We start from the raw sequence: 43,689 nt of genomic DNA on the forward strand, positions 1-43,689 counted from the left end.
AAAACTAGCTGGAGATCTTGAACAAGATATTCTCACCGTTGCTAGTAGTGATTCATTTTTAACTAAATTAAAATGCAAAAGGATCATTAGCAATAAGAACATAAATAGCATTTACGATTTTAGCGAGATCGGTCCCTATTTGGATGAATCTTTAATTACGGTCTTCGAAAACAGTAGTCAGAATATTTAAGACAACAAGGACGTTTATGTGTGTGATTCATAGAGATCGTTTCAAAATAATACGACTCTAAGAACAAAGAAATTAGACAGCGACTCAAGTGGATTGAGCTTTACGAAGAAACTAAAAATGCAGGTCTGGTTTGCCGCAGGTGTGGTATATCCAGACCCACTCTTCGTAAATGGTTAAAACGATACAAAGAAAATGGTCTAGACGGTCTTCAGGACGTTTCTAAACGCCCTCATACCTCGCCAAATGCTAAAATAAACCATCAGATAGAGGAATGGATTCTAAGCCTGAGAAAAGACAGGAAGCTTGGTGCGCGGAGAATCCAAAATGAACTTCTTCGCGAGCATAGTGTTCAATTATCGCTTGCTTCCATACATAAGGTGCTGACCAGACATGACGTTAAACCAATAGTATTTCAACGGAAGAAAAAAGACTTCATCCGTTACCAAAGACCTATTCCAGGTGATCGAGTGCAGATGGATACATGCAAAATCGCTCCTGGAATTTACCAATATACTGCTATTGATGACTGCTCTAGATATCGCGTACTGGATGTGTTTAACCGGAGGTCGGCAGCAAACACCCTTATTTTTATCGATAAGGTAATCGAGGAAATGCCATTTCCAATACAGCGAATACAAACCGACCGTGGTACAGAATTCTTCGCAGAGAAAGTTCAGCGAAAGCTGATGGATTATGGCATCAAATTTCGTCCTAACAAGCCTGGTTCTCCTCACCTGAATGGTAAGGTTGAAAGGTCGCAAAGAACCGACAAAGAAGAGTTTTATTCAACAGTAAACTTGAATCTAGACGAACTAAAAAACGAAACATTGCCCGAATGGCAGCATTACTACAACTGGCAACGGGCACATGGTTCGTTAAAGGGAAAAACGCCAATGGATATTGTCTGTGAAAGACTTGAACAAGCCCCACTTTGAGAAGAGGTTCACGAGGATTATATAACTGAGGACGAGCGCATTCAGCTATCAAATTATCAACGCGACCTGCAATTGAGAAAAGTGAAATGATGTCTATGAATCACACAACTCATGCCATATAAATCGACTTTCTAACACTCCAAACAATGGATAGTAACTCGCGATCACAACAGTGAGCGTTGGATAAAAACTTCGGTCTTTATCGAATTTATTTAACTTCGCCAATCCTATTATTAAAACAGCTACCAAAGCCCCTATTGAAGTACTCACTAACACTTTATTTACCCATGTGCCGGTAATAGAAAAATTGCCCCTTCCAGCGGCTAAAACTTGCCACGCTTCTATTCGTCTTTGCTTGAAGAAAACGCTTTTAATGCTTTTTCCAGTGAATATTTTGCGTTAGGCATAACGGAACCTGTGAATTCTTGTACCGCTTGATGGATTTCATGCTCAGCTGGGTTTCTTTCAATTATTCCCAAGTTAAGTAACTTAATTCTGTCCGCTTAGTTTTTACTATGTACCACTGTGTTGTCCTGTTTTTGTTTGTTATGGCTGTACGATCAGGCGTAACGTAAGTCTGATCGTTGCTATTGAAATAATTACTTTTTATGGGTTTGCCCAGGAGGAACACGGTGGCAACTCCAGGGTTTGTGTTTTGCATTTTCACGAATGTTTTCGTCAACGAATTGGTAATAGCCTTCTTTCATTTTTGTCCAAAAGTCGTCCGAAATGTCTGCCCCGTTGTCACGAATGATTGTCTCAATGCCATCTAAATTGCAGTGGGTTGCATCGTAGCCTATATGCAGGGTACTTTTGGCGTCCTCAAATGAAACTGCATCGATTCCAAAGGTCCCATCAATGCCAGCAATAATTGCTTCTATGTTATCTTCGGTAATACCAACCAACTTTAAATGCCGTACGACTAAATTCGCCTCTGATACACCGACTCTGTGATCTAGATCGCTCATCTTTTCCTCCTATAAATCGATTGTTAACTTGTTTATGTTCGTCATTTCTTTAATTATTTAAAACACTATTGGCACCGAGCTGCTGCTTCATTAACGATTGTAAAATTGACATTCTTCGTTCAAGATAAAACAAATGTTCGTCTACCGAATTTCCCATGACTACAAAGTCGCCCCCTGCTAAACCGCTGTCGATAAGAACGAGACTTCGTTGAAGGCCATTTGTGTACGTTTCTTCCAGATGTGCTTTGTGTTGCAGGTCTGTTTCACTATGGAGTCTCTTCTCAATATTCGTTAAATAAATTTCCATCATTTTCATATGCTCAACGATGAGAGTTTGCCTATCAGAGACGTCGTTGATCCGTTGTATGCGTTGCATTAGTGCATCCATGACAAGCTCATTACTTCGAAGCATATCATCCGCACTCATCGACGTTTGAGCAGCAGCAAATGTCGCGGGTAACACCCCTCCAACAAACAGTAATGACAGTAGTACTTTGTTCATTTTGTAATCCTTAATTAGTGCTTGAAACGTTTGAAATACCCATACGGGGAAACCAACCTGGCGTCGTTTGTTTATAGTGTCTGTAGCTATCACCAAACTCGGATTCAGCTTGCTGCTCTTCTCGCGTGGCGAGTCGAGCATAAACGACAATAAGAATTGGAAACATAAGTAAGGTTGGCAGTGTTGGCCATTGCAACAAAAAGCCAAACATGATCAGTATAAATGCAACATATTGAGGATGCCGGCAGCGAGCGTACCATCCAGTAGTGGCTAAACTATGCGATTTTTGCGCGTGGTGTAGGACACTCCAAGAAGCGGATAGTAAAAAGAAACCTAAAATGATGATGACATTACTTAAGATGTGTAAAATATCCCAGTGAGCATCGCCGGATAGCCCTAGCAAAGTATGCCACAAGTGACCATTTTCATGCGCTAAAAAGTCTACCCCTGGATAACTTTCCGCTAACCACCCTGACAAAAAGTATATTGTCAGGGGGAAACCATACATTTCGGTAAATAAGGCCACGATAAAAGCGGAAAATACACCTAGGCTTCGCCAATCTGTTTTCGACTTCGGCTTGATAAAACTAAACGCAAAAAAGATAAAAATGGCTGAGTTTATAATGACTAGTGCCCAGAGCCCATAATCAGAATCACCGTGCATTATTATTCTCCGTTTTATGTTTTCCTTTACGGGCCTGCTCTAACCCTTCGATATAGCCTTTTCGATATTGCTCATTGTCCTCGGTTTGTTCTTTAAATGTTTTTTCGGTGTGCTCATGTGTTTCATGTCCTTTGCCATGACTGCCGTGCATAAAAATGTGCATGACAAGGCACAACAACAAGATCAAGTAAGGTAAATACGGAAACACATGCTCACCATGCTCAACCAGCAAGAAGTAGCTCGCGGCGGTAATAAGGCCTATGGCAGACCAACCACTGGGGGTGCGCCAAAAGGGGACTTTTTGTTTACTCATAATACACCTCGCTTTGGTATCTTTTACGTTAATAAAAAGCGTTTAATCACTTGATCACCAACGTGCCACGATACATTTGCATCTGACAATGAAATGGGTAAACGCCGGCACTGGAAGCAGGAATAGTGACCGTCACTCGCTTGTTAAGCGCTAATGTTTCATTGATATCCAACTCCGGGATCAATAACGTTTCTGCACAGGGCGTTGCATCTTCTCTGACGAACATAAGCTGAACGGACTGATGCGCCGGCACCGTGATATTGGCAGGCTGATACACGCCGTCTTTTACAAGGACTTTGATACTGCCGTCTTTTATCTGGGTTGATTGTGCTTTGTAAAGCCAAAACCACCAAACAATAAGCCCAATCAGGATAAGCCCTGCTAAATTAATCCATATCATCATTGTGTACTCCTAGTGCTCTTTCGCTTTAAATAGACGTAATCGGTTAGCATTGGTCACCACCGTTAGTGATGAGAATGCCATCGCTGCACCAGCAATGACTGGGTTAAGCAGTATCCCTAAGAATGGATAAAAGACGCCTGCCGCAAATGGTATTCCGGCGACATTATAAATAAATGCGCCAAAGAGGTTTTGCTTGATGTTACGCAGTGTTGCTTTGCTCACGGCAATTGCATCCGCTAACCCATGTAGGGAGCCGCGCATCAACGTTATATCCGCACTTTCTATCGCTACATCAGTCCCAGTCCCAATCGCAAAGCCGACGTTGGCATGAGCAAGGGCCGGTGCGTCATTTATGCCATCACCGGTCATACCCACAATTTCGCCTTCACGTTGAAGCTCAAGTATTTTGTTTGCCTTATCTTCCGGCATCACTTCGGCAACGTAATCTGCAATCCCCGCTTTTCGGGCGACGGCTTTTGCGGTCAGTCGATTATCCCCGGTTAACATCACAACTCGTATCCCGTTATGCTGTAGCCGCTTTATCGCATCTATTGAGTCAGATTTTATTGGGTCAGCGACGGCAATTACGGCAACTAATGTAGAATCAATAGCAAAATACATAGGGGTCTTTGCATCCGCTGCTAACCTCTGCGCTTTGTCGATGTAATGATGAAGCTCGATCCCTTGGTCTATCATCAATTTTTCATTTCCAAATAGCAGGCGTTGAGAATTTAGCATGGCTTCAACCCCCTTCCCCGCAATGGACTGAAAATCAGTAACGGAATGGATCGGCACACCTTGCTCCTTTGCAGATTCAACGATCGCCATGGCAAGTGGATGCTCAGAACCAGACTCAAGGCTAGCCGCCAAAGAAAGCACATCGTTGTGACTATGATCTGAAGCTATAACGACATCTGTTACTTTAGGGGCCCCCTCAGTAATAGTGCCTGTTTTATCTAGAACCATAGTGGTTATTTTTGATGCAGATTGCAGCGCTTCGCCGTTTCGGATAAGAACCCCCGCTTCAGCCGCCTTTCCCACACCGACCATCACCGACATCGGTGTGGCCAAACCCAAGGCGCAAGGGCAGGCAATAATCAGTACTGTGGTCGCAGAAACGATTGCAAAAGCTACTTCAGGAGATGGACCATAATTCAACCAGGCCAGCGCACTGATCACGGCAATGATCATGACGACCGGTACAAAATAGGCGGAAATCATATCAGCTAATCGACCAATAGGCGGTTTAGAATTTTGTGCGCGTTTTACCATGTTAATAATTTGAGCAAGCGCGGTATCTTTTCCCACGCGCTCTGCTCGAAAGACGATAGAGCCTGATTTGTTTATCGTGCCGGCAACGACCTCATCGTCTTTTCGTTTTTCTATGGGCATGGGTTCACCCGTTAGCATTGATTCATCAATACTTGTCTGGCCCTCGACAACTAAGCCATCAACAGAGATGCGCTCCCCAGGGCGAACCCGGATAAGATCATTTAGCAGAACATCTTCAATCGGAATATCTATATCATGCCCATCACGAATGACGCGAGCTGTTTTGGCTTGTAAACCAATCAGTCGTTTAATTGCCTCGGACGTTTTACCGCGTGCTTTTATCTCAAGCGCTAAGCCTAAATTAATGAGACCAATTATCATGGCTGTTGCTTCAAAATAGACATGCCGCGCCATTTCAGGCACATATCCGGGGAAAAACACAACGACCATAGAGTACAACCAGGCTGTTCCTGTCCCCAATGCAATCAAAGTATCCATGTTCGCGGCGTGATTTTTAAAGGAGTTCCAAGCACCTACATAAAAATGCCGACCAGAAAACACCATAACACCCAATGTCATGATCCCTACAATCAACCACACGATCCGCTCAGTGGTCGTGTTGACGCTCATTTCCCCCGTCACCAAGCCATAAAGCATCAGTGGCACACCCAGAGATAATGCAATGACCATGTCTCGCATTAGTTTTTTATAATATGCCCAGTCCGCCTGTTCCTTTTCTTCAATGGCAGCCTCATCTGAATCCGTATTCGCTAATGTTGCGTTATACCCAGCTTGCTCTACCGCCTTAATCAATGCGTGGGAGGATGAACTGCCCATCACCAACACCGAGCGTTCAGCAAAATTCATCTCAGCATTGGTGACACCCGAGACCTGTTTTAAGGCCGCTTCAATTTTAGACACACAACTGGCGCAACTTGCACCTTGGATATTGAGTTGTAGCTCACCCGAAGACGCAGAGACTTGCTCAGTATGTGTTTCACTCTCGACCGCCTTACTAGCGGTTGATACTTTTTTGTCACCGCCACAACACGAATGAATTTTCGCATCGTCCGTTTTTGAATTCATGAGCCACTCCCTCTCTAAATAATGTTATGATTTAAGTGTTGTGAAACCTTCAATCAAATGGCAAATCGTATCGGCCGTTGGATGCTGATCCGGTGTATTTTCCCATTCTGAGATTGCTTTTCGCATGCGCAGTCTTAGCTCATGCATGTCCTGATACCGCTGTTCAGTTTCTTTCAACCTTTGTTCAATAAGGCGCCGAACCGTCGGGCATGGCGCGTTGGTTTGTGATGACGTGAACAGAATTTCCTTAATATCATTGATAGAGAAATCTAATGAACGCGCGCTTAAAATAAACCGTAGTCGTGTCACATCAGCGGGCCTGTAATACTTGTAACCATTGTGCGATTTACTTGGCACCAAAAAACCAATGCGCGTGTAATACCGTACGCTGTCCGCGCTAATCTCTAGTGCATCTGCAATTTGTTTAACGCGCATTTTAACGCTCCTCTTTTATCAACATAGATATGCGGTTAAGCACGCCTTTAATCCTATGTTCTACTCTCACGTTACTAGGGTAAACCTATGTGTTGCTCACAGGTCAACACCTATTCTTTCAGCAGATCCTTGGAAGCGGCTCATCTTCGAGTTCATTCATGAAACGTCTTCCTCCCATTGGCGTAACAATGGTCACGCGCCCTTTTGATTCGGTGTTTTTTACTATTACACCAATGTGTTCGGCCTGCTCCCCGTTTCGAATGCTCCGCCAGTGTTCTAGCACCTTACCGCTTATGTCAGGGGCAACAACAGCAACAATGCGTCCCTCACACGCTAAAACAAACGGATCAAAGCCTAATATTTCACACACGCTTGCCACTTCAGGTCGCACCGGAATATTATTTTCAATTAACTCGATATCGAAGCCTGTTTCATTAGCAACGTCATGGAGTAATACTGACAACCCTCCACGAGTTGGGTCACGCACAAAACGAACACCTTCCAAATGCTTGATTGGATCAATAAGAGGAACAACGCTTCCACAATCAGACTTTAGCTGACCTTGCAAACCATAGTCCTCGCGAGCAAGCAGGACACACGCACCGTGATCACCTACAGAACCACTAACCAGTACATGATCGCCTGCCTTTATAAGACTGGTATCCCAAATCGGCGCATCTCGGCTGTCTCCAACACCCGTTGTATTGATAAAAACGCCGCCACCACTGCCTTTCGGGACAACTTTCGTATCACCTGTTACAATGGCGACCTTCGTTTCTTCGGCAGCTTGATGCATTCCATTAACGATTTGTTTCAATGTTGAAAGGGAAAAGCCTTCTTCAATAATAAATGCAGTACTGATGTACCGTGGTGTTGCCCCAACGACTGCTAAATCATTGACGGTACCGTAAACACTCAACGCGCCTACATTGCCGCCTGGAAATGTTGGGGGGGATACAACGAAGCTATCCGTTGTTATACTCAGATAAGGACCATCAAAAGTTACTGTGGCGGCATCATGAAGCAGATCTAGATCTTTGTTCGCTTTATTTTTAAAAACATGATCAATGAGTCTTTTTGTCAGTGTTCCGCCGTTCCCCTGAGCTAATTGAATAGATTCCGTGCCCAACGGCTCTGATGATGAATGATTATTGCCCTCTGCGCTTTTCATTATGACCTCCGTGAACAGTATTCGTGGATTTGCCCAACACTTATTGCGGCATCGTTTAATGGCAAACTACTTGGAATAACCACAGGAATGTCTGATTGTAAAAACCGTTGTGATATACCGTCACACAAAATGCGATTTTGGAAGACGCCTCCTGCCAATCCAATGTGGTCAAAATTAAACTTTTTACGGCAATGTAGGGTTACCTCCCATACCGTTTCAATTAACGAAGCGTGGAAATTTGCAGCACGAGTTTGAGGAGACACTTTGAAATCAAATAGTTCCGGTACCAGTGTTCGCCAATCCATTTGAATAAATTCGTCGTTTTTCTGGACCAACGTTAACGGCATAACCTTAGAGGGCGTCGACGCAACGCTTTCCAACATCATCGGCGCCTGCCCTTCATAAGAGACTTCGCTCTGTTCACAGCAGGCAAATGCCGCCGCGTCGAACAGTCTTCCCATTGAACTACTAACATGACAATTGAGTTCGTTTTGCCATGCGTTGTAGCTTAATTGTTGTGGATCAAATGGTTTAAAATCAATGCCGGTGAAATTAGTACCCCACACTAGTGATGCTGCACTTCGCCATGGTTGATTTGGAACCTTGTTGCCGCCTTGCAACTTCATAGGCGCTAATGAGGCAACACGTTTCCAATTGCCCGGCGTCCCACAAAAAACTTCCCCTCCCCACATCTCGCCATTCTCGCCTAATCCCGTTCCATCCCACACGAAAACCAAGCTTGGTGTCGATATTTCAGCAGCTAATGCCCACGCTGATGCATGAGCGTGGTGATGTAAAACTTTAGTAGTCGGTAGTTCACTGCCTTTGGCCCAACGGGAACTGATATAGCCAGGATGGCTATCGCAAAGAATACGCTGTGGATGAACATGATAGAGAGCTTGAAAGTCACTGATACATTTTTCAAAGTGCGCTTGCATTATCGGAGAATCGAGGTCGCCAATATGCGGTGTTACGATAAGTCGATTGTTCAAAGCTATTGCGACTGTATTTTTCTGATTCGCGCCAACAGCAAGCATTGGTTCCTGCACAGTATATGGCAATGATAATTCTATCGGACTTATACCCCGCCCCAGGCGAATTGGAATGGTGCCTGACTTAAGCGTTCGCAGCACAGAATCATCCAGTTTGTGAAAAATGTCTCGATTATGGTGCACGAAGATGTCTGCCAACATCGTAAGGTGTTGCTGTGCCGATGACGTCGATGTGACCATCGGTTCACCGTAAATATTTCCTGACGTAGCCACCATGGGGCGATTGAATTGCTGCATAATGAGTAAATGCAGTCCGCTGCACGGCAACATCACCCCCAAATCACGAAGCATGGGCGCTACGTTATCTGCAATGGGTACATTCGATTGCTTTTTTGCAAGTAAAATGGGTCGCACGGGGCTTAGTAAGAGCGCTCTTTGATGACTGTCTACAGCAACGCATTTATCTAACCAATCCTCACTTGTTTCGTCTGCACGAGGCTCTGGGAGCATGACCGCGAAAGGTTTATCTGGTCTATTTTTACGCTGGCGTAAAAGGTCTACCGCTTCAGTGCTTTGTGCGTCACAGAGCAAGTGATAACCGCCTATACTTTTTAACGCGACAATTTTGCCTTGATTCAAATATGCGACAACCGTTGCTACAACATCAACATCGCCTTGCGAGACCACGCGCCCGCCGACAGTTGAACAAAATACTTCAGGCCCGCATACGCGACAGCTTATTGGTTGAGCATGAAAGCGCCTATCAGTTGGCGATTGATATTCTTTACGACATAACTCACACATTGGAAATGCTGACATACTCATGTTCTTTCTGTCGTATGGCATTGCTCGCAGCATAGAAAATCGTGGACCACATTTACTGCAAGCGATAAAGCTATAGGTGCCACGTCGGTTAGTATTTGACAGTAACTCAGCTTTACACGCTCCACACAAATAGACATCTTTGGGGATTGATATCGCCCCGCACGCTATATCATGACCGCTTTCTTTTATCGTGAACGAGTCTACATTACTCAGTTTAACCTGCTTCTTTTCCAGCAAGGATATGGAAACTAGCGACCCATTGTTCAGTAAGTCGAATACAAATTGTTCAACGTCTAGCTCAGTGCCTTCAGCGTGTATTCGCACACATCCACAGTCGTTTTGTACCCAACCAACAATACTTTTTTCATACGCTAAGCAGTAAACTAACGGTCTGAACCCAACCCCCTGGATGACTCCAGTAATGTTCAACTCATAGGCGATAGTTTTACTCTTATTCGTATTGGCAACATATGTGCGGGCAGTTGTCATCACTTCATCTCCACCTTTAGCGTATTCCCCTTTTTGATAACATTTGTTATCGAGCGCTCACCAGAGCTATACCAAATTCGGCAAGCCCCCTCATCAGACACCATACATGCGCCTTTAGGGGATGCTGGTTTGCATTCCTGACCAAAAAACGGGCACGCATCAGGTGTCATTTTTCCGAGGATCACTTTTTCACAGGGCGATGTGGTTTCAGGAACGTTTTGCGCACATTGCGAAGGGAAATCGACTGGCGCATAATCGTTTGTGGCGTCTAGGTGCGATAGTCTCGAAGCAAAGGAAAATCCAGAACCAGGAATAACACCAATTCCTCGCCAATGTGCGTCAACGATAGTGAACGCTTTATTGATTATTGCTTTAGCTGCTGCATTGCCGTTTTGCTTTACCACTTCGGGATAGCGGTTACTCAGTGTGACGACTTTATTTGAACAATTACCGAGCAGCGTTTGGAGCGACAACAGCAAACTTTCTGGATGAAAACCAGCAATACTGACAGGCAAATTATGATGGTCGATTGCAAACTGCCATTCTTCACTACCCATAATTGTCGCAACGTGGCCTGGCGCAATCAGTGCATCAAAAGTATTCGGTTGACTCTCAAGCACATGGGCAACTGCTGGCCAAGTAAGTCGTCCAGACAATAATACTTTAAAGTTATTGGGTAAATCATTAAGCAGTGTTGCTGCAATCGGTGCCATAGTCGTTTCAAAACCAACAGCAAAAAACACAATAACCTTACGAGGTTCTTCCAATGCTATAGATACCGCTTCTTGAGGAGAAGATATCGGACGGATATCGGCCCCTTGATTTTTTGCGTCTATCAATGAGCTACAGCCACCCATTTCGTGTTCGACTGGGACGCGGAGCATGTCACCAAAACTAACGATAACGACATTTTCGTTAATGGCTAAGTGTATCGCGTATGCAATATCCTCTTCGGGGCAAATACAAACGGGGCACCCTGGCCCAGGTATCAGATGAATATTGTGCTGAAACAACGTTCTAAATCCAGCGCGCGTAATCGCACGCTCATGGCCACCGCAAACATTAAGAATACGAAACGGTTTTGAAAGCGAGGTATTCTTAATGTCTCTTAGCAACGATTCAACACTGTACATAAGACTTTAGACTCCGCTATTTTGTAACGACTGAGACTGATGAGCTGTAATGGCGTGCGTAAAATAAGAAAACCAACGCTCTAGATGTTGACTTTTCAATGAAGACACTTCGAGAACGGGCGCATCGTTGCCCACTTTACGAAATGATTCAATCGCGCGAGGTACATTGAATTCATCGTGAAATTGCAAGTAATCGGTCTTAGAAATAAGCATGACGTCCGCGGCACGAAACATCACTGGGTACTTTTCAGGCTTATCATCACCTTCTGGTACGGACAGCAAAATAATGTTTAAGTGCTGTCCTAAATCAAAACACGCTGGACAAATCAAATTGCCAACATTCTCTATAAACAAAACGTCTAGTTTTTGTAAGCTAAATCTTCCAAGTACCTTTTGCACCATACTGGCGTCCAAGTGACACCCTTGGCCCGTGGCGATTTGCTCCGCCTGCACACCATGACGTCTAATTCTATTTGCGTCATTTTCAGTTTCGAGGTCGCCTTCAATCACCGCCATCGCGTATTGCGACTTAAGCGCACGTATCGTTTCTTCGAGTAGCCGGGTTTTTCCACTGCCTGGGGATGACATCAAATTAATCACTAGTACATTATGTGCGTCAAATAAAGCACGGTTTGCTATCGCTTGGCTGTCATTGTTGCTTTTTAAATTTGCGTGAACCTCAACGATATTTGCTGATGGCTTGTCAGTTTTCTCTGATTTTACTTGCGTTTCGCAACCACAGTTACCGCACATGTTTTCTCTCCTTTGATTCTGTAAAATTGTCAGGTGCGATAAACTCTATTCGTTGCAATATAAATTCATCGCCCTCAATGAGGTCGGTTTGCCAAGCACCGCAACTTGCACATAGGATACTATTCACCGAAACTCGGCTGAATTCGCCACACAATTTACAGCGTATCTTGATAGCGCTTGTGTCAATTCTAAGCGTTGCCTGATCGCCAATGGTGTGAGTTCTACACGCCAAGAACGCATGGTGCAGCAAGTCAGGCTCAACACCTGACAGTGGGCCGACTTTGACGTGAACCAGACTGACAGACTTATTCATGTTTGCTCGCTGGTGAACAGCGACTGTGTCAAGCAAGCTATAGCAAAGACTAATTTCATGCATCGTAAGCAATGACCTGATCGAGCATCTCCCATGTCACCTGCGCGTCATCATAGGTGATCACTTGGAGAGCATAACCAACATGTACCATCACATAGTCGCCAACTTTGACCTCTAGCCCTTGCACTAAATGTAAACTCACCTCGCGAGAGACACCTTTCGCTTCACACGTTGCGTTAAAGCCTTTAATTGCAATGACTTTCATGGGGATAGCGAGACACATTACTGTTTTACCCGTTGATAGGGCCTACTTGCTCTAGCTCGATAAATAAACAGCGCAACGGTGACAAGCACGATTGTTGACACCAGAGATCCCAAAAGTAGTGAATGATCGCCTTGATGACCCGGGTGCGCATAACTAACGGGTGAACCTACCACCAGATAGAAAAAGGCAATTAAAGAAGTAACTGACTTTCTAATACTATTTTTGATTTTCATAATATTCCTCAAGTAAGGTTAACGAACTTTTAGACGCAAACGCTCTTCCCCTGTTTCGTCCATTACGTGCACGGCACATGCTAAGCAGGGGTCAAAACTATGAAGTGTTCGCAAAATCTCTAAAGGTTGGTCAGGATCATGTAGCGTATGTTTATCTTGCAGAGCGGCTTCATAAGCACCTGCCTGTGAGTTGGGATCTCGAGGTCCAGCGTTCCATGTCGTAGGCACGACACATTGGTAATTCTCAATTTTGCCATTTTGCATGACCAACCAATGCCCCAACGCGCCACGAGGCGCTTCCATCACGCCTACCCCCTGGCCTTTAATTGGCCAATTGGTAGGGTCAAAATACAGAGGGTTAAACGTATCGGTATCGCCCTTTGCGATATTATCCAATAGTTGGTCATACCAAGACTGTAGCTGGTTAACCACAATTTTTGTTTCCACTGCTCTGGCGAGCGTCCTACCGAGTGTGGAGAAAAGTGCAGAGGTCTCTAAATCCAAGATAGAAAGAGATCGATTAACGATGTCTTGCGCAGCGGCATCTTTTTTAGCATACATCATTAGCACGCGAGCCAGCGGTCCCACCTCCATCGCATGGCCTTTCCAACGCGGACTTTTTAACCATGAATATTCAGCCCCTACATTTAGGTGCTTGTAAGGCGGTTTCGGACCAGTATACTCGAGTGTTGTTTGTCCATTAAAAGGGTGTAAACCACTTGCGTTCCCTCCACTATATCGATACCAGGAGGAAGAGACGAATTCTTGAATTTCAGAGGGATCATCTAGATCAAGGTCATGCACTTTACTCAAGTCTCGACCAAGTATTGCACCTCGTGGAAACAAGAAAGAATCAGGGTCATCCATTGATGTCATGGGTAAGTCTCCATAGGTAAGAAAGTTACCCAGCCCTTCCCCTCGTGTCCCCCACTCTTTGTAATAACCCGCAATCGCCACAATATCGGGGTAATACACCTGATCGACAAAGCTCTTCATTTGCGTGATAGCATCTTGTAGTTGAACTAATCGACGCGTGTTAATACCCGTTGACGCATTGAGATTAATCGGTGAAGGCACGCCGCCAACGACAAAATTAGGATGAGGGTTTTTCCCTCCAAATATGGTGTGAACTTTTACAACATCACGCTGCCACGTTAGCGCATCTAAATAATGTGCTAATGCCATCAAGTTAACTTCAGGTGGCAGTTTATAGCCAGGATGCCCCCAATACGCGTTACTGAATATCCCTAGCTGCCCAGACTCAACCAGCGTTTTGACTTTTTGCTTCATATCTTTGAAATATCCCGGCGATGAACGAGGATAATCACTCAATTGACCGGCGAGCGCAGCGGTTCTCGTTGGATCTGCATCTAGTGCAGAAACAACGTCAACCCAATCTAGGGCATGCAAGTGATAAAAATGCATCACGTGATCATGCACATATTGGGTTGCAATCATGATGTTTCTTATCAGTTGTGCATTTTGAGGGATAGCCATTTCTGCTTCACTCAGTACGCCTATTGAAGTACGTGACTGTCGGTGCCCTTTTTTACCATGTTGCATCGGTCCTTTTGGCATAGATGTCATGGAGGGCTTTCCAATGGCAACCCCTAATTTTGCGTTTGACCGCCAAGCTTTTCTAATTGCATCTTCGACAGCACGCACCGATGCCATACCATGCACCAGCGTGCAGACGCCACAGATACGTTGCGCAAAAGCCCAAGCGTCACGCGGATCTCTGCCTTGTAAAATCAGTTCAATTCCCCGAACAGACGTGCCCGATGAGAACGCCTGTTTGATGGTATTCCCATCCATTTCAGCTTCTATTCGAAGATGCCCTTCAATTCGAGTGATAGGATCGACGACTAACCGGTTGTTACTTGCTGTATTTTCCATGAGCCTTGCCTATTATCTTATGAGTTTTTCCCAGCATGCTTCTGTGCACCTTTGCCGGGTTTGGATTTGTACCACTCCCATGGACCCAAGGCTTGGTAAAAGCTGCTTTTATCCCAGAAATCGGGCTCAGAGCAACCAAGACACGGATGACCAGATTCGATAGGAAAACTCGTGCCTTGATTCCATTTAACCGTTGCACATGCGTTAAAGGTTTCGGGCCCTTTACAACCAAGTTCGAACAAACACCACCCATTTTTTGCCCCCTCATCATCAAACGATTTTGCAAATTTACGTTGTTCAAAAAATGGGCGTCGATAACATCTGTCATGGATGCTTTCACCAAAAAAAGCGAGTGGGCGTTGTAATTCGTCGAGATCAGGGAGACGCTTAAACGTCAGGTAATGAACCAACACAGCTGTAATCGCGATAGGCAGTGGCGGACAGCCTGAAATGTTTACGATTGGCTTGTCTGTAATAATGTCGCTTACTGCCACTGCCCCCGTCGGATTTGGGTTTGCTTTAGGGATCCCGCCAAAAGACGCGCAGGTACCGATGGCAATAATACCCGCAGCATCTTTTGCCGATTCTCTCAGCATATCGACATTACTCATGCCACTGATCGTTGAGTATCCTGGGTTACCCACCGGAACCGAACCATCAACCAACAACAAATATTGCCCTTTGTGCGCGTTCATCGCCGCACGCCTAGCGTCTTCAGCTTGCTCTCCCGCAGCAGCCATTATCGTATGCTGATAATCCAACGAAATATGATCGAAAATAAGGCTTTCCAATGTGGGAGCATGAGAGCGCAATATTGCTTCGGTACACCCTGTGCACTCTTGAAAGGGCAACCAAATCACAGAGGGTCTTCTCGCATTGCCAAGGGCAGTCGCCAAATCGGCAACAGCGCTTTGCGGCAATGCCAGTAAAGACGCCGTTGTAGCGCAAAACTTAAGAAATGTGCGTCTTGAGATACCGGACGCTTGTAACTGCTTGTTTAATGTTGGTAGCGCCATTTCAATCCTCCTTAGCCGTTTCATCAGAAGATTGATGAGACAACGAATGGATGTCAGACACTATATTGCTGAGCGATAACACCATATCTTCTGGCTGAGATTTTATGATTGGTGGACAGGTACAGATATGAACGTATTTGCCCATGATCTCCACATCTTCGTTATAGTGAATTTCAAGCCAAACGCCTGCGTAGCGTGATTCGATTAGCACCGTATCACCCAGCGCCTGAATATCAGCTTTAACCTCTCCATGCCCAAGAAAAGCTTCTAACTGCGCTTCTTCGCTAGCGCTTAAAGGCAATCGTCGCAGATCAATCGTGGTTTGTTCTTGTCGTTCAATTAACTGAGACAACGCATGACGTATCTGATGCAAAAGCGGCATTACGTTGCCGGTTTTTTCAGCATTGGATGTCATAAAAATGAGTTCTTCGGTCATCGTGCCTCCTTTTGGGTTGCCGGTTTATAGGCCTGAATGTCGTCGCTTGATAAGCAAGCAAATGCGATATCGATGATCGATGATAACGCTGCATTTACCTTTGGACTCAAAGAGGTTCCCCACTCTATCGCCTCAGGCTCTACGCCAATTAACGTCACCGCAGAAGGTTTTGAATATAACGTTTGGCTGGTCAACAATGTATCGCGTAACGTGATCTGGTGAACGGAATGGGTCGTCGCTTGCTTAAACTGATCCGCAATTGCCTCGTCCTCAAACACTCTCACCGTACCAGGCGAACAGCGCATGTAGGCCGCGTCGATGACTATCGTATGATCGGAACTCGCGACCCACTCCAAAAGTTCATAGCTCAGTGTCCCAGCGTCAATGCAAGATACATTTGAATAAGACTTTAGCAGGGGTTGCAGAGCACGAACCGCGTGCACACCAACGCCATCATCTCGCTGCAGTAGATTTCCAACACCAATGATAGCGTAGCGCTTAGCCGCATTTTTAATTTGGTCAATTGTTGGTGTAGTTTCTAGTGATAGCATCGGTATTTTCCTTATTAGCTATGAGGTGCTGGAATTGACCAGCCAATCACAAAGAATAAACAGAGAACGATCACCGATAGACCAAGTAATTTTGTTGACCTAATGCGTTGACCTGTGCTTTGACGCATCACGAGTTTGATCACGATTATTGTTTGGATCAGGTAATAAAGTGCAAACCCTTTTGAAGCGAGATTAATAATTTCAAATACGTTAGATGACCAAACTAATATACCTGCGATGGCGATAACTAAAACGTAGTAAAATTGGGGGGAGATAGGTAAATGGAAAAGCTCTTTTAAGAGGCCTCCGCCACCGATAGTATCGGCTAATGCTGCACTTAACTGACTTGCCGTGGCGGCAACCAGTAATAAAATCGGCAATACCCATATTGCTTGCCCTAGGGTGTAGCTAATCGTTGTTTCGTTTAATTCCGTGATCGGAAAATTCAGGAAAATAGGACACGTTAGACCGATAAAAACAACATAGAGAAAAATAGCGATCCACTGAGCATAACGACTCGCTTTAATGCGCTGTTCTGGCGTATAGTTATTCCCCATAAAACGGGTTGTCTCGAACCCTTGCGTTACCATGAGCATCCCTGCGAGCATGCTAACAGTTTCAAAATGGCTCAATGCCTGTATCGCTTCATGTTGAAACCAAGCACTTTGTACTTGTATGTCGTAGGTTGCCAGCGCTGCGAGCACACCAACTATAATAGCCAATTTTATTGTCACGGCGAATAGCTCAATGGTCTCTAGCCCCCTAGCACCTCGAAGCCAAGCGACCACCATAATGATGACAAGCAACCCACTGGTAAACAGTTTGATGTACGTCGTATCAGAGATAGATAAACGATCAAAAACAAACGCTGCAAACAAACTAATATAAAACGCCACGGAAATGGCATATGCCGCACCAAGCGCCCATTGACTTGCTTTTTCAAGCGTCATAATACTGCTTTGTTGATTGCTAGCTAGCTCAGGTTCTGCGTGGCGTATATTGAAGCGAATAACCGACCCCAGCGCATATGCCAGAATGGACAACAACACTATTCCAAGCAGTGCCCATTTCCCCATTACCGAATGCAGCAGTGGTGCAATGATCAAAAAGCCACTACCAATAATGGAAGCCAACGGTGTGACTGTTGCTCGCCATTGGAAAGATTGTCGTAAGCGAGGCAGACACAATACTATTGCGATCAGCACCGAGGTTGCGAGCGCAATGGAATTTGTGATCACAGTTTGTACCCCTTAATGGTGTTTATACCACCCGGCACGCTTAATATCGTTCCAGGACGTAGATTGATGGCAGGCATAGCATTCCTCAACTTTAGCTTTAGGCTCGCCTGCCACTTTGGCGGAAATCATTTTAAAATGCTGCATATAGTGACTGGGCGGCGCTTCATGACATTGATTGCAATCACGTGATTGACTCGACGGGTGAATAAACTTTGGCAATGACCATTTGTCTGTGCTGTGACACTGCACGCAATCCTCTCCAAATAGACCTAAATGGCGATCATCGTTGCTGTGACATTGCGTACAATTTAATAAGGCTTCTTTATCACTGACCTCAGGGTGCACAAACAAGGGCTCAGGAGTTTGTTTATTCGCTAGTATGTTCTCCAAAAACGCCATGGTGGCAGCGCCCTCGTCAAACGGGACATTTGGGTTGGGGAGCATATTGAAACCAATGTCGACTAACGCTATATGGCTCATGAGCGAAATGTTGGCCGATTCACCTTTGTGCTCTACATGGCAACTTGCACATTCTTTGATGTCGGTATGAAATGCAGTGGGTTGACGCGCAACGATATGCGTATCATTTGCATGACACGCCACACATTTGTCACGCTCAACGCCCTTCACCGGTGTGTGACAACTCAAACAGTCATCCGCGAGAAAGGCATGTGCTTTATTGAGTGAACCGGGTTCAACCATTTTTTCCCATGGAATTTGTGCGCTATCTTCAGGCATATGAATGAAATGACTGACGCCAAAGCCAGCAGCAACTAAGCCAAGAACGATTATTATCCATTTCATCATAACCAGCGCAGTCCAAAGTAAACTTCACTGAAAATGTGAAAAAACAGGACTACATAAAGTGTCATTGAAATCACGATGTGAAATTTTAACCAACGAGCAAACCACACCTTCGCGGTGTCATGAATGAGAATGCTGTACTCAACATCGGAAATTGTATCAATGATAGAAAGAACCTGGCTTTCTTGTTTGAACAATTTACTTTGTGCTGAAGTAGGCACATTTAACGTGATGTAAGGAATATGTCGTGCGGATGTTTGGGCAAACGTCGAATATCTGTCATCACAGACTGCGTCTTTCAACGCCTGTTTTGCGTTAGAAAGCGCAACGTGGAGTTCATTTACTTGGCGCTTTTTCTCTTTCACATTCGATGAAATAAGACCGAGTACATATCGACCCACAAACCCACTGATCACAACGACCATCATAAAGATAACAAGCGAAACTCCGGTAGCACTATCAAAACGATGGGCACTATGGATCAGCGCTAGAATAGGCCCCAGCACACCAGCATAGATATGTATACGCAGGAGCGTTGGCATAGCGATGTGCTTCGTCACGACTTTCTTAAGTGATTTGTTACGCTTAATGGTCATGTATACCAATGGGATAAGCATTAATACCGAAGCGCTTAAACCCACGCCAAATCCAATAAAACTGCCTGGGAATGCTGGGTCTCTATGCCATAAAAAACCGAGCCATAGCAGGATCATTAGGACAACCAAGCTGCTTACAATTGTGCGCTCTTGAGAATTCATTAAGCCTCAACCTCCACATCAGATTTAGGGATAGCTTGGCACGCCAGAATATACCCACTGAGCTTATCTTCAGGCTCCAGCCCATCATCAACCTCCATATCGACGTCACCACGTAGCAGTTTCACCTTACAACTCCCGCACGAACCCGCTCTGCATGAATTCTCTATATCTACATCGAGTCCATCAGCGACGTCTAATACGGTCTCATCCGGACCCGCGTGGGCTTCGACGTCTGAAAGACTAAACCGTACTTGTCTGTTGTTGCCTGCGTTGGTGTTAGTGGCTAATTGAGGTTTAACGGGAGCGGGCTCTGGTTTAGCAGCCCCAAACGCTTCGGTTTTAATATGCGTGTTAGGCATACCCAATTCGGCTAGCATTTTTTTCGTAGCATCCATCATTGCAGGAGGCCCACAAATATGCGCAGTTTTTGAGGCAATATCTGGCACAAATTCGTTTATCATTGCGGATGAAAAGCGGCCTTGGGGCCCCATCCAGGATGTACCCTCTGCTTGAGTCATACTGACCAGTACTTTTAACCGAGGATGACGTGCTTGCAGATATTTTAATTCCTGTTCAAAAATAAAGTCGTTGGACGTTCGCGTACAAAACAGAAAATAAATATCACCGTCCCAGCACGTCGTCGTCAAGTAGCGGACAGCGCTCATCATCGGTGTGATCCCCACTCCCCCAGAAATCAACACCACGCTGTTTGAACCATGACCATTGAAATAAAATTTACCGCCGGGGGCTTTAATTGAAAGCGTATTTCCTACCTCAACCGCGTCATGCATATAACGAGAAACCACACCGAACTCCTCTCGCTTTATCGTAACTTCAAAGTAATACTGTTCAGTGGGCGATGATGCAATGGTGTATGAGCGCTTAACTGGCTTTTCAAAACCATCGATGTTCAGTGTGAACGTGACAAATTGACCTGGTTCGAAATCAAATGGAATGGTTTGTCCATCTGGGCTGGCTAGACGTAACGTTTTAACATCATGGGTTTCATTAAAAATCGCGGTTACTACCATACCGCCACTAAACGTGCCCTTGCGCGATGAGGCAGTGGATGACAATGCTGGCTCGCTACTTTGCGCAGGTGCCGAAGCATGCTGCTGGGCAGCCGGATTAGATTCGACAACAGAGGAAACTTTTGTCGTTGGCGCAGATGTGCTTGCGGTGTCAGTAGACTTAAGCTCTTCGAGCAGCGCGGCAGCTCTGCGCATCTTAAATCCATACACATACACCATAACAATTGTAAATATGAGTAAAACGAGCATCACTGCGCTGTGAAACGGTGTCATACCAAATAGGGTTGAAGTAACTTTTTCCGGCGCACTGGGAAGCAAATTCATTTGTGACTTGAACCAGGTTAATGCCACTCTTCGTGGTTCTTGCCCGTCTTGTATGGCACGTTTCGCAGCAAGACCACTGTCAAAATGGGCTATACCCTCTTTAACTGTTTCAACAGCCATTTGCATTTGGGAATAGTCATCAGTGGCAGCTGCGCGGGCAAGCCAATCAAAACCTGTAGCAAGTTGCTCACTTCCTTGTTGCATTCTTGCGGTTGCTTTAATCAGAACAGTCTCTCTTTGTTCGGGTGTAGCTGAATGCATGCGCATTAGCGTGGGATAGAGATCTTTAGGTTTGGGTGCACCCATTTTCTCCATCATTTTATCCATGCCTTTTGCCATACCGGATCCCATCATGGCGTCAGCATTGCCCAGCGGTCCTTTACCTTGTGTAGCAGTCGGCAAAACATCCGTATTAGCGTTGACAGTGGGATCATTGGTAGCTTCAGGATGGTGGCTCGCATGCTCACTATCCTCTGGCTGTTGCTGTGCGTAACTGCTCGTCGTTGCGAATAACAGCATAACGTTCAAAATGACGGCGTAACGCAGAAAAAATGATGTGTGTGGCCACCACATGCTCATAACTCACCTGTTTGTTCGGCCATCCACAGGCTATTTATCTTAGCGATCTGAGAGGGCGTTAATACTGATACCGCTTTCCCTACCGATGTAATAAACTGCAACCGCAAGGCGCTGTTTGTGGCTTCTATTTCAGCAATGGTGTCTTTGATATTGTCGTATTGAGGTAGCCCCTGAGCGGTCAATTCCCACAACGATGCTTCTAACGCACTTCGCTGCAGCGTAAAGCTTTGTTGAGTAGACTCCCATTCAGTTCGGATCGTGAGAAGCGTTTGGTACTGACCATCGGTCAATTCGAGTGTCTCTTTGTGGTTTAAGAAAAAAGCTTGCTCTCCAACGTGGTATAAATGCAGCGCTCCACTGACACCGGGTAAGCTTTCATTTAATGGAGAACCAGATATCTGTGTTTTATTTTGTTCAGGTGGTGTACCCATCATTGAGCTGTTTTTCATCATCATTTTGCACATCATTCCCATGCACGATTTCCCGCGCATTGGCATCATGCCTTTATTCTTACTCTTTCCCATTTTCATTGTGTTTGTTGCTGAAAGTGGCATTGATGATGTATTGAGTGAAACACTGGTATCACTCGGATTTACACTCTCATTGCTTTTTGGCTGGGTCGCTAATGAATTGTCTAACGAGCGCAAAGCGGTTTGGATTTTAGCGAAGTCATCAACGTTTAACTCAGGCTGAGTTTCTTTAGTTTCTGATGAATTGTTTTTTTTGTCTGGCTCAGTACTTTGTGGTACTGCTGAGCACGCGGTTGTGAATAAGACACTCACTAATACCAGCGTCACAATAACCGCTATACGGTAGGGTTGGTGATAAACTCTATTATTCACAACGGCATACTCCTAATTAAAATATTAATCAAAAACCACGGTCAAACTCGACCATGTCATAACGCGTAATTTCGCCATCCAGCACAATAGCTTCCGCGAAGTGCTTATCCTTAGTTTTTCCAAGACGAATTTTCCCAACGAACTCTCGTGAATAGCTGTTTTCACCTTCTGAGATTGCTGTAGGGTCGTAGACAGTTCTATAGACATTAAAAACTTGATGTTCCTTCAAACCATCCGTATCAGATACACATACCACTGCTTGCTTATCATCGACTGTAACAACTTGCCCACTCATGATGTAGTCGTGATAAACCTGGCTTGCGCATCCTCCGAGGAGTCCAACTGACAAGACTACAATTGAAAAAAACTTAATTAATTTATTCATGTAAAATTCCTGTGATTATTGAAATAAGCGAGACAGCAGGTCACCTCCTGCCTCGTAACGTGGTGATTAGCTCTATTTGTGTTTATGTATTGGTTTAGACTTTTCAGCGGTGTGCCCCATCATTTGGCTCATCATGTCTTCCATCATCGACATACGCTGTTCCATCATTTTCATTTTGTCTTCGGTGGACATATCAGTGTGTTTGTGTTTCATTCCTTTTCCCGCTTTCATCCCCATCGAGTCGCTTCCTTCCATCATGCCCATCATGTCTTGCATCTTTTGGGCATGCTCATGCAACATGGCTTCGCGCTTCTCCGGATCCGATTCACTCTTAACGGCATCCAATACTGCGCGCATTTCTTCCATATGCGTCTGCATCTTTTGCATCATCTGACCATCCATCATCGGCATATCAGATTTGTCAGTCTGTTGATATGCAAAAGAAGTCGCTATTGGCGCAACGACTAAAGCACTGGCCAGTAATAGTGAAGTAAGCTTTTTCATAAGATTGTTTCCTTTGATTATGCTCAGTTGAGCGTTTTAGGTTTAAAGTTTACGTCTTGTCACCTTAATCTAATGTCTTAGACTCAGGTCAATAGGCTATATGGACGATAAAAACTCAGCTAAAGCTTCAAGCTCATCATCTGTAATCGGCATTTGCGGCATTGCGGACGACGAGTTATTAAATTGAGGCTCCTTAACTTTGCGCAAAAAGAATGCCCTGCCTTTTTCGCTAATAACATTATCCAGCGATGGACCGAGTGTTCCGCCTGCGCCTTGCACTTGATGACACCCCTGACAACCATATCGAGTGAGTACGTCACGTGGATTGACTGTTAATGATTTAGCCAGAGTCACCTCTACCGGTTGAGCAGGACTAGAAGCTATTTCCATGAATTCAAGAATGGCTTATACTTCGCTGCCGGTTAAATGCGCTTTTTCGCGCATGTGTGGCATGATCACTCTCCACTCACTGATAGAAAACTCACGCACAGGCCTACTGTTATGACAACGCGCACAGTTGTTATTAATTAACTCTGCGCCAGAAAGTGTGGTTTCATCGTCTGCCAAGTTCGGTAACGAAATAAATGTGATTAGTGCACATATAATTAATTTCTTGTTCATGATATCCCCTAGAATCCATAGCTGAATTGCACAGCAAACCGTGTATCATCAGGGCCTTCAACTACGTCTGTATCTTCATAGCCCACCTTAATAACTGAACGAGGGTCCAACCAATAGTTGACACCTACCATCCAGCGCTCCGCTTCTTCAATTTTATTGGTTTCAGCATATTCAAGGACCAATTCAGTACTACCTAGGGATTGAAAAGCATGCCCAACGAAGAAAGTACCTTGTAAAAACCATCCATTGCGTGAAAATGAGTCAATAGTTTGCTCATGATCTCGCTCAACAAATGAGTCCGTTTCAGTTTTAATATACTCGCCTCTGATGATGGCGTGAGTACTAATAAAGTTGATATCAAACCCATTGGCTGTGATATCTAGTTGTCCTTGTTCGTCGTAGGCACCTTAATAAAATGTTTATGTATTTAATCGTAGTGATTTCATTTCAACTGTAGTTGATTCAGATCAAAGCATCACAACGAATCGATTACGGTTTGATTACATTTCTGTAATCAAACCATTAACTTTATTTATCCATTCAAGGACTTTACTTATGCTGAAGCTATCAAACATATAAGTGAGCTTTCACTCTTCTACGAAATAGGCTTTTAAGATGTTGTATCAACAGACAGCACTAATATCAGGCGCTAGCTCTGGTATAGGACTTGCGCTTACAAAAGAGCTTCTACTCTCCTACCCTTTTATCCAGATCGTAGCACTTTGTAGAAATCCAGAAACTTTACAACAGCTTAAAAGGTCTTATGGGGATAGGGTCAGAATCGAGTGTATCGATTTCACTAATAGGGATTGTATTAAAAGCCTTCAAAACGTTGTCAATCAGCATACTCACTTTAGCTACCTGATCCATTGCGCAGGTGTTGTCATGCCATTTGGAGATATTAGCAACGTCGCCCCTGATGAGTGGGAGGCAACCCAATGGATAAATGTCGAAGTACCTCGCCTTTTAACGCAGATATGCTTAAAAAAATTTAGTCATAGCCGCGTGATGTTTTTAACCAGTGATTTGCCTGTACAACCCGTTGCTGGCGCCTCAGCTTATTGTGTGAGCAAAGCATCATTAAATATGCTGTGCCAGTGTTTTCAACGTGAAGTCGATAACGATATTGCTGTTTTTACAACTGTGGCTCCTGGAAACGTCGACACGAAGATGCAGGAAACGATAAGGCAAGCCTCAAATCGAGTTTTGCCTGCATCGGAGTTAATGCGCAGTATGTTTTCGGCAAACAAGCTTTTACCTCCCCGATTAGTTGCACAATATCTGCGACAATTGCTAAGCGATGTCACGCCAAACACTTTTGGAAGTCGTAGTTGGAATTTACTAGAGAGTATTGTTGAAGTTTCACCTGCAAAACAGACAAAAACTGATTCAATTGACACGCGTGCTACTGAAACAAGCCTGGTAGAACTGGCAAGTCTTGTTGGCGGCGCATTCTGGTCACCGGGTAGTGCAGAATATGAAGAAAACAGGAAAGTATTCAATCAAGGTGTTTCGCGTTTTCCGTTAGTAATTATTCAACCTAAGACAAAGACCGATATTATACACATTGTCAAATGTGCAAAGCAGTTGCGCTTATCCATTACAATTAAGGGTCAAGGGCATGGTGTAAGTGGCATGTCGGTCCTTAACAATGCAATTGTAATTGATATGTCGATGTTTAAAACAACTGTACTGAATGTTGATAAGAGCTCAGTAAACGTCGGCGCAGGCGTCAAAAATAGTGAATTGGACCATTTTCTAGCGCAACACAATAAAGTGGTTCCTTTGGGTACCTGTCCCGATGTTGGTGTTGTCGGCGCAACATTGGGAGGGGGGATCGGTTTTTTGTCCAGAAAGCTTGGTTTGAGTTGCGACAATGTGCTCGCGTTTGGATTGATAACTGCTGACGGTAAAGTAAGACAAGTGACAGAATCCCAACATCCGGATTTGTTTTGGGCATTAAAAGGGTGTGGCCATGGTCAATTTGGCGTTGTGACCGATATCACGTTTAAATTACACGATGCCCCCCAAAATATTGATGGCCGAATACTCGAGTGGCCATTATGTCACGCACGATCTATTCTTAGGCAATATAGCAAAACAGTGCTCAGTGATAACAGATCGGTTTTTCTATATGCATATCTCTCGCGATCGATGGAAGATAAAGCTCGAATTTCGATAATGGGGTTTAGTGAGGACTCGGTGCAGGGTTTGGATTCTGTAGCCAAATGGCAAGACGGTGCCAAATTGTTAAGTAGGCGGTCGCAATACGTTGAATGCCAATCCAATGACTACGATAGTGATCTGAGTTTGTATTGGCGAAATGGCATAATTGAAGGCGAGCTATCAGACGAATTCATTGAAACACTTTTATCGTGTTACCGAGCTTGTCCGGGAAATTCAGGTGGATTTATGCTAGACCCGCTTTGTGGCGCTATTCAGGATGTAAACGCTGACGATTCGGCATTTATTCACCGCAACGCTTCTTTCGTCTGTAGTATCACAGGGATCACTCAAGCTGAATGTGACGATACTGAAGTTATCGATTGGGTGAATAAATCTTTCGATTTGCTATTACCGTTTTTTAATGGTCATTCTTACCAAAATTATGACATGGGGAATGGGTCGCCACTTGCTCTTTACTACGGCCAACACACAGCTCGTTTGAAATTATTAAAACAACAATACGATCCTACTGGTCTGTTTATGAGCTCTCTTCTGCGCCCTGACTAAAAAACTTTTAGTCATTGCTGTGACGATTTCGATATTGTGAACGTATGTTCTACCCATATTGAATTGGCATTGTGGTTACTTGTAACAAGGAAATAGTTTATGAAAAGATGGATATGTTTGTTTCTTGTGATGTCATCATCGCTCGCACATCCAAATGATCGTGAGCATGGCGATTTTTACAGAGGATTAACTGGTCTTAAAGCACAAATTGATGAAATTAATCGTGACTTGATTTTGCTGGAAAATGCCACCCTTTCGAGTTCAGAAGTCAACAGGCGACTGGCTCGGATTGAGCAACAAATTGATGACGCAAATAAGAAAATTTCAGAGGCTTCTGACGCAGAGTTACGTGAGTTGAGTGCTCAAGAGTTAGAGCAGGTAAAGCGGTCTTTGCAGGTTCTCAACATGTAAGACATTCGAATGCAATTGCAACCCCATTTAAATCAACTGCATAAATCGACTAAATCTGAAACACTACTCGCTTCTTGGATGAACCATGTTCAAAGTTCGCGAACGAAGGCAGTTAAAGATGAAGCTGAAAGCGACTTAGTTGCCTTGAGAGAAGCAACGGATCGTGAACTGATAGAACTACAAATGAACACGCAGCGGCAAATTAATTCACTGACTGAGAGGCACGAAAACGATATTGTTCGCCTCACTCAAGACCATAAGGAAGAAGTAAGGCGTCTTGAGCAATTAAATTTAGACAAGGTTCAATATGCAGAGACAGCATTTGAAAATCTAATGGGAGAAACAGAAACACAAAATGGGCTGATATTTAAAAACCTCGCGGTCTCCATATATCTTCGCCGGTTCTTAGTGGAAGATGGTTACGATCGGTTTTTTAACGACTTAACGCTTACTTCAATTGATGAAACAGCAACGGTTCGGTGTGATCCAAGCATATTAAGAGAAGTGATTTCAATTCAAGAGCACGCAATTTTACGGTTTGAAAAAGTCAAAAACAAGCTAGAAGATGCTAAAATGCTGTATTACGAAGCATTACTAGATCTTGCATTTTATGAGGCTGAAATGTCGCGGTTTGGTATATTGAATGTCGATGCGACGCAACGGATCAATGAAAACCTTGTTGCTTTTGAGCAGAATTTACTCTTTTGGTTAAACGAAGCGAATACAAAACACCAGAGCGGTTACCGCGTTTCATTTTTCGCGTAATCTGCATGGTAGACAGCTTGGTTTTTATCAGGGGATGTTTGAGACTTCATGAAATTTTTGAATAACAACCCGCTAAAGCCGAAATGTTATCACAAGTGTCTGCATTGCTGGTAGAAAACGATATGGCTACTGTAAGACAAATAACTGACGTAATAGAGTCAAGAGAATGCAACTCTTTGTGGTCAAAATACACCAACTTCAAAGAAGAACGACCAAAACTGTTTGAGTATTAACGGTAGTCTGGGTTTGTTGGCACTAAAAGCACAATCTTCTCCGAATTAATCTTGCGTTGCTGTAAACACATTAGCGTTGATATCGAGAGTGTATCGACACACGCATTTGCGCGCAAGCGCATATGCGTTTATCAAGCATTACTCTGCTGCCTTGACTCTACCTTCCCTCATAATGTGCATATCTCATCGTAATTTTATGTCTGCGGCAGCATAGCGGATATTAATTACTGAAGGTGATTTATGGCAAAGTAAAAGGTGCATAGTTACACCGATGAGCTAAACCAATAGATAGTACCAAACAGCGCAAAAAAGATAGGTTGATGCAATATGTAAACCGCTAAACTATGCCGTCCGAGAAGAGTCAAGTTATTCGGGATATTCCATTTTGCAAACGGATCAAATCCGCTTTTCAAAACGTGCCCTATCGCAATACCAAACAATACAACACCTATCCATGGAAAAATCGCAACGTAATCGTTTGGAGAATGAGGTAGTGACAAACTGATCAGATTAAATGGCCATTTACTGGATACTAGGCCAATGTTAAACAACGTGACCGCAACAAAACCCAACAACAGCGACAATATGGGTTTTCTAATCAACGGAACACACAAAACACTCGCTACAGCAATAAAATGCAATACGCCAAAGAATATCCAGTTTGCATTAAAAAAATAATACGTAAAAAGCGATATTACCGCGGCCCAGAACGCTATGGAAAACAGCCGCAGTAAAAACATTTTTAGACTAAATTTTCGATAATTCCCGAGCACGAGCGACGCGCCTACACTCACGAAGAAGAGCGTCAATATTACATACCGAAACTCCCTCCACCCTTTTCCATTGGGGACATTCCAATCAACCCAACCAAAGAAACGAAGGTCGTAAGCAAAATGGAATACAACCATCAACACAATGGCTAACGTTCGTATTGCATCCAATGTGATATTGCGATTTTGCACGGAATTCAACGTTGTTAACGGTGCTTATGTGGCTTATTATCACGGGTAGATGAATGCGAATGAATGACCTTCCATCCTTCATCAGTTCGGCGAAACAAATAGGTTTGAAATCCTTTTTTATCAAAAACTGCGCCGGTTTTGCGTACTTCTCCTGAAACATTTACTGTCGTAACTGCCCAAGCGAAGTCTCCTTCAACGTTTGTTTCGATATCTAGAATATCAATGGTCAATCGTTTCAATACCTCTTTTTCCGGCTCTACATGATTTTTGACCAAATCCTCTAACCCTTTATTCTGACCGCCTGACTCAATGTAACGCGCACCTACCTGGCCAAGATAATGTTGATAGAACGGCATACCGTTACCAGACTCCCACCCCTTTTCAATATCTTGGATCATTTCTAGTATCTCGGTTTCGTCGTTCGTTTGCTCAGACGCATAAATGTATGGTGATGTGGCTAAAAAAATAACAACGCAGCTTGCATAGAAAAGTTTCATCGTTTTGACCTTTTTATTTTAATTTGGTGGGGAGTTAGTGAGACCAATGAATATGACTGATTTTCCACTGTCCATTGATCAGCGTTAAAAAGAGCGTTTCATTGCCTGTCCTATCAATATCTCGACCTTTATAGTTTCCAGAAGTGTGACTTCTTGAAATGGAGACAGCTGTATTACCATGCACACGAACATGATGCTCAATCGTCTTCGTGGTTACGGCAGATGAAAATTGCATGTCTGCTTGCAAATGATGTGCACGATATTCGTCGGCACTGCGCTCAATTCTGCCACCTTCCAAAATAAGGACATCATCGGCAAGTAAGCTCATGACTGTCTCTGCATTAGCCTCGGAGAGTGCTTTGTGGAATTGTTTTGCTATTATTCCTGCGTCGGAGTCTAGCCCTGAGAACATAGGACTATTGCTGGTGTCGTTATGCGATTTATCATGAGCATTAACACTGTTAGTTAATAGCAAAGGAACGAGTATGATTGACAACAAGTAGATTTTTTTCATTTTGTGTTTCTTCAATAATTGGGGCCTACGGCGGTACTTAACACCACCGTCACCATTAAAATAGATATCCCTATACAAAGTTCGATTTGGATTGATTTTTGAAGCGTTCGAGGACTGGTTATGCCGGTTAAAAGCTGAGGAGCCAATCGCAGTTTGTGTAACAACGCGATCAGAAAGATGGCACCAACAAACAACAGCTTAACAAGCAATACAAAGCCGTAGTTTGTGTCAAGCAAACTGCTAACAGAACGCACAAGTTGCCAAGCCAGTAGTAAACCAGCAATAATTAACCCCCCAATGGGGTATACAGCCGATTTCCCAAATTTTGTCATGACGAGGTGCAAATTGGGGTTAGAAAGCGCTACGCACGTCCTTGAAAGAGGCCAGAGTGAACCCACCCACGCGAGCGCAATAACGGCATGAGCAGCCAGGATAAACTTGAAACTAGGTTGTAACTGTTGAGTATGCCCAGTTAATGTAAATGTATACCCAAATCCTGCCAACGCAATAACAATGAAAATTCCAAGAGAGCGATTTGAAATAAAAGCATTTTTTCTAATTGAATGACCTAAGTAGGTTAAATATAGTAGCGCACTTGCGAACAGCACTAGTCGACTTTTTGCAACATCTCCGAGCGTTGAATGCGCGACCATCTCTCGCATAACGGGGTCAAACATACCAGCGTATCCAGATTGAGCGAGCTGCCCAACCTGAAACAAAAAGTCAAAAGCACTAAAAATGATGCCAATGACCGCAAACAAACGCATGTGCCTTGTTACCGTTGTTTGTAAGCTTGCGGGTAGAGTAAATTTGGTGTCAGTATCAGTATTGGTAATGCACAAAATCCAACCACCACCAAGCAGCGCTGATACGCCGAGATAAACACCAAACTTTGAAATCAACAACCCCAACTGCCAAATGTCCATAGCGTCCTCTAATGGTTGCCGTGCGTGCTGTCGTGCTTTTTGTCGTTATGTTTCATCATTGAAGCATGCACCATAAAACTAAAAGCCCCTTCCATTTTGTGACCGTCCTGACCTAGCAACATCCAATTGACAGTGTATGTATCTACTGGTAATCCGGGTAATTCGTAACTAAAGGCACTAGCGAGTTCCGTACTTGGCTTAAACTCAAACGGAATGGTTTCCCCACTTTTCGATTGCAATGTGACTCTAGCCAACCTTACAGGCTTGGTAAAAACCAATGATAGTTCAGGTGGAGATGACATCAACATCGCATTATCCTTAGGCGTAGATGTCTTGAGTGTTGTGTGAGCAAAAGTTGAAAAACTTAAGGCTATCATGAGCATTGAAAAGATTAGTTTCATTTGAAGTCTCCTTAGACTTGATGGGTTATAGATGACACAAATGCTTCAATATTGATGGCATTTGGGTCAATGGTATTGTCGATCAGCAAGCCTGTGACGTCTTTCATCATCGCGCTGGGCCCAGGTAAAAAAATGTTCACCCTGAATGTAGTAGATATCAAACCAGACCATGTAAAGGCCGCTTAACGACCAAAACAACACCTGCCCGCCGACCAGCAGCATAAGCCAACGATGTGAACGGCGAACAGGTCCTTTCATTACGCAACGACAGCCAAGTATTTAAGCTGTTGTTTGCGCCATATTAAATAAATGGCAGGCAATATGAGTAGTGTCAGAATAATCGCACTAACCATTCCTCCCACCATCGGCGCGGCAATCCGACTCATGACTTCGGACCCCGTACCAGAGCCATATAAAACCGGCAGCAATCCAAAGATGATAGTGGCCGTTGTCATCATGACGGGACGAACACGCAATCCTGCACCGTGCAGTACTGCCTCGGTCAACATCTCGGCGCTCGGTAAGGTACCCCCTTCTTTGCATCTATCCATCAGTGCCTGATATTCATGATTGAGATATACAAGCATAATGACTCCTATTTCTACAGCGACACCGGCCAAGGCAATGAAACCTACGCCTACGGCCACGGAGAAATTAAAGCCTTCGATGTACATAAGCCATATGCTGCCAACCATCGACAATGGCAACGTCCCCATAATAATCGCCACTTCAATGAAGTTTCGGAAGTTGAGGTACAATAGAATAACGATTATAGCGAGCGTCAAAGGCACAACGTAAGTGAGCTTCTCCTTTGCCCTTAACATATACTCGTATTGGCCAGACCAATTAATTGAATAGCCGGCGGGTAAAACGAGTTGTTCAGCAACAACTTGCTGCGCGGTAGCCACATACGTGCCTATGTCTACACCATCGATGTCAACATACACCCATCCATTGAGCCGCGCGTTTTCACTCTTGATACCCGGTGGTCCGTCTTCGATGTAGACGTCAGCAACATCAGCTAAGGCTATACGTTTTCCTTGTGGTGTCACTACAGGTAACAAAGAAAGCGACTCTGGAGAGCTTCGGTATGACTGCGGATAACGAATATTTACTGGATAGCGCTCCAGCCCTTCTACACTCTGTGTTACGTTAACACCGCCAATTGCACTAGAGACAATTTGCTGAACATCAGCGATATTGAGCCCATATCGGGCGGCTTTTTCGCGATCAATGTCGACTTTCAAGTAGCGACCGCCAGCGACGCGTTCAGAATACACTGAAGCCGTGCCATCGACGTCAGTTAATATTGACTCAATTTGTTGGCCGATTTTTTGAATTTCCATTAGATCGGGACCACCAATTTTAATCCCAACAGGGGTTTTAATTCCTGTGGCAAGCATGTCAATTCGGGTTTTTATTGGCATCACCCATGCGTTGGTTAAGCCCGGTAAATTGACCACTGCATCAAACTCTTTAATAAGGTCCTGCGTGGTCATCCCTTCTCGCCATTGTTCTTTGGGTTTCAATTGAATGAATGTCTCAATCATGGTCAGTGGCGCGGGGTCCGTCGCCGTATCCGCCCGCCCTACTTTGCCAAATACCGTTTCTACTTCTGGCACGGTTTTTATTAATTTGTTGGTCTGTTGAAGAAGCTCTCGTGCCTTCCCGATTGATATGCCGGCATAGGTGGTTGGCATATACATCAAATCGCCTTCGTCAAGCGGGGGAATAAATTCACTACCAATTTTATCAATTGGCCAAAGCCCGATAGCCAAGACAATCAATGCTGCGACCATCGTTGACTTTGGAAAGCGCAAAACTGTCTTGAGCGTCGGTATGTATAAAAACGTTAAAAACTTGTTGACTGGGTTTTTGTGTTCAGGCAAAACCTTTCCACGTACAAAATACCCCATTAAGACTGGGACCAGTGTAATCGCAAGTGCCGCTGATGCAGCCATTGCATATGTTTTCGTATAAGCAAGAGGGGAAAACATCCTCCCTTCCTGGGCCTCAAGCGTAAAAACAGGTACAAAACTAACCGTAATGATCAACAAACTGAAAAATAACGCAGGTCCAACTTCGACCGCAGAATCGATAACAACCTGCCAGCGATTTTCCTTGGTAAGAGGCGTCTTTTCCATGTGTTTGTGCATATTTTCAATCATAACGATCGCACCATCACTCATGGCGCCAATGGCAATAGCAATGCCGCCCAACGACATGATATTGGCATTGATCCCTTGCATATACATAACGATTAGCGCGGTAATGATCCCGACAGGAATACTGATGATTGCGACGAGTGACGACCGAACATGAAAAAGAAAAGCGACACATACCAAAGCGACTACGATAAACTCTTCCACTAGTTTCGAAGCTAGGTTATCAACGGCTCTTTCAATTAATGCGGAACGATCATAAACAGTGACCACCTCAACGCCATCAGGTAGTCCTTTTTTTAAGTCCTCTAGTTTTGCTTTGACGCCATCTATCGTTTTTTGAGCATTCTCACCAAAACGCATCACGACAATACCGCCGACTGTTTCCCCTTCGCCGTTTAGCTCTGCTATACCGCGGCGCATTTGTGGACCGATATCTACAGTGGCAATATCCCTTATTAAAAGCGGTGTGCCATTGTCATTGACGCCAAGAGGAATGGTTTCGATATCCTTCTTATCAGAAATATACCCCGTGGCACGAACCATGTACTCAGCTTCTGCAAGCTCCACTACAGAGGCCCCAACTTCTTGATTTCCTCGCTTTATTGCCATCTGAATATGAGAAAGCGGTATACCGTAAGCGCGGAGTTTTTCAGGATCTACTTTCACTTGATACTGTTTCACCATACCCCCTAGCGCCGAGACTTCGGACACGCCAGGCACAGTTTGGAGCTCAAATTTCAAGAACCAGTCTTGCAAACTGCGTAATTGAGAAATATCGTGTTGGCCGGTTCTGTCGACCAATGCATACAGATAAACCCAACCAACGCCTGTGGCATCTGGACCTAATTGCGGCCTGGCGTTTTCAGGTAGATTGGGGGCAACTTGCGATAAATATTCAAGCACCCTGCTTCTTGCCCAATATAAGTCGGTATCATCATCAAAAATGATATAAACGTAGGAGTCACCGAAAAACGAATAACCTCGAACCGTTTGTGCACCCGGTACGGAAAGCATGGCGGTCGTTAGCGGGTACGTTACCTGATCTTCTACAACTTGTGGCGCTTGACCAGGATAACTCGTTTTGATTATCACTTGGACATCGGATAAATCTGGGATCGCGTCTACTGGCGTATTTTTCATTGTAACTAAACCGCCACCGACTATGATGATGGTTGCGAGTAAAACAAAGAAGCGGTTTGAGACCGACCAACGTATGATTGCTTCTATCATTCGTGCGCTCCTTCATGTTGGCTGTGATCCATCGTTCCTTTATCAGATGCTTGTATATGTAATGTGGTAATAACGTACGCACCGTCTTGGGTTTTGGTAATTTCGATGTGCAGTCGCATACCAGCGGTAATGTCAGATAAATCAATCTCATTAGCGACGTTGAAATCCATTGTCATTGCAGGCCAATCCCACGCCTCAATAGTGTCATGTTCAAGGCTTAACTGGTTGTTAGCACTCATCACTGCATTGACCGTTGCTTGAGTCCACACAGCGTCGACAGCGGTACTTGTTTCACTACTTGCCTCTTCAACAACATGAATGGTAGAAACAAGATATTCGCCACTTGAGGATTTTGAAATTTCAATATGCGCAAGCGTTCCAGAGGCCAAATCAGACAAGGTTATGTTATCTGCCACATTAAAATCCATCGTCATCGCGGGCCAATCCCACTCTTTTATCGCGGGATGATCGACATTTATCATTCGATGCCCATCCATTACAGAATTAATCTTGACTTCAGCCCAAACGCTTTCAGACATCGTCGCCTGTGTACTTTGTGCTGAATCGATAATGTGCACGGTTGTCACCACATATTGACCATCAGTTTGCTTACTGATCTCGATATGTGCCGATGAACCACCTTTGACCGTTGCTAAATTGATATGCTCCGCTACCACAAAATCCATGGTCATCGACGGCCAATCCCATTCTGGAATTGGACCATGTTTTGCAGTTATCATGTTGTGAGAAGGCATCACGTCTGTGATCATCACCTCTGTGAAGACCGATGTTGGACTTTCTTCAGGGGGTTCCATTCGCTTAAAGTCAGAGCTAATACTGCTCTCTGAATCAAGCATAAATTGAGCGGAGGTGACAATGCTGTCACCATCGATCAGTCCTTCAAGTACTTCTGTAAACTCGTCAACCACTCGCCCAATTTTGATTGCAACTGATTTAAATTTTCCATCTCCCAATGCCAATACAACGCGATTTTGATTGCCTGTTCGAATAACCGCTTCGGTTGGCACGATCAAGTTGGTCGAATCCATATCAGAGTGGATAGTCACTTGAGCGAACATGTTCGGCTTTAACGTATAATCTTGATTAGCAAAGCGAAGACGCACACGCAGTGTGCGGGTACTCTGTTCAAGGGTTGGGTAGACGTAGTCTACAACGCCTTGCCACGTCTTTCCGGGGAGGAAATCTAATGTCATAGTAACAGGCAACCCTTCCACTATTTGGGCGGTTTGTCGCTCAAATACCTCTGCATCAACCCAAACCTCATCCAATGCACCAATCGACATGACTGTAACGCCAGGTTTTATAAAAAAACCTTCTCGAATGTTTAAATTATCTACGAATCCGGTTTGGGGTGCGGAAAAGGTAACGGTTTGCTGAACATTTTTTGTTTTTATTAACGTCTCCACGACGTCTTCAGGCACTTGCAATGCATTTAAGCGAGAACGAGCAGCTACGATCAGATCTTTGTTGTTTCTGCGCATAGCAAGCAGCAATTCTTCTTGTGCATTCACTAACTCAGGCGAGTATAGAGAGTAAAGTGGTTCCCCTTTTTTAACATATTCTCCTGATGCTTTTACATGCAGTGTTTCTATCCAGCCTTCAACGCGAGGATGCACATGGATTAATGTTTCTTCGTTGTATTGAACGTACCCGACAGTTCTAATAGGGACATGCAGCGCGCGGCGCTGCACTTTCGCAGTTCGAACACCAAGATTGTTCTCCACATTTGGCGCTATAGTAATTGTTCCTGGGCCCGCATCACCACTTGAACTTTCTTCGTAGACAGGAATGAGATCCATGCCCATCGGAGACTTTCCTGGTTCGTCTCTGCGGTAATTTGGGTCCATCGGCGCAACCCAATACAACGGTTGCTTCTCTTCGTTTTGCTCATTATTCGCGGTGGATGATGAAGATGGTATCAGAAACGTGAATGCCAACGCAGTCATAATACCGCCTGCTACCCCGCCTATGACGAGTGCTTTAATTGTGCTCATTGTTGTTCTCCGATTTGAGACAAAGGAATACCTGCGTTGGTATCAAAGTAATAGTTGAGTTGAATTTTTGTTTTGACCAAATCCACACTGATATCCAGTGCGTCAATTCTGGCATTAAGATCCGCAATACGAGCACGCACTACCTCAGCAAAGTCTCCTTCGTCGTTGGTATAAGCATTGAGCGATGCCTCAGCTTGCTCTTGCATTTGCTCTAACAATTCGAGTTCGTACAGCGCTTGTCGCTCCATTAATCGCTCATTTTCCGCATATAAAGACTGGATGTATGACATCATTTCTCTGAGGACTAAGCGCTTGTCGGTTTTAATGGCTTCAGATAGGCTTACGGCAGCCGAAACCTCTTGGTCTTGGCGGTTTTCTGTAAAAAGAGGTACATCGAAACTTACACCCATCGATAAAAAATCTGCTCGACTTGTACCGTCGGGCGTGTCGTCTCTGTAGGCGTAACTAGCGTTAACCCCCCATTGTGGCTTGTATTTTTCTTTGGCAAGGTCAATACCGGTTTGGCTGGCGCGAATTCTTTGCTCTATCGAGAGGATCAAAGGGTGTTGATTGAGAACCATTGCAAGCGATTGTTGATCTCTGCGCTCAAGTATTGTTCTCATATTCTGCCCCATGTTTTTGATCTCAGGTAGGGCATGCGGCAACGTTAATCGAGAAAAGGCATCAAATCCCGATTGACTTGGATAATTTTGATCTCTAACTAGCCACTCTAGAAGCTTCCCTGTGGCTCTTTCTTCTAATGCTCGTAGTTTAGTAAGTCGGTCTTCCAACCTTGTTAATTCCAACTTTGCACGAACGATATCTTGCTGATTTACGCGTCCAAAGGCAGTTGAATAATTTGCCTTTGCGATATCGCTGAGCTGTTCAAATAACGCTTTATCTTCATCAATTAGCTTTACACTTTGCTGCGCCCGATATATTTCTAACCATAAGTTTGATACTTGAACGCGTGCTTTGGCCACTCGGTCGGCTCTCATCAGGGGATGCTCTGCTGCTTGCTCCCGCAATTGACGAGACCTTATGGCTAACGAATCACCACGAGGAAACATCTGTGACACACCTACTTTTAGCTGAGTCATGGGCTCTTGATCAAACGCAAAACCATCAGTGGGTACATTTGCTAAACCGATGTTGACAACGGGGTCTGGTAGGCTCGAGGCGACGACACTACTGGACAATGTGGCACGTTCACGATGTGCACTGCTAACGAGCCATGGATCATTTTCTACCGCTATTTCTACTGCACGTTTGAGCGTTAATTTTTCATTCGCGATAGCGGGAGAGACCATCGAGAACGAGAACGCTCCCCAAATAGAAACAAAAAGACAAAACCGGTTCATTAGAATTGCTCCTCATAGGTGTTGACTTCAGCAAAGGTCGTAACTGAACCATCTACATTGAGTTGCAATACAAGGTAAGGTTGGAATCGTTCGTCAACTTCCATGCCCGGCGATCCAATTGGCATGGCTGGAACGCTCAACCCTAAAACCCCTTCAGGAGGGTTTTCTAAAAATTGTTGGATGTATTTTGCGGGTATGTGCCCCTCAAATACAAACCCGTCCTGAGAAAGAGCAGTATGGCAGGAGCGATACTGGGGTTCGACGCCATATTTATCTTTGACTCCGGACATTAGCGTGACATTTGTCACATCTGTCTCAAAGCCATGTTCTTCAACATGTCGCACCCATTTTTGACAACATTTACATGTTCTACTCTTGTAGACATGTAATGTGAATTTCGGTGCCTGTGTTGCAGACTTTGCATCATTCTTTGCCTGCAGTACATCACTGCACGCCGTTAAAAAGAGGACTAAAGAAAACAAAGCCCCAAACGGTATATTTTTGTTCATAAACAACTCTCACATATATTGGATTTTGCACGCTTTACGATGGAAACGTCACGTGCAGTAACTGTTAGTCTTTACATCGACTAATCTAATTACACGAGAGAGTATTTTGGGGGGCGTAAATGTATAGCGATAAAGACTTTATGCAGCCTTGTTTGTTTGCTTAGGGCTGGGGTGTTCAACAGTTTTGGTGTTTCGAAACTCTCCCCAGCCAACATGCCGAGCTGAAAGACTGCCATGGGACAACAGCAATTTTGATTGCAACAACTCTCTGATGCGTCGTGTGATGAGTGGTCCATGTGATGACCGATTCTGTTATCTATTTCATGCACCATATCGCTTGCACATGGCGTAGCTACACTCGCGAAAGACCCGCTTACTTGCACGCTCAACAAAGCGATAACAAAGAGGTATTTGACGAATGAAAGTTTCACTTAAACCTGACTCCTTTAATGAAACGCGTTTTCACGGATTAGCTACGGCAATGAGAATATCAAATGGCCCTGACAGACAGATTACCTTGACATTACAATTTTGTAATCATGAGCGATATTGATAGCGAAAATGTATTTTTAGTTGAATATTTGCGACTTCGAGCTACGATGTGGCGCGCTCATTAGTATATTGAATACTCTGTTGGTTGCTGGCATACGTTTTATTATTAGTATACTAACAGCATTTTACGATTGCGGTGTATTCAACAGGCTTACTCCATTGAATTAAAGCTATGCAGCAGGTTAATCACATACCATGAAAATACTTGTAGTCGAAGACGAAGTAAAAACGGGCGATTACATCAAACAAGGGCTAATTGAATCCGGCTTTGTTGTAGAATTAGTAAGGACTGGCCTGGATGGTCACCACAAATCGATGATTGGTGATTATGAATTAATCGTACTCGATGTAATGCTGCCCGACATAGAAGGTTGGAAAATCCTGTCTTCATTGAGAGAGTCTGGTAAATTTACACCCGTTCTTTTTTTAACCGCTCGCGATCACGTTAATGACAGAGTCAAAGGACTTGAGTTAGGCGCAGACGATTATTTGGTTAAACCGTTTGCTTTCGCGGAACTCCTCGCAAGAGTGCGCACCTTGATCAGGAGAGGGACGTCTGTCCCTAACAACACGTTACACATTGCAGATTTGGAGCTTGATATCCCTTCTCGCGTTGCGAAGCGCGGTGGCAAAGTAATCAATCTGACGACTAAAGAGTTTACATTGCTTGAACTAATAGTCAGACGTCAAGGTGAAGTATTGCCCCGTTCTTTGATCGCCTCTCAGGTATGGGACATGAATTTTGACAGTGACACGAATGTCATTGATGTCGCTATCCGAAGATTGCGCGCAAAAATTGATGATGACTTTCCTGTAAAGCTAATTCAAACTGTCAGGGGGATGGGCTATAAAATGAGTGTAGATGATAGTAACGAATAAACTAAAACGGCCAAACTCTCTTGCGTTTAGAGTCACTATACTTGTTGGCATTACCGTATTTTTGTGCCTTACAATAATCAGCTTAATCGTTCAACAATCAATTGCAACGCATTTTGCTGAACAGGATGCTGATGAATTAAATGAGGTATTCCATGCTGTAAAACGAAAGCTTAGCGAAGCATACACTGAAAAGGTGGCACCTTCGAGTATCCTCGTTGAAGCAGTGTCTGGTCATCATGGAGTCTATTACCTTGTGCAAAATGAAGATGGAGAATCCGTATTTTCGAGTAAAGGCGTTAACTTGCACAAATACCCCGGTCAATTGTTTGACAACGATCTCATAACGCCTGATATGTTGACACTTTTTTTTGATGGATCCCATATGTTGCGAGCAACTGAAGCTCTCGTGACCGTCAGCACTGGTCAGAATAAGTCTACATACCGTGTTGTGGTAGCCTCCAACATGGAATTTCACATGAATTACATGGAAGACTTTGAAAAGACGTTATGGGGCATTATTTTCGTGTCTGGTTTGATCACGATAATAGTGGCACGTTTTGCTGTGTATCGAGGCCACTCGCCGCTACGAAAACTGAGTAGAAAAATAGGTTCTATTACTGCTGACAAGCTCGATATCCGACTAAATCCTTTAGAGGTACCGGTCGAGCTCGCAGGATTAGTGGGGTCGTTTAATGCTATGATTGAACGACTCGAAGCTGGCTTTGAGCAACTTTCATATTTTTCTGCGGACATTGCGCATGAATTGAGAACACCGGTCACAAACCTGACAACTCAAACGCAGGTTATTCTGAATCAACCGCGCACTGAAAGTGAATATGTTGATATTTTATATTCTAATTTGGAAGAATACGAACGTATGACCAAGATGGTCAGTGACATGTTACTTCTAGCCAAAACGGAACATGGACTCGTCAAGCCACAGTTAGAGCGACTAAATTGCCGAGCAGAGCTTCAAGAATTAGTTGAGTATTTTGAACTACTGGCAGAAGAAAGACAAATTCAAATTCGCATCCGAGGGGCCGATGCCACAATTGATTGCGATAGGTCCATGTTTCGACAAGCTATGAGTAATCTATTATCAAACGCAATTCGATATTCCTTCGAAAACGCGATTGTTAAGGTAGCAGTATCTACCAACGATGAACATACAAAAATTACCGTTTCAAATCCAGGCCCGAAAATCTCTGATGACCATCTTCAGAGACTTTTTGATCGCTTTTTTAGAGCAGACCCTTCACGAAAAAATCATGGTCAAGGCGTTGGTTTAGGATTGACTATCGCTCGTTCATTGCTTCACATGAACGGAGCTAAACTAACGGTTAGCTCAGATGACAACTTAACCGTATTTGTTGTTTCATTCCACAAATAATCAATCAAACTTCGTCCTGGAATCTAAACAGGTGGTCACTTTCTGAAGCTGATGTATCGGCCACTTCCCCTCATTTGTCATGTTTGCACTTTCCAACACCTGCTTCATAAAACTGGACATTTCATCATTAATCTTAATACAGTTGCTGGTATAGGCTTAACTTGTGTGTATCAACGATTGATCTAACAGTTCGGAATAAGTTGATTAATACCTTCGGAAAAAACCAAGCCTAGAGCCTCACTACCAAATTGGGAAACTCATTTTTCAGTTCCTCAATTATTGGATAAAGAATGATAACCTGCTCACAGTGAAAAACACCTGGAGCCAGATGGAAAACGCACATCTGTCGTGTTGTTTCAGCTGCTATAATAGTCGTCATCATTGACTCATTGTGGCCAATCACACTTAGGACTATTTCATTCGCATCGTTTGAAATTTTCCCACACGCTCGGACGGTGACGCCACAAATATCAGTGCCATTGTGTATGTTTATAAAAAGCCAAAATGCTATTTTTCGAAAAACGGATTGCGCAGGAGTCTACCAAGATCTATCCTGGAAAAAGCAGCTAACAACTATGTCACTAAACTGCTATCAAAACGAACCCAAGTTGATACTGTTGGAGTGTCAAGAGTTTGCCCAATAAAATGTTGTTCAGAAAAATCAAACCGATTAGCAGGGTGTTTACTATCGCAGCTAGGTGACCCGATATTAGTGCTGTCACTGAAGCTTTTTACCAATCGGCTACGTCAATTAACCATTATCTTGTAGGCTGCGTCTAAATTGTTATACATCCATTCTAGAGCAGCCTTTCCATGGTGGTCACAGAGACCGAACTCCAAGAGAACATCTATCTGACGTAGATTTTCCATCAATTTCTTAGCTTGAGAAACAAGAAAATTTGTAAGCCCAAGTGCAAGCACAACACTAAGTACAACCGCAGCGTTGTTAAGTTTTGCAAGCCCATCTAACAACTCTACCTGGCAGATAAACTTAAAGTCAGAACTAATATCTACATAGTACCCCTCGGTACTATACCAAAGGGCTTTTGATAGCAAGAGGATGGTGGTCTACGACAACACAGCAATTCTATACAGAAGACTATCAAATCCGCCCCCATTTGCCTCACTGTAATGCTTTTGAAGAATTCAGCTGGGGTTTCCCTTATGAGCCCACCGTCGTTGTCATCGGTAACAAGAAATACCCTGTCTATAAAAAAATACCTTCCTTTCCTGAAAAGCGAGCGCCACAGAAGTACTGCGTGGATGAACGTGTGAGTCGTAGTACCTGCAGACGTGACAGATGTAATAAATGGGAGTCACCGAAACCTAATGGTTATTTGGTGAGTAGCCGTTCCTTGGCCAATTCGTTGTTTGCCGATTTACGTAATTGAACGCTTGGTACAGGTCTAAAACATATTAGAGGGAGAGTCCTTCTGTGATGCAAGATAAACGAGAGAGCGGCGTTATACCTAATGGCGTTACTTTTGGCACTGAAGTGCTTGTTATGCCAAGCCTGATAGGTAGCGTATTCACCCACGCTGGTGGTACCGACACAGTAAGTTATAAGCCGAACAAGTACAGCTGGGTAAAAAAGGGGGATGTCATTGCAGAAGTGTATATTAGCCGTCCAAAGACAAAGTTTCGATTGATTAATGATATCTTCTTTAACGATATCATCTCGAAAGTACCCATTAAGAGTCCTGCAAGTGGTTTGGCGCTTCATAGCGAATACAGTGATAACTTTACAGTAGAATTGAAAGATGATGTGCCTCCCATCGCTAATTTTTCATTGCTCCTTCCTAGTGATGAAGTGCGTGAAGTATCTGGTGCTTCACTTTTTAGGGCGGCGGTGAACTTGATCAAAGAGAACAGTGACCTCTTGTATAAAGAATCGAGACGCTGGACGATGAAGGGGAAAACGCCTCAGGAGTTAGAAAGCTTATTAGGACCCGCGGGGGCATTTGAACGAGAACCTACGGTTTTGAACCCAGTGACCACGTCGAAACCGTAGGTTTCCGTCGAATCATCCCTTCTCCTCATCTTCAATAAAGTATGTACCGTTGGGTAACACATGCTTATAGGGCAACAACGAGATATGAGATAAGGTCTCGTCGTCGATTTCCTCCCCTTGCTGCCGAAGCAGCTCCACAATGTCGCTTATCTTGATGGTGTTCCAGTACAGAATGGCATTGGACACAAAGCTGAGACTACTGGCCTTG

At 44.1% G+C, this 43,689-nt stretch carries 45 protein-coding genes and 2 pseudogenes; 8 read left to right on the plus strand and 39 right to left on the minus strand.

The genetic code is table 11. The annotated features are described in order from the left end of the window. Positions 1 to 190: pseudogene (locus tag WA381_RS18725) on the plus strand (hypothetical protein); the annotation flags it as partial. 71 nt (positions 191 to 261) lie between these two features. Then, positions 262 to 1,215 (plus strand): annotated as a pseudogene (locus WA381_RS18730) (IS481 family transposase). Positions 1,216 to 1,466: 251 nt separating this feature from the next. On the opposite strand, the gene WA381_RS18735 reads toward WA381_RS18730, so the two are convergent. The 29 genes from WA381_RS18735 to WA381_RS18875 all read right to left on the minus strand — a co-directional run bounded on the left by WA381_RS18735 (position 1,467) and on the right by WA381_RS18875 (position 24,109). Further along, positions 1,467 to 1,604, minus strand: a complete 138-nt coding sequence (locus WA381_RS18735; RefSeq protein ID WP_239302190.1) for a hypothetical protein — start codon at positions 1,602 to 1,604, stop codon at positions 1,467 to 1,469. A 120-nt stretch (positions 1,605 to 1,724) separates the two neighbouring features. Then, positions 1,725 to 2,093 carry a hypothetical protein gene (locus WA381_RS18740; protein ID WP_012516876.1) on the minus strand — a complete coding sequence of 123 codons (369 nt, stop codon included), beginning with the start codon at positions 2,091 to 2,093 and terminating at the stop codon, positions 1,725 to 1,727. Between the two features lie 49 nt (positions 2,094 to 2,142). Next, on the minus strand, positions 2,143 to 2,595 hold the full coding sequence (locus WA381_RS18745) for a hypothetical protein (RefSeq protein ID WP_156087396.1): 453 nt from the start codon (positions 2,593 to 2,595) through the stop codon (positions 2,143 to 2,145). Between the two features lie 10 nt (positions 2,596 to 2,605). Further along, positions 2,606 to 3,259 carry a methyltransferase family protein gene (locus WA381_RS18750; protein WP_014997006.1) on the minus strand — a complete coding sequence of 218 codons (654 nt, stop codon included), beginning with the start codon at positions 3,257 to 3,259 and terminating at the stop codon, positions 2,606 to 2,608. Then, positions 3,249 to 3,572 carry a DUF2933 domain-containing protein gene (locus WA381_RS18755; protein ID WP_014997005.1) on the minus strand — a complete coding sequence of 108 codons (324 nt, stop codon included), beginning with the start codon at positions 3,570 to 3,572 and terminating at the stop codon, positions 3,249 to 3,251. The genes WA381_RS18750 and WA381_RS18755 overlap by 11 nt, the downstream gene beginning before the upstream one ends. 46 nt (positions 3,573 to 3,618) lie before the next feature. Beyond that, complete coding sequence (locus WA381_RS18760) at positions 3,619 to 3,975, minus strand: cupredoxin domain-containing protein (RefSeq protein ID WP_012516868.1); 357 nt, start codon at positions 3,973 to 3,975, stop codon at positions 3,619 to 3,621. Between the two features lie 9 nt (positions 3,976 to 3,984). Then, on the minus strand, positions 3,985 to 6,333 hold the full coding sequence (locus WA381_RS18765) for a heavy metal translocating P-type ATPase (protein ID WP_015066021.1): 2,349 nt from the start codon (positions 6,331 to 6,333) through the stop codon (positions 3,985 to 3,987). Positions 6,334 to 6,357: 24 nt separating this feature from the next. After that, positions 6,358 to 6,768, minus strand: coding sequence for a MerR family transcriptional regulator (locus tag WA381_RS18770; RefSeq protein ID WP_156087395.1), 411 nt, complete (start codon positions 6,766 to 6,768; stop codon positions 6,358 to 6,360). 118 nt (positions 6,769 to 6,886) lie between these two features. Next, on the minus strand, positions 6,887 to 7,939 hold the full coding sequence (gene hypE / locus WA381_RS18775; protein ID WP_012516865.1) for a hydrogenase expression/formation protein HypE: 1,053 nt from the start codon (positions 7,937 to 7,939) through the stop codon (positions 6,887 to 6,889). After that, positions 7,939 to 10,245, minus strand: a complete 2,307-nt coding sequence (gene hypF, locus WA381_RS18780) for a carbamoyltransferase HypF (RefSeq protein ID WP_015066019.1) — start codon at positions 10,243 to 10,245, stop codon at positions 7,939 to 7,941. Before hypF ends, hypE begins: the two co-directional genes overlap by 1 nt. Next, entirely contained in the window at positions 10,245 to 11,378 is a 1,134-nt protein-coding gene (gene hypD, locus WA381_RS18785; RefSeq protein WP_015066018.1) for a hydrogenase formation protein HypD, read from the minus strand. Before hypD ends, hypF begins: the two co-directional genes overlap by 1 nt. 6 nt (positions 11,379 to 11,384) lie before the next feature. Continuing rightward, positions 11,385 to 12,131, minus strand: coding sequence for a hydrogenase nickel incorporation protein HypB (gene hypB, locus WA381_RS18790; RefSeq protein WP_020742696.1), 747 nt, complete (start codon positions 12,129 to 12,131; stop codon positions 11,385 to 11,387). Then, positions 12,121 to 12,507 carry a hydrogenase maturation nickel metallochaperone HypA/HybF gene (locus WA381_RS18795; RefSeq protein WP_012516861.1) on the minus strand — a complete coding sequence of 129 codons (387 nt, stop codon included), beginning with the start codon at positions 12,505 to 12,507 and terminating at the stop codon, positions 12,121 to 12,123. The genes hypB and WA381_RS18795 overlap by 11 nt, the downstream gene beginning before the upstream one ends. Then, a complete protein-coding gene (locus WA381_RS18800) occupies positions 12,500 to 12,727 on the minus strand; it encodes a HypC/HybG/HupF family hydrogenase formation chaperone (protein WP_015066017.1) in 228 nt (75 codons plus the stop codon). The genes WA381_RS18795 and WA381_RS18800 overlap by 8 nt, the downstream gene beginning before the upstream one ends. After that, positions 12,727 to 12,942, minus strand: coding sequence for a hypothetical protein (locus WA381_RS18805; RefSeq protein ID WP_012516859.1), 216 nt, complete (start codon positions 12,940 to 12,942; stop codon positions 12,727 to 12,729). The genes WA381_RS18800 and WA381_RS18805 overlap by 1 nt, the downstream gene beginning before the upstream one ends. Before the next feature lie 18 nt (positions 12,943 to 12,960). Then, on the minus strand, positions 12,961 to 14,838 hold the full coding sequence (locus WA381_RS18810) for a nickel-dependent hydrogenase large subunit (protein ID WP_015066016.1): 1,878 nt from the start codon (positions 14,836 to 14,838) through the stop codon (positions 12,961 to 12,963). A 17-nt stretch (positions 14,839 to 14,855) separates the two neighbouring features. Further along, on the minus strand, positions 14,856 to 15,854 hold the full coding sequence (locus WA381_RS18815) for a hydrogenase small subunit (RefSeq protein ID WP_015066015.1): 999 nt from the start codon (positions 15,852 to 15,854) through the stop codon (positions 14,856 to 14,858). A 1-nt stretch (position 15,855) separates the two neighbouring features. Then, on the minus strand, positions 15,856 to 16,290 hold the full coding sequence (locus WA381_RS18820; RefSeq protein ID WP_006991848.1) for a hydrogenase expression/formation C-terminal domain-containing protein: 435 nt from the start codon (positions 16,288 to 16,290) through the stop codon (positions 15,856 to 15,858). Beyond that, on the minus strand, positions 16,287 to 16,841 hold the full coding sequence (locus WA381_RS18825; protein ID WP_020742695.1) for a HyaD/HybD family hydrogenase maturation endopeptidase: 555 nt from the start codon (positions 16,839 to 16,841) through the stop codon (positions 16,287 to 16,289). The genes WA381_RS18820 and WA381_RS18825 overlap by 4 nt, the downstream gene beginning before the upstream one ends. A 14-nt stretch (positions 16,842 to 16,855) precedes the next feature. Beyond that, positions 16,856 to 18,079, minus strand: a complete 1,224-nt coding sequence (locus tag WA381_RS18830) for a hypothetical protein (RefSeq protein WP_043959777.1) — start codon at positions 18,077 to 18,079, stop codon at positions 16,856 to 16,858. Positions 18,080 to 18,091: 12 nt separating this feature from the next. After that, positions 18,092 to 18,886 carry a cytochrome c3 family protein gene (locus tag WA381_RS18835; protein ID WP_014997000.1) on the minus strand — a complete coding sequence of 265 codons (795 nt, stop codon included), beginning with the start codon at positions 18,884 to 18,886 and terminating at the stop codon, positions 18,092 to 18,094. Continuing rightward, positions 18,883 to 19,641 carry a hypothetical protein gene (locus WA381_RS18840; protein ID WP_014996999.1) on the minus strand — a complete coding sequence of 253 codons (759 nt, stop codon included), beginning with the start codon at positions 19,639 to 19,641 and terminating at the stop codon, positions 18,883 to 18,885. Before WA381_RS18840 ends, WA381_RS18835 begins: the two co-directional genes overlap by 4 nt. Further along, positions 19,641 to 21,575: a 2Fe-2S iron-sulfur cluster-binding protein gene (locus tag WA381_RS18845; protein ID WP_156087394.1), complete on the minus strand. Its 1,935-nt coding sequence runs from the start codon at positions 21,573 to 21,575 to the stop codon at positions 19,641 to 19,643. Before WA381_RS18845 ends, WA381_RS18840 begins: the two co-directional genes overlap by 1 nt. Next, positions 21,572 to 22,417: a hypothetical protein gene (locus tag WA381_RS18850; protein ID WP_020742694.1), complete on the minus strand. Its 846-nt coding sequence runs from the start codon at positions 22,415 to 22,417 to the stop codon at positions 21,572 to 21,574. Before WA381_RS18850 ends, WA381_RS18845 begins: the two co-directional genes overlap by 4 nt. A 28-nt stretch (positions 22,418 to 22,445) precedes the next feature. Further along, on the minus strand, positions 22,446 to 22,802 hold the full coding sequence (locus WA381_RS18855; protein ID WP_012516849.1) for a hypothetical protein: 357 nt from the start codon (positions 22,800 to 22,802) through the stop codon (positions 22,446 to 22,448). Positions 22,803 to 22,874: 72 nt separating this feature from the next. After that, the gene (locus tag WA381_RS18860) at positions 22,875 to 23,306 is read right to left on the minus strand and encodes a hypothetical protein (protein WP_012516848.1); all 432 of its coding nucleotides are present in this window, start codon (positions 23,304 to 23,306) and stop codon (positions 22,875 to 22,877) included. A 96-nt stretch (positions 23,307 to 23,402) separates the two neighbouring features. Further along, positions 23,403 to 23,696 carry a c-type cytochrome gene (locus tag WA381_RS18865; RefSeq protein WP_226434253.1) on the minus strand — a complete coding sequence of 98 codons (294 nt, stop codon included), beginning with the start codon at positions 23,694 to 23,696 and terminating at the stop codon, positions 23,403 to 23,405. A 15-nt stretch (positions 23,697 to 23,711) separates the two neighbouring features. Further along, the gene (locus tag WA381_RS18870; protein ID WP_012516846.1) at positions 23,712 to 23,927 is read right to left on the minus strand and encodes a hypothetical protein; all 216 of its coding nucleotides are present in this window, start codon (positions 23,925 to 23,927) and stop codon (positions 23,712 to 23,714) included. 8 nt (positions 23,928 to 23,935) lie between these two features. Next, positions 23,936 to 24,109 carry a hypothetical protein gene (locus tag WA381_RS18875; protein WP_012516845.1) on the minus strand — a complete coding sequence of 58 codons (174 nt, stop codon included), beginning with the start codon at positions 24,107 to 24,109 and terminating at the stop codon, positions 23,936 to 23,938. Between the two features lie 433 nt (positions 24,110 to 24,542). On the opposite strand from WA381_RS18875, the gene WA381_RS18880 reads away from it, so the two are divergent. The 3 genes from WA381_RS18880 (at position 24,543) to WA381_RS18890 (ending at position 27,836) form a co-directional block, all read left to right on the plus strand. Beyond that, a complete protein-coding gene (locus WA381_RS18880; protein ID WP_156087393.1) occupies positions 24,543 to 26,660 on the plus strand; it encodes an SDR family NAD(P)-dependent oxidoreductase in 2,118 nt (705 codons plus the stop codon). A 99-nt stretch (positions 26,661 to 26,759) separates the two neighbouring features. Next, positions 26,760 to 27,071: a hypothetical protein gene (locus WA381_RS18885; RefSeq protein WP_012516843.1), complete on the plus strand. Its 312-nt coding sequence runs from the start codon at positions 26,760 to 26,762 to the stop codon at positions 27,069 to 27,071. Between the two features lie 9 nt (positions 27,072 to 27,080). Further along, positions 27,081 to 27,836 carry a hypothetical protein gene (locus WA381_RS18890; protein WP_012516842.1) on the plus strand — a complete coding sequence of 252 codons (756 nt, stop codon included), beginning with the start codon at positions 27,081 to 27,083 and terminating at the stop codon, positions 27,834 to 27,836. 496 nt (positions 27,837 to 28,332) lie between these two features. Here WA381_RS18890 and WA381_RS18895 read toward each other — a convergent pair whose 3' ends face one another. From WA381_RS18895 to WA381_RS18935, 9 genes are all read right to left on the minus strand, one after another. Then, the gene (locus WA381_RS18895) at positions 28,333 to 29,031 is read right to left on the minus strand and encodes a heparan-alpha-glucosaminide N-acetyltransferase (RefSeq protein ID WP_014996994.1); all 699 of its coding nucleotides are present in this window, start codon (positions 29,029 to 29,031) and stop codon (positions 28,333 to 28,335) included. A gap of 14 nt (positions 29,032 to 29,045) precedes the next feature. Further along, on the minus strand, positions 29,046 to 29,528 hold the full coding sequence (locus WA381_RS18900) for a YybH family protein (RefSeq protein ID WP_012516840.1): 483 nt from the start codon (positions 29,526 to 29,528) through the stop codon (positions 29,046 to 29,048). A gap of 34 nt (positions 29,529 to 29,562) precedes the next feature. After that, a complete protein-coding gene (locus WA381_RS18905) occupies positions 29,563 to 30,024 on the minus strand; it encodes a YybH family protein (RefSeq protein WP_278345682.1) in 462 nt (153 codons plus the stop codon). Positions 30,025 to 30,053: 29 nt separating this feature from the next. Beyond that, entirely contained in the window at positions 30,054 to 30,968 is a 915-nt protein-coding gene (locus WA381_RS18910; RefSeq protein ID WP_049587497.1) for a copper resistance D family protein, read from the minus strand. An 8-nt stretch (positions 30,969 to 30,976) separates the two neighbouring features. Next, complete coding sequence (locus tag WA381_RS18915) at positions 30,977 to 31,369, minus strand: copper resistance CopC family protein (protein WP_156079163.1); 393 nt, start codon at positions 31,367 to 31,369, stop codon at positions 30,977 to 30,979. 257 nt (positions 31,370 to 31,626) lie between these two features. Then, positions 31,627 to 34,764 carry an efflux RND transporter permease subunit gene (locus tag WA381_RS18920; RefSeq protein WP_020742692.1) on the minus strand — a complete coding sequence of 1,046 codons (3,138 nt, stop codon included), beginning with the start codon at positions 34,762 to 34,764 and terminating at the stop codon, positions 31,627 to 31,629. Then, a complete protein-coding gene (locus tag WA381_RS18925; RefSeq protein ID WP_156087392.1) occupies positions 34,761 to 36,779 on the minus strand; it encodes an efflux RND transporter periplasmic adaptor subunit in 2,019 nt (672 codons plus the stop codon). The genes WA381_RS18920 and WA381_RS18925 overlap by 4 nt, the downstream gene beginning before the upstream one ends. After that, positions 36,776 to 38,140, minus strand: coding sequence for a TolC family protein (locus WA381_RS18930; RefSeq protein ID WP_014996986.1), 1,365 nt, complete (start codon positions 38,138 to 38,140; stop codon positions 36,776 to 36,778). Before WA381_RS18930 ends, WA381_RS18925 begins: the two co-directional genes overlap by 4 nt. Continuing rightward, on the minus strand, positions 38,140 to 38,649 hold the full coding sequence (locus tag WA381_RS18935) for a DUF411 domain-containing protein (RefSeq protein WP_012516831.1): 510 nt from the start codon (positions 38,647 to 38,649) through the stop codon (positions 38,140 to 38,142). Before WA381_RS18935 ends, WA381_RS18930 begins: the two co-directional genes overlap by 1 nt. A gap of 747 nt (positions 38,650 to 39,396) precedes the next feature. On the opposite strand from WA381_RS18935, the gene WA381_RS18940 reads away from it, so the two are divergent. The 3 genes from WA381_RS18940 (at position 39,397) to WA381_RS18950 (ending at position 43,481) form a co-directional block, all read left to right on the plus strand. Next, positions 39,397 to 40,080 (plus strand): heavy metal response regulator transcription factor, encoded by a 684-nt coding sequence (locus WA381_RS18940; RefSeq protein ID WP_156087391.1) that lies wholly within the window; start codon positions 39,397 to 39,399, stop codon positions 40,078 to 40,080. Continuing rightward, positions 40,064 to 41,470 carry a heavy metal sensor histidine kinase gene (locus WA381_RS18945; protein WP_069945556.1) on the plus strand — a complete coding sequence of 469 codons (1,407 nt, stop codon included), beginning with the start codon at positions 40,064 to 40,066 and terminating at the stop codon, positions 41,468 to 41,470. Before WA381_RS18940 ends, WA381_RS18945 begins: the two co-directional genes overlap by 17 nt. 1,435 nt (positions 41,471 to 42,905) lie before the next feature. After that, positions 42,906 to 43,481 carry a hypothetical protein gene (locus WA381_RS18950; RefSeq protein WP_156087390.1) on the plus strand — a complete coding sequence of 192 codons (576 nt, stop codon included), beginning with the start codon at positions 42,906 to 42,908 and terminating at the stop codon, positions 43,479 to 43,481. A 12-nt stretch (positions 43,482 to 43,493) separates the two neighbouring features. Here WA381_RS18950 and WA381_RS18955 read toward each other — a convergent pair. Next, positions 43,494 to 43,689, minus strand: a 196-nt coding sequence (locus tag WA381_RS18955; RefSeq protein WP_336146761.1) for a Tn3 family transposase, incomplete at its 5' end; no start/stop codon positions are given.

The sequence above is a fragment of the Alteromonas sp. CH_MED4-4 genome (genome assembly GCF_037029575.1).
In the GTDB taxonomy this organism is placed as follows: domain Bacteria; phylum Pseudomonadota; class Gammaproteobacteria; order Enterobacterales; family Alteromonadaceae; genus Alteromonas; species Alteromonas macleodii.

Bases quoted from the DNA above. Each gene is read 5' to 3' on its own strand.
- WA381_RS18740 (WP_012516876.1), bottom strand. From the start codon at position 2,093: ATGAGCGATCTAGATCACAGAGTCGGTGTATCAGAGGCGAATTTAGTC.
- WA381_RS18745 (WP_156087396.1), bottom strand. From the start codon at position 2,595: ATGAACAAAGTACTACTGTCATTACTGTTTGTTGGAGGGGTGTTACCC.
- WA381_RS18750 (WP_014997006.1), bottom strand. From the start codon at position 3,259: ATGCACGGTGATTCTGATTATGGGCTCTGGGCACTAGTCATTATAAAC.
- WA381_RS18755 (WP_014997005.1), bottom strand. From the start codon at position 3,572: ATGAGTAAACAAAAAGTCCCCTTTTGGCGCACCCCCAGTGGTTGGTCT.
- WA381_RS18760 (WP_012516868.1), bottom strand. From the start codon at position 3,975: ATGATGATATGGATTAATTTAGCAGGGCTTATCCTGATTGGGCTTATT.
- WA381_RS18765 (WP_015066021.1), bottom strand. From the start codon at position 6,333: ATGAATTCAAAAACGGACGATGCGAAAATTCATTCGTGTTGTGGCGGT.
- WA381_RS18770 (WP_156087395.1), bottom strand. From the start codon at position 6,768: ATGCGCGTTAAACAAATTGCAGATGCACTAGAGATTAGCGCGGACAGC.
- hypE (WP_012516865.1), bottom strand. From the start codon at position 7,939: ATGAAAAGCGCAGAGGGCAATAATCATTCATCATCAGAGCCGTTGGGC.
- hypF (WP_015066019.1), bottom strand. From the start codon at position 10,245: ATGACAACTGCCCGCACATATGTTGCCAATACGAATAAGAGTAAAACT.
- hypD (WP_015066018.1), bottom strand. From the start codon at position 11,378: ATGTACAGTGTTGAATCGTTGCTAAGAGACATTAAGAATACCTCGCTT.
- hypB (WP_020742696.1), bottom strand. From the start codon at position 12,131: ATGTGCGGTAACTGTGGTTGCGAAACGCAAGTAAAATCAGAGAAAACT.
- WA381_RS18795 (WP_012516861.1), bottom strand. From the start codon at position 12,507: ATGCATGAAATTAGTCTTTGCTATAGCTTGCTTGACACAGTCGCTGTT.
- WA381_RS18800 (WP_015066017.1), bottom strand. From the start codon at position 12,727: ATGTGTCTCGCTATCCCCATGAAAGTCATTGCAATTAAAGGCTTTAAC.
- WA381_RS18805 (WP_012516859.1), bottom strand. From the start codon at position 12,942: ATGAAAATCAAAAATAGTATTAGAAAGTCAGTTACTTCTTTAATTGCC.
- WA381_RS18810 (WP_015066016.1), bottom strand. From the start codon at position 14,838: ATGGAAAATACAGCAAGTAACAACCGGTTAGTCGTCGATCCTATCACT.
- WA381_RS18815 (WP_015066015.1), bottom strand. From the start codon at position 15,854: ATGGCGCTACCAACATTAAACAAGCAGTTACAAGCGTCCGGTATCTCA.
- WA381_RS18820 (WP_006991848.1), bottom strand. From the start codon at position 16,290: ATGACCGAAGAACTCATTTTTATGACATCCAATGCTGAAAAAACCGGC.
- WA381_RS18825 (WP_020742695.1), bottom strand. From the start codon at position 16,841: ATGCTATCACTAGAAACTACACCAACAATTGACCAAATTAAAAATGCG.
- WA381_RS18835 (WP_014997000.1), bottom strand. From the start codon at position 18,886: ATGATGAAATGGATAATAATCGTTCTTGGCTTAGTTGCTGCTGGCTTT.
- WA381_RS18840 (WP_014996999.1), bottom strand. From the start codon at position 19,641: ATGAATTCTCAAGAGCGCACAATTGTAAGCAGCTTGGTTGTCCTAATG.
- WA381_RS18845 (WP_156087394.1), bottom strand. From the start codon at position 21,575: ATGAGCATGTGGTGGCCACACACATCATTTTTTCTGCGTTACGCCGTC.
- WA381_RS18855 (WP_012516849.1), bottom strand. From the start codon at position 22,802: ATGAATAAATTAATTAAGTTTTTTTCAATTGTAGTCTTGTCAGTTGGA.
- WA381_RS18860 (WP_012516848.1), bottom strand. From the start codon at position 23,306: ATGAAAAAGCTTACTTCACTATTACTGGCCAGTGCTTTAGTCGTTGCG.
- WA381_RS18865 (WP_226434253.1), bottom strand. From the start codon at position 23,696: ATGGAAATAGCTTCTAGTCCTGCTCAACCGGTAGAGGTGACTCTGGCT.
- WA381_RS18870 (WP_012516846.1), bottom strand. From the start codon at position 23,927: ATGAACAAGAAATTAATTATATGTGCACTAATCACATTTATTTCGTTA.
- WA381_RS18880 (WP_156087393.1), top strand. From the start codon at position 24,543: ATGTTGTATCAACAGACAGCACTAATATCAGGCGCTAGCTCTGGTATA.
- WA381_RS18885 (WP_012516843.1), top strand. From the start codon at position 26,760: ATGAAAAGATGGATATGTTTGTTTCTTGTGATGTCATCATCGCTCGCA.
- WA381_RS18890 (WP_012516842.1), top strand. From the start codon at position 27,081: ATGCAATTGCAACCCCATTTAAATCAACTGCATAAATCGACTAAATCT.
- WA381_RS18900 (WP_012516840.1), bottom strand. From the start codon at position 29,528: ATGAAACTTTTCTATGCAAGCTGCGTTGTTATTTTTTTAGCCACATCA.
- WA381_RS18910 (WP_049587497.1), bottom strand. From the start codon at position 30,968: ATGGACATTTGGCAGTTGGGGTTGTTGATTTCAAAGTTTGGTGTTTAT.
- WA381_RS18915 (WP_156079163.1), bottom strand. From the start codon at position 31,369: ATGAAACTAATCTTTTCAATGCTCATGATAGCCTTAAGTTTTTCAACT.
- WA381_RS18920 (WP_020742692.1), bottom strand. From the start codon at position 34,764: ATGATAGAAGCAATCATACGTTGGTCGGTCTCAAACCGCTTCTTTGTT.
- WA381_RS18925 (WP_156087392.1), bottom strand. From the start codon at position 36,779: ATGAGCACAATTAAAGCACTCGTCATAGGCGGGGTAGCAGGCGGTATT.
- WA381_RS18930 (WP_014996986.1), bottom strand. From the start codon at position 38,140: ATGAACCGGTTTTGTCTTTTTGTTTCTATTTGGGGAGCGTTCTCGTTC.
- WA381_RS18935 (WP_012516831.1), bottom strand. From the start codon at position 38,649: ATGAACAAAAATATACCGTTTGGGGCTTTGTTTTCTTTAGTCCTCTTT.
- WA381_RS18940 (WP_156087391.1), top strand. From the start codon at position 39,397: ATGAAAATACTTGTAGTCGAAGACGAAGTAAAAACGGGCGATTACATC.
- WA381_RS18945 (WP_069945556.1), top strand. From the start codon at position 40,064: ATGATAGTAACGAATAAACTAAAACGGCCAAACTCTCTTGCGTTTAGA.